The sequence below is a fragment of the Pseudodesulfovibrio sp. genome (assembly GCF_028692895.1).
Classification (GTDB): domain Bacteria; phylum Desulfobacterota; class Desulfovibrionia; order Desulfovibrionales; family Desulfovibrionaceae; genus Pseudodesulfovibrio.
In genome coordinates, this window is sequence record NZ_JAQUWN010000006.1 from 1 (window position 1) to 55,954 (window position 55,954).

52 protein-coding genes and 1 pseudogene (1 of these 53 cut by a window edge) are annotated in these 55,954 nt (G+C 67.2%); 33 read left to right on the forward strand and 20 right to left on the reverse strand.

The genetic code is table 11. From position 1 onward, the window contains the following. A pseudogene (locus tag PHP91_RS02645) lies at nt 1-578 on the reverse strand (hypothetical protein); the annotation flags it as partial. 376 nt (nt 579-954) lie between these two features. Between PHP91_RS02645 and radA the strand changes: the two are divergent. Beyond that, a complete protein-coding gene (gene radA / locus PHP91_RS02650; protein WP_300136451.1) occupies nt 955-2,280 on the forward strand; it encodes a DNA repair protein RadA in 1,326 nt (441 codons plus the stop codon). 135 nt (nt 2,281-2,415) lie between these two features. Further along, nucleotides 2,416-3,756 carry a glucose-6-phosphate isomerase gene (locus PHP91_RS02655; protein WP_300136454.1) on the forward strand — a complete coding sequence of 447 codons (1,341 nt, stop codon included), beginning with the start codon at nt 2,416-2,418 and terminating at the stop codon, nt 3,754-3,756. Nucleotides 3,757-3,860: 104 nt separating this feature from the next. Here PHP91_RS02655 and PHP91_RS02660 read toward each other — a convergent pair whose 3' ends face one another. Next, on the reverse strand, nt 3,861-4,109 hold the full coding sequence (locus PHP91_RS02660; protein ID WP_300136457.1) for a hypothetical protein: 249 nt from the start codon (nt 4,107-4,109) through the stop codon (nt 3,861-3,863). A gap of 271 nt (nt 4,110-4,380) precedes the next feature. Between PHP91_RS02660 and PHP91_RS02665 the strand changes: the two genes are divergently transcribed. Genes PHP91_RS02665 through PHP91_RS02675 form a run of 3 tightly spaced genes read left to right on the forward strand, consistent with a single transcriptional unit; the run spans nt 4,381 to nt 7,117 of the window. Beyond that, a complete protein-coding gene (locus PHP91_RS02665; RefSeq protein ID WP_300136460.1) occupies nt 4,381-5,802 on the forward strand; it encodes an ATP-binding protein in 1,422 nt (473 codons plus the stop codon). Nucleotides 5,803-5,823: 21 nt separating this feature from the next. Continuing rightward, nucleotides 5,824-6,594 carry a hypothetical protein gene (locus PHP91_RS02670; RefSeq protein ID WP_300136463.1) on the forward strand — a complete coding sequence of 257 codons (771 nt, stop codon included), beginning with the start codon at nt 5,824-5,826 and terminating at the stop codon, nt 6,592-6,594. Between the two features lie 52 nt (nt 6,595-6,646). Continuing rightward, nucleotides 6,647-7,117, forward strand: coding sequence for a LysM peptidoglycan-binding domain-containing protein (locus PHP91_RS02675; protein ID WP_300136466.1), 471 nt, complete (start codon nt 6,647-6,649; stop codon nt 7,115-7,117). Between the two features lie 676 nt (nt 7,118-7,793). Here the strand turns inward: PHP91_RS02675 and topA are convergent. Next, nucleotides 7,794-10,208, reverse strand: coding sequence for a type I DNA topoisomerase (gene topA, locus PHP91_RS02680; protein ID WP_300136469.1), 2,415 nt, complete (start codon nt 10,206-10,208; stop codon nt 7,794-7,796). A 231-nt stretch (nt 10,209-10,439) separates the two neighbouring features. Then, a complete protein-coding gene (locus tag PHP91_RS02685; RefSeq protein ID WP_300136472.1) occupies nt 10,440-12,083 on the reverse strand; it encodes a glycosyltransferase family A protein in 1,644 nt (547 codons plus the stop codon). 318 nt (nt 12,084-12,401) lie between these two features. Between PHP91_RS02685 and PHP91_RS02690 the strand changes: the two genes are divergently transcribed. The 11 genes from PHP91_RS02690 to PHP91_RS02740 all read left to right on the forward strand — a co-directional run bounded on the left by PHP91_RS02690 (nt 12,402) and on the right by PHP91_RS02740 (nt 21,404). After that, nucleotides 12,402-13,109 (forward strand): YggS family pyridoxal phosphate-dependent enzyme, encoded by a 708-nt coding sequence (locus PHP91_RS02690; protein ID WP_300136475.1) that lies wholly within the window; start codon nt 12,402-12,404, stop codon nt 13,107-13,109. Between the two features lie 24 nt (nt 13,110-13,133). After that, on the forward strand, nt 13,134-13,895 hold the full coding sequence (locus PHP91_RS02695; RefSeq protein WP_300136478.1) for a motility protein A: 762 nt from the start codon (nt 13,134-13,136) through the stop codon (nt 13,893-13,895). A 30-nt stretch (nt 13,896-13,925) separates the two neighbouring features. Then, nucleotides 13,926-14,747, forward strand: coding sequence for a flagellar motor protein MotB (locus PHP91_RS02700; RefSeq protein ID WP_300136479.1), 822 nt, complete (start codon nt 13,926-13,928; stop codon nt 14,745-14,747). A 3-nt stretch (nt 14,748-14,750) separates the two neighbouring features. Beyond that, nucleotides 14,751-15,476: an OmpA family protein gene (locus tag PHP91_RS02705; protein ID WP_300136482.1), complete on the forward strand. Its 726-nt coding sequence runs from the start codon at nt 14,751-14,753 to the stop codon at nt 15,474-15,476. Between the two features lie 73 nt (nt 15,477-15,549). Further along, on the forward strand, nt 15,550-16,044 hold the full coding sequence (locus PHP91_RS02710) for a flagellar basal body-associated FliL family protein (RefSeq protein WP_300136485.1): 495 nt from the start codon (nt 15,550-15,552) through the stop codon (nt 16,042-16,044). 82 nt (nt 16,045-16,126) lie between these two features. Further along, nucleotides 16,127-16,648, forward strand: a complete 522-nt coding sequence (fliN, locus tag PHP91_RS02715) for a flagellar motor switch protein FliN (protein ID WP_300136488.1) — start codon at nt 16,127-16,129, stop codon at nt 16,646-16,648. Continuing rightward, nucleotides 16,641-17,030, forward strand: a complete 390-nt coding sequence (fliO, locus tag PHP91_RS02720) for a flagellar biosynthetic protein FliO (protein ID WP_300136491.1) — start codon at nt 16,641-16,643, stop codon at nt 17,028-17,030. The genes fliN and fliO overlap by 8 nt, the downstream gene beginning before the upstream one ends. After that, nucleotides 17,027-17,791, forward strand: a complete 765-nt coding sequence (gene fliP / locus PHP91_RS02725) for a flagellar type III secretion system pore protein FliP (RefSeq protein ID WP_300136494.1) — start codon at nt 17,027-17,029, stop codon at nt 17,789-17,791. The genes fliO and fliP overlap by 4 nt, the downstream gene beginning before the upstream one ends. Before the next feature lie 58 nt (nt 17,792-17,849). Then, nucleotides 17,850-18,119: a flagellar biosynthesis protein FliQ gene (gene fliQ / locus PHP91_RS02730; protein WP_300136497.1), complete on the forward strand. Its 270-nt coding sequence runs from the start codon at nt 17,850-17,852 to the stop codon at nt 18,117-18,119. A 112-nt stretch (nt 18,120-18,231) separates the two neighbouring features. Then, nucleotides 18,232-20,658 (forward strand): ATP-binding protein, encoded by a 2,427-nt coding sequence (locus tag PHP91_RS02735; protein WP_300136500.1) that lies wholly within the window; start codon nt 18,232-18,234, stop codon nt 20,656-20,658. A gap of 53 nt (nt 20,659-20,711) precedes the next feature. Next, nucleotides 20,712-21,404: a queuosine precursor transporter gene (locus tag PHP91_RS02740; RefSeq protein ID WP_300136503.1), complete on the forward strand. Its 693-nt coding sequence runs from the start codon at nt 20,712-20,714 to the stop codon at nt 21,402-21,404. A gap of 180 nt (nt 21,405-21,584) precedes the next feature. On the opposite strand, the gene PHP91_RS02745 is transcribed toward PHP91_RS02740, so the two are convergent. After that, the gene (locus PHP91_RS02745; RefSeq protein ID WP_300136506.1) at nt 21,585-22,400 is read right to left on the reverse strand and encodes a TatD family hydrolase; all 816 of its coding nucleotides are present in this window, start codon (nt 22,398-22,400) and stop codon (nt 21,585-21,587) included. A 10-nt stretch (nt 22,401-22,410) separates the two neighbouring features. Then, complete coding sequence (locus PHP91_RS02750) at nt 22,411-23,397, reverse strand: glycosyltransferase family 1 protein (RefSeq protein WP_300136509.1); 987 nt, start codon at nt 23,395-23,397, stop codon at nt 22,411-22,413. A 244-nt stretch (nt 23,398-23,641) separates the two neighbouring features. On the opposite strand from PHP91_RS02750, the gene PHP91_RS02755 reads away from it, so the two are divergent. Continuing rightward, nucleotides 23,642-24,547: a DMT family transporter gene (locus tag PHP91_RS02755; protein ID WP_300136511.1), complete on the forward strand. Its 906-nt coding sequence runs from the start codon at nt 23,642-23,644 to the stop codon at nt 24,545-24,547. 25 nt (nt 24,548-24,572) lie between these two features. On the opposite strand, the gene PHP91_RS02760 is transcribed toward PHP91_RS02755, so the two are convergent. After that, nucleotides 24,573-24,932 (reverse strand): PilZ domain-containing protein, encoded by a 360-nt coding sequence (locus PHP91_RS02760; protein ID WP_300136514.1) that lies wholly within the window; start codon nt 24,930-24,932, stop codon nt 24,573-24,575. Between the two features lie 153 nt (nt 24,933-25,085). Between PHP91_RS02760 and argS the strand changes: the two genes are divergently transcribed. The 3 genes from argS (at nt 25,086) to PHP91_RS02775 (ending at nt 28,630) form a co-directional block, all read left to right on the forward strand. Continuing rightward, complete coding sequence (gene argS, locus PHP91_RS02765; protein ID WP_300136517.1) at nt 25,086-26,729, forward strand: arginine--tRNA ligase; 1,644 nt, start codon at nt 25,086-25,088, stop codon at nt 26,727-26,729. An 8-nt stretch (nt 26,730-26,737) separates the two neighbouring features. Then, nucleotides 26,738-27,433, forward strand: a complete 696-nt coding sequence (locus PHP91_RS02770) for an SPOR domain-containing protein (RefSeq protein ID WP_300136520.1) — start codon at nt 26,738-26,740, stop codon at nt 27,431-27,433. 120 nt (nt 27,434-27,553) lie between these two features. Continuing rightward, nucleotides 27,554-28,630 carry a choloylglycine hydrolase family protein gene (locus PHP91_RS02775; protein ID WP_300136523.1) on the forward strand — a complete coding sequence of 359 codons (1,077 nt, stop codon included), beginning with the start codon at nt 27,554-27,556 and terminating at the stop codon, nt 28,628-28,630. Nucleotides 28,631-29,100: 470 nt separating this feature from the next. Here PHP91_RS02775 and dtd read toward each other — a convergent pair whose 3' ends face one another. From dtd to dnaE, 8 genes are all read right to left on the reverse strand, one after another. Continuing rightward, complete coding sequence (gene dtd / locus PHP91_RS02780) at nt 29,101-29,565, reverse strand: D-aminoacyl-tRNA deacylase (protein WP_300136526.1); 465 nt, start codon at nt 29,563-29,565, stop codon at nt 29,101-29,103. Between the two features lie 8 nt (nt 29,566-29,573). Then, nucleotides 29,574-29,813, reverse strand: a complete 240-nt coding sequence (locus PHP91_RS02785) for a hypothetical protein (RefSeq protein WP_300136529.1) — start codon at nt 29,811-29,813, stop codon at nt 29,574-29,576. Next, nucleotides 29,813-30,193 carry a 6-carboxytetrahydropterin synthase QueD gene (queD, locus tag PHP91_RS02790; RefSeq protein WP_300136532.1) on the reverse strand — a complete coding sequence of 127 codons (381 nt, stop codon included), beginning with the start codon at nt 30,191-30,193 and terminating at the stop codon, nt 29,813-29,815. The genes PHP91_RS02785 and queD overlap by 1 nt, the downstream gene beginning before the upstream one ends. A 2-nt stretch (nt 30,194-30,195) precedes the next feature. Then, nucleotides 30,196-30,552 carry a nucleotide pyrophosphohydrolase gene (locus PHP91_RS02795; protein WP_300136535.1) on the reverse strand — a complete coding sequence of 119 codons (357 nt, stop codon included), beginning with the start codon at nt 30,550-30,552 and terminating at the stop codon, nt 30,196-30,198. A gap of 268 nt (nt 30,553-30,820) precedes the next feature. Further along, complete coding sequence (locus tag PHP91_RS02800; protein WP_300136538.1) at nt 30,821-31,609, reverse strand: ArsA-related P-loop ATPase; 789 nt, start codon at nt 31,607-31,609, stop codon at nt 30,821-30,823. Nucleotides 31,610-31,678: 69 nt separating this feature from the next. Then, on the reverse strand, nt 31,679-33,556 hold the full coding sequence (gene cooS, locus PHP91_RS02805; RefSeq protein WP_300136542.1) for an anaerobic carbon-monoxide dehydrogenase catalytic subunit: 1,878 nt from the start codon (nt 33,554-33,556) through the stop codon (nt 31,679-31,681). Between the two features lie 157 nt (nt 33,557-33,713). Next, on the reverse strand, nt 33,714-34,370 hold the full coding sequence (locus tag PHP91_RS02810; protein WP_300136545.1) for a Crp/Fnr family transcriptional regulator: 657 nt from the start codon (nt 34,368-34,370) through the stop codon (nt 33,714-33,716). Nucleotides 34,371-34,633: 263 nt separating this feature from the next. Further along, on the reverse strand, nt 34,634-38,176 hold the full coding sequence (gene dnaE, locus PHP91_RS02815; protein ID WP_300136548.1) for a DNA polymerase III subunit alpha: 3,543 nt from the start codon (nt 38,174-38,176) through the stop codon (nt 34,634-34,636). Nucleotides 38,177-38,462: 286 nt separating this feature from the next. Between dnaE and PHP91_RS02820 the strand changes: the two genes are divergently transcribed. From PHP91_RS02820 to PHP91_RS02840, 5 genes are all read left to right on the forward strand, one after another. Continuing rightward, nucleotides 38,463-39,674, forward strand: a complete 1,212-nt coding sequence (locus PHP91_RS02820; RefSeq protein ID WP_300136551.1) for an EAL domain-containing protein — start codon at nt 38,463-38,465, stop codon at nt 39,672-39,674. Nucleotides 39,675-39,739: 65 nt separating this feature from the next. After that, nucleotides 39,740-40,987 (forward strand): SLC13 family permease, encoded by a 1,248-nt coding sequence (locus tag PHP91_RS02825; protein WP_300136554.1) that lies wholly within the window; start codon nt 39,740-39,742, stop codon nt 40,985-40,987. A gap of 97 nt (nt 40,988-41,084) precedes the next feature. Next, complete coding sequence (locus tag PHP91_RS02830) at nt 41,085-41,330, forward strand: hypothetical protein (protein ID WP_300136557.1); 246 nt, start codon at nt 41,085-41,087, stop codon at nt 41,328-41,330. Nucleotide 41,331: 1 nt separating this feature from the next. Further along, complete coding sequence (locus PHP91_RS02835) at nt 41,332-41,832, forward strand: acyl-CoA thioesterase (RefSeq protein ID WP_300136559.1); 501 nt, start codon at nt 41,332-41,334, stop codon at nt 41,830-41,832. A gap of 2 nt (nt 41,833-41,834) precedes the next feature. Further along, complete coding sequence (locus PHP91_RS02840) at nt 41,835-42,425, forward strand: VOC family protein (RefSeq protein WP_300136561.1); 591 nt, start codon at nt 41,835-41,837, stop codon at nt 42,423-42,425. Between the two features lie 31 nt (nt 42,426-42,456). Here the strand turns inward: PHP91_RS02840 and PHP91_RS02845 are convergent, their stop codons facing one another. Then, on the reverse strand, nt 42,457-43,707 hold the full coding sequence (locus tag PHP91_RS02845; protein WP_300136564.1) for an HDOD domain-containing protein: 1,251 nt from the start codon (nt 43,705-43,707) through the stop codon (nt 42,457-42,459). A gap of 134 nt (nt 43,708-43,841) precedes the next feature. On the opposite strand from PHP91_RS02845, the gene sfsA reads away from it, so the two are divergent. The 4 genes from sfsA to rfaE2 all read left to right on the forward strand — a co-directional run bounded on the left by sfsA (nt 43,842) and on the right by rfaE2 (nt 46,828). After that, the gene (gene sfsA, locus PHP91_RS02850) at nt 43,842-44,570 is read left to right on the forward strand and encodes a DNA/RNA nuclease SfsA (protein WP_300136567.1); all 729 of its coding nucleotides are present in this window, start codon (nt 43,842-43,844) and stop codon (nt 44,568-44,570) included. Beyond that, nucleotides 44,567-45,439, forward strand: a complete 873-nt coding sequence (locus PHP91_RS02855) for a DMT family transporter (protein ID WP_300136570.1) — start codon at nt 44,567-44,569, stop codon at nt 45,437-45,439. The genes sfsA and PHP91_RS02855 overlap by 4 nt, the downstream gene beginning before the upstream one ends. Before the next feature lie 137 nt (nt 45,440-45,576). Further along, on the forward strand, nt 45,577-46,362 hold the full coding sequence (locus PHP91_RS02860) for a YkgJ family cysteine cluster protein (protein WP_366141525.1): 786 nt from the start codon (nt 45,577-45,579) through the stop codon (nt 46,360-46,362). Then, nucleotides 46,346-46,828 (forward strand): D-glycero-beta-D-manno-heptose 1-phosphate adenylyltransferase, encoded by a 483-nt coding sequence (gene rfaE2, locus PHP91_RS02865; RefSeq protein ID WP_300136573.1) that lies wholly within the window; start codon nt 46,346-46,348, stop codon nt 46,826-46,828. Before PHP91_RS02860 ends, rfaE2 begins: the two co-directional genes overlap by 17 nt. An 18-nt stretch (nt 46,829-46,846) precedes the next feature. On the opposite strand, the gene PHP91_RS02870 is transcribed toward rfaE2, so the two are convergent. From PHP91_RS02870 to PHP91_RS02885, 4 genes are all read right to left on the reverse strand, one after another. Beyond that, the gene (locus PHP91_RS02870) at nt 46,847-48,484 is read right to left on the reverse strand and encodes an ATP-binding protein (RefSeq protein ID WP_300136576.1); all 1,638 of its coding nucleotides are present in this window, start codon (nt 48,482-48,484) and stop codon (nt 46,847-46,849) included. Continuing rightward, entirely contained in the window at nt 48,481-49,704 is a 1,224-nt protein-coding gene (locus tag PHP91_RS02875) for an HDOD domain-containing protein (protein WP_300136578.1), read from the reverse strand. The genes PHP91_RS02870 and PHP91_RS02875 overlap by 4 nt, the downstream gene beginning before the upstream one ends. A 118-nt stretch (nt 49,705-49,822) precedes the next feature. Continuing rightward, the gene (locus PHP91_RS02880) at nt 49,823-52,276 is read right to left on the reverse strand and encodes a glycosyltransferase (RefSeq protein WP_300136580.1); all 2,454 of its coding nucleotides are present in this window, start codon (nt 52,274-52,276) and stop codon (nt 49,823-49,825) included. A 64-nt stretch (nt 52,277-52,340) separates the two neighbouring features. Then, nucleotides 52,341-52,688, reverse strand: a complete 348-nt coding sequence (locus PHP91_RS02885; RefSeq protein WP_300136583.1) for a TraR/DksA family transcriptional regulator — start codon at nt 52,686-52,688, stop codon at nt 52,341-52,343. A 157-nt stretch (nt 52,689-52,845) separates the two neighbouring features. Between PHP91_RS02885 and PHP91_RS02890 the strand changes: the two genes are divergently transcribed. The 4 genes in view from PHP91_RS02890 to PHP91_RS02905 are tightly spaced (at most 27 nt apart) and all read left to right on the forward strand, a layout consistent with a single transcriptional unit that may run on beyond the window. Next, nucleotides 52,846-53,286 carry a DMT family transporter gene (locus PHP91_RS02890; protein WP_300136586.1) on the forward strand — a complete coding sequence of 147 codons (441 nt, stop codon included), beginning with the start codon at nt 52,846-52,848 and terminating at the stop codon, nt 53,284-53,286. Nucleotides 53,287-53,300: 14 nt separating this feature from the next. After that, entirely contained in the window at nt 53,301-54,164 is an 864-nt protein-coding gene (locus tag PHP91_RS02895; protein ID WP_300136588.1) for a UbiA-like polyprenyltransferase, read from the forward strand. A gap of 27 nt (nt 54,165-54,191) precedes the next feature. Continuing rightward, the gene (locus PHP91_RS02900) at nt 54,192-55,502 is read left to right on the forward strand and encodes a mechanosensitive ion channel domain-containing protein (protein WP_300136591.1); all 1,311 of its coding nucleotides are present in this window, start codon (nt 54,192-54,194) and stop codon (nt 55,500-55,502) included. Then, a protein-coding gene (locus PHP91_RS02905; RefSeq protein ID WP_300136593.1) for a GNAT family N-acetyltransferase crosses the window boundary here: on the forward strand, nt 55,495-55,954 show its 5' portion. 383 nt of this gene lie beyond the right edge of the window; the window shows 460 of its 843 coding nt (coding positions 1-460); the start codon lies at nt 55,495-55,497; the stop codon falls past the right edge of the window. Before PHP91_RS02900 ends, PHP91_RS02905 begins: the two co-directional genes overlap by 8 nt.

Consider the following 55,954-nt stretch of genomic DNA (forward strand, 5'->3'; position numbering starts at 1 on the left):
ACGTACTTGTTGATGAGGTCGAAGGCCGCGTCGTCGTGGGCCTGGACGGCCTTTTCGTCCTTGGCCCCGAGCGCCCCCTTGGCGATGCGTCTGAGGCCCTTGTCGAGCACGGTGCGGGAGCGCTCGTTGAGCTTGTCCAGGGCGAACTGGTGGCCCTGTTTGAGGAAGGTGTCCTTGATCTTCGGGAGCGACTCGGAGAGGGCGGTGTGCCGCCTGCCGCCCTTGGGGACCATGGAGAGCATGGACTGCTCGTAGTCGTCGAACTGTTTCTTGAGGTTGGTGGCGTCCCCGGACGGGTCCTTGCCGGTCACACCCTTTCGCCAGTCGGCCAGTCCCCTGGTGAAGAAGTCGTGGGCGTCGTTCTCCGCCTCCACGACGTGGTTGAGCCGGTCCAGGTCCCGGTAGGCGTCCCGCTTCTGTCGGCGCGCCTGCTCGCGGTCTTCGCCCTTGAATCGGTTGTTGAAGCCGACGCCCACTCCCCTTTCCAGAGCCGGACGCTGGCCCGGGGTGGCGCTGTCGAGCGCCTTTTGCTGTTCCTCCGCCCCCATGGCGAGGAGCGATTTTCCGAAATCAAACATGGTAAACCTCCCGTGCAGTTGTTTCGCGGGAGCATACCCCCGGTTTTCGGCTCAGGGAAAAACGGCGGCCACAGGCATGATAACGGGTGAGAATGGTATGACTTGACGTGTTGACAGGATTTCTGGTTGCCATGGGTTTTGTATTTTAACTGGAAAAACGGTCTGTTGCGAATGAGCGGCGATGTTGCGGAGCGCGCGGTGAAAGGCGTTTTCGCCCTCTCGCGTCCTTTTTGCCGCCGTTCTCACCCGTTCTCAACCGGCGCGGGCAGGGGAGGGCTGGCGGATTCCGGCCGCCTTCCGCAGGGAGCGGGTCCGCCGGGGGTGGCCGCCGCCCCTTTTCCTGGACATTTACCCCCGAAGCGCGGACTATTGCGTCATGAAAACCAAGGAAGCCTATCGTTGCGCCTCCTGCGGCGCGCAGTCGCCCCGGTGGCAGGGGCAATGCCCGTCCTGCAAGGAATGGAACACCATGGAGCCGGTCGTCGTGGCCAAGGCCTCGTCCCGGCCCGTGGGCGCGGCGGCCGGGTCGGCCACGCCCCGTCCGCTGGAGGACCTGACCGCCGAGAACCTGCGCGCCCGGCCCTCGGGCATGACCGGCCTGGACGCGCTGCTCGGCTCCGGGCTGGTGCCGGGCGCGGCCATCCTGGTGGGCGGCGAGCCGGGCATCGGCAAGTCCACGCTGCTGCTCCAACTGGCCGGGGCCCAGGCCCGCATCGGCCACACCGCCGTCTACCTCTCGGGCGAGGAATCCCTGCCCCAGCTACGCGGCCGGGCCGACCGCCTGGGGCTGCTCGGGCCCGGCCTGCTGGCCGTGGCCACCAACAAGGTTGAGGACGCCCTGGCCGTGCTGGACCAGCCCGAGCCGCCGGAGATGCTCATCGTGGACTCGGTCCAGACCCTGGCCTCGTCCATGGCCGAGGGCATCCCCGGCTCGGTCAGCCAGGTGCGCGCCGTGGCCGCCGAGCTGGTGGAGAAGACCAAGCGCACCGGCACCACGCTGATCCTGGTGGGCCATGTCACCAAGGACGGCCAGATCGCCGGGCCCAAGATTCTGGAGCACATGGTCGACACGGTCCTCTACCTGGAGGGCGACCGCAAGCACTTCTCGCGCATCCTGCGCGTGCTCAAGAACCGGTTCGGCCCCAGCGACGAGCTGGTGGTCTTCACCATGAAGGAGAAGGGGCTCGAAGTGGTCGAGGACCCGGCCACCTTCTTCCTGGGCGCGCGCGACCCCTCGCTTTCGGGCACGGCCATGGCCATGGCCGTGGACGGCCAGCGCCCCTTCGCCGTGGAGGTCCAGGCCCTGGTCAGCAAGTCGTTCCTCTCCATCCCCCGGCGCACGGCCCTCGGGTTCGACACCAACCGGCTCAACCTGCTTCTGGCCGTGCTGGAAAAGCGGCTGCGGCTCAACCTGAGCGGCCACGACATCTACGCCAAGATCACCGGCGGCCTGGCCACGCGTGATCCCGGCCTGGATCTGGCCGTGGTGGCGGCCGTGCTCTCCTCGTTCTACGACCAGCCCCTGCCCGAGACCTCGGTCTACTGGGGCGAGATCGACCTGAACGGCCAGGTGCGCCCCGTGGCCGCCCACGACGTGCGTCTCAAGCAGGCCGTCCGGCTCGGCCACGACCCGATCATCCACTCGGACGCGGCCCCGACCCTGGCCGACATGCAGCGGCTGCTCTTCGGGCGCGCGCACTGATTGTTGCGCCCCCGTTTCCGCCGTTTCAAAATAATGGTGGTTTCGAACCCTCCAAGCTGGTAGACGGAGGGTGTTTCCTTCCCCCATGGCCCGACAGCCGGGGGAATGCACCAGCAATCCACGCGGGAGGATGCCATGATGGACATGCTCGACTGGACCTGCGCGAACCTGGACGCGCTCGACATACGGCGATACGAGGCGCGGGCGGACGAGATGGCCGCCCGGCTGCGGGAGGAGACCGGCGCGGGACGCCTGCCTTTCCTGACCATGCCCTACGCGGCCGACCTGCGGGCGGAGCTGGCCGGGCTCGACACCTACCTCAAGCAGTTCGACCACATGCTTCTGCTCGGCATCGGCGGCTCGGCCCTGGGCGCGCGGGCCCTGCAAAAGGCCTTCTTTCCCCAGCAGGACCAGCCGGGCCACGCCGGGCCGTGCCTGTGGATCGCGGACAACGTGGACGCCTACGCCCTGGAGGCCTGCCTGGCCAAGCTGCCCCCGCAAAAGACCGTGGTGGTCACGGTCTCCAAGTCCGGTGGCACCATCGAGACAGTGGGCCAGTATTTCATCCTCAAGGAATGGATGCGCCAGCAACTGGGCGACGCCTGGCCCGAGCACATGATCCTGGTCACCGACGAGAAGAACGGATTCCTGCGCGGCGAGGCCGAGTCCCACGGCATCCGGGCCCTGCCCGTGCCCGACGGCCTGGGCGGGCGCTACTCCGTGCTCTCGGCCGTGGGGCTGGTCCCGGCCCTGTTCCTGGGCATGGACATCGACGCGCTCCTGACCGGGGCGCGCGCGGTGGCCGATCCCCTGGCCTCGTCCGAGCTGTCCGGCGCGGAGCTGGCGCGCAGCGCCCCCTTCCAACTGGCGGCCTGGGCGGCCGCGCTCATGGACAAGGGCTACTGCGAGATGATCTTCTTCGCCTACATCCCGCTGTGGGCCTGCTTCGGCGACTGGTTCGCCCAGCTCTGGGCCGAGTCCCTGGGCAAGCAGGGCAAGGGCAGCCAGCCCGTGCCCGCCGTGGGCGTCACGGACCAGCACTCGGTCAACCAGATGTTCATGGACGGCGTGCGCAACAAGGCCTGCCTGTTCCTGACCTGCCCGACCCTGCCCTCGGGCCCCAAGTTCCCGTCGGACCTGCCCGACCAGTTCGCCTACGTGCGCGGCCGCAACTTCGGCGAGCTGATCCAGGCCGAGGGGCTGGGCACGCGCATGGCCCTCTCCGAGAACGGCGTGCCCCTGGTGGAGCTGCGCCTCGGGCTCGACACCCCGCGCGAGGCGGGCAAGCTGATCGGCCTGCTCGGCGCGGCCACCATCCTGACCGGCTGGCTCATGGGCGTCAATCCCCTGGACCAGCCCGCCGTGGAACTGGGCAAGCGGCTGGCCAAGGCGCGCATGGACGCCGACGGCCTGGACGCGGAGAAGGCGGCCCTGGCCGCGTTCCTGAACGCAAAACGGGACCTGCGGGAGTTCTAGCTTTCCGGCCCGGGCGTGGTTGGTTCACTATGCAAATTGAGCAGGGCGCCGTTGGCGCCCTGCTTTGTTGTCTAGTTGGTTGTGTTCTCGTCTTCTCCGCCGAGTCACTTCCGGGTCCAGCGCGTTGCGCCGGGGACGAGTTCGAGCATGGACGACTCGTAGCCGTTGAGGAATTGTCCCGTCGTGGTGTTGTAGGACCCCGTGATGGTGGTCAGGTCCGGCGAGCCGTGGAAATGGACCTGTTGGCCGTTCGGCAGGTTTACCCCTCCGGTGAACGGGCCGCCGAGCGGCCCCCCGCATAGACTGTCGCCCACCGGCTTGCCATCGAACGTGTTCAGGAATTTGAATCCCATGACGACCTCCTTGGGTTGAGGGCATACGACGAACTTGCGTATGATATATGCTATACGTTAATTCCCAAAAAACGCAACCCTCGCATGTCGGGGAGCCTTGTCGCCCGGCCGCGTGCCGGGAACCGGATGAGCGCGGTTGGCGATTGTCATCCCGCCCGGCCTGCTGTAAGGGTAGGGGGCTATGAACGCCCGGATCGGCGCGGCGCGGGGCGGGGGGACGAGCCCTTCCGCCTCCGGCCTCGCGGGTGCGGGCAAACCTCGGGTCCATCCTTTGGCAAATCAGAACGAAACCGGCAGGCCGCTCCAGTTCGTCCGGGTCATCTCCTGGAGCCTGTTCGCCATCATCCTCGGGTTCAGCCTGCTGCTCTCCATCTTCATCTCCAAGTATGCGGAGCGCACCCTGCTGGAAAAGCAGGAGGAGTTCGGCCTGCTCCTGGCCGAGAACGTCAGCCACCAGGTCTTCACCCGCTTCGTCATGCCCACGGTCATGCGCTATGGCGGCATCAGCCTGCGCCACCCGGAACAGGCCTCCACCCTGGACGAGGTGGTCCGCTCCACCGTGCACAGCTTTCACGTCACTTCCCTGCGCATCTACGACGCCAAGGGCGTCATCACCTACTCGCTGAACAAGGCCGAGGTGGGCCAGGTCGGCAACGCCCTGTACATGGTCACCCGGACCTGGGAGTCCGCCGACTTCTCCTCGGAGATCGTGGCCAAGGTCTCCAAGATGGCCTCGCTCTTCCGCTACCAGCTCAAGCCCGGCAGCCTCAAGCTGCGCGCCTTCTATCCCCTGCGCGCCGAACGCAGCCTGACCGACGTCTCCGAAAACCCGATCATGGGCATCCTGGAGTTCGAGCAGGACATCACCTCGGACTTCATGGCAATGCTCAACTTCGAGCGGCTGGTCATCACCTTCTCGCTCGTCACCTCCATGGTCCTCTTCTTCCTGGTCCTGGTCATCCTGCGCCGGGCCGAGCGCATCAGCAACCGGCAGTTCGAGGAAAAGCAGCGGCTCATGGCCGAGCTGCGGCAACAGGAAAAGCTGGCGGGCATGGGCCGCATGGTCGCGGGCGTGGCCCACGAGATCCGCAACCCGCTCGGCATCATCTGCTCCAGCTCGGAGCTGGTGCTCAAGAAGGCGGAAAAGGAAAACAGCTCCCACACCCGCATCCTGCGCGCCCTCAACGAGGAGGCCAAGCGGCTGACCCGCACCGTGGCCGAGTTCCTGGACTACGCCAGGCCCAAGCAGCCGGTCATGCACGACGTGGACGTGGCCCGGCTCCTCGACCAGGTGGCCGTGTTCATGGAGCCGGAGTGCGAAAAGCTCGGCGTGACCATCGAGCGCGAGTTCTCCGGCGACCTCTCGGCCAAGGGGGACAAGGACCTGCTCTACCGCGCCTTCTACAACCTGGTGGCCAACGCGCTCCAGGCCATGGAGGGCGGGGGCAAGGTCTTCATCCGGGCCGCCACCGAGGAAGGGCGGCTGCATGTGGTCGTCGAGGACACCGGCCCTGGCTTCCCGCCCGAGCACCTGGACGAGGTGCGCGACCCGTTCTTCACCACCAAGGACGCGGGCACCGGCCTGGGGCTCGCCCTTGTCTCCACCATCTTCGAGAGCCACGGCGTGGAGATGCACCTCTCCAACGCGGACGAGGGCGGCGCTCGGGTGGACATCATCTTCCCGCAGCGCTAGAGAGAGGGGAGGGAGGCGCGCATGTCCAAAGCATGGATTCAGGCCAAGCACCCGGAATTCGTCCGGGATCTCTTCAAGTTCTTCTGCCAGAGCGGCGACCTGCTGGAGAGGCAGTTCGCGTCCTTCGACAAGGACGGCCGGCTGGACTTCGAGGTGCTCCGGGACCTGGTTGGCGACGAGATGAACAAGGGGCTGCTGTGGCGCATGAAGGACACGGCCCACCACGTCTTCCGCAACGACCCGCACTCGCAGTTGGGCGGCCAGTTCCTGGACTGGGCCATGGGCTACATCTTCCACGAGACCATCAAGCTCAAGGAGGACGCCTACCAGAAACAGAACTACGCGCCGTGGTTCCACCGGCTGCACGAGGGCGACCTGAGCAGCTCGGAAAAGGACATCACCGACCAGTTTTTCCAGGTCCTGAGCCAGACGGAAGAGTCCATGCGCCGCGAGATCGACCGCATCCGGTTCATTATCGACAAGTGCCGACGGCTCCTGCCCTATTACCTGCACCGCTACAGCGAAAACATGCTGCTGGCGCGGTACATCTTCTCCCAGAACGATCTGGTCCGGACCGTGTTCAAGGACGAGTTCGACTCCCTGATCTTCGCCATCTACGGCAGCGAGCCCGAACGCATGTACATCCTGGCCAGCCAGTCCCTGCGCCTGGGCGGCTGGGTCGAGGAGGCGGGCCAGGCGGTGGAGCGGGCGCTCCGCCGGAATCCGACCAGCAAAATGGTCTTGCAAGAAAAGAAAATTATTGATAATTGGGCTGATAGGATGAAAGATTGACCTGCGCTGAAGCAGAATAATCAGAGAGAAAGACAATTCGAGGAGGCCGTCCATGAAAAAGTTGATTTTCCTCGCAATCGCCATGAGCCTTGTGTTCGCATGGGGTTGCTCCAAAAAGGTGAAGACCGAGCCCGAAGTGGTTGTGGTCGAAGAAAAGAAGGTCATTGTCGAGGAAGAGAAGCCCGTCGCGGACCCGATGCAGGTCTACAAAGCCGAATACGACGCGCTGCCCGTTTCCCACACCGTGACCAAGGGCGAGTGCCTGTGGTGGATCGCCGAGTACAAGCACATCTACAACGATCCGTTCATGTGGCCCCTGATCTACAAGGCCAACCGTGACAAGATCAAGAATCCCGACCTGATCTACCCCGGCCAGCAGTTCGAGGTGCCCCGCTACGGCTTCGACCTCGAAGAGGTCAAGGCTTCCCGCAAGCAGGCGGGCGCTCCCTGGAAGGCCCTTGAGCCCGGCCAGGACGCCATGATCCCCGCCGAGATGCGGGCCGCCCTCGGCTACAGTTTCTAGTTCGGCCAGCCCAGACATACCTTCCGGCTGCGGCGGCATCTCCGCCGCAGCCGGTTTGTTGCGTCCGGCGACCAGAGCGACGCCCTATCGCTGCTGTCGACGGCTCTAAGAACGAGCACGCTCGGCCTAGACCCGACGCGGCCCCGGCAGGGGCGAAGCCCCTGCACCCCACTCTCCGCTGCGCTGGCGAGTAGCCCGGAGGCTGTGAGTTGGTGGGCGGAGGGATTGGCTGTCCCTGGCTATGCGGCGTCCTGAAAGGTTCGGCCGAACCTTTCAGGACACAGGCCCACGCGTGTGAACCGCTTGGAGCAGACGTGAAGATCATGCCCTCACGGCGCCTGACCCATTGGCAGGGGTGAGATTCTTGATTTGAGGATTAGTTTTTTTCTTTGTCTTCAAAAAACATCCCGGTTGGGCGGGGGCGAGCGGGCAGTCCGTCCCCGCGCAGGAGTCGCCTGACCGGGCTACGGCCCCGCGAAAGCGGCGCATGGTTTCCAAAGGCTCGCCTTTGGCGGGTCCAGGGCAGCGCCCTGGTCTCCACGAAGTGGCCCCCGGAGGGCCGCTGGAGGCATTCTTCCCATGGTCTCCCTTCCGCCCGAACGCACCGCAAAAAGGCCGCTCCCGTCAATTCGGGGGCGGCCTTTTGCGTTGCGGTGTCGCGCGGGTGTGCGGGCGGCTATTTGTCGTCGGCGGGGCGGGAGTAGCCGCAGCCTTTTTTGGGGCAGGCGATGATTTCGCCCTTGTCCTTGGTGGACTTGCGGGTGAGGACGGGGTGGCCGCATTCCGGACAGGGCTCGTTGATGGGCCAGTTCCAGACGGCGTAGTCGCACTTGGGGTAGTTGGAGCAGGAGTAGAAGAGCTTGCCCCGGCGCGAGGATTTCTCGACGAGTTCGCCGGTGCAGCCTTCGACCGGGCAGGGGACGCCGGTGGAGAAGGGTTCGGCGTGGGTGCAGTCCGGGTAGTTGGCGCAGGCGATGAAGCGGGAGCCGGTGCGGGCCTTCTTGAGCAGCAGTTCGCCGCCGCATTCCGGGCAGGTGCCGACGACCTCGGCCTTTTCGCCCTGGACGACCTTGATCTCGCCGTTCTCGTCGCGTTCGAAGTTGACGATGTTCTTGCAGTCCGGGTAGCCGGTGCAGCCGAGGAACTCGCCCCGTCGCGACTGCTTGACGGCCATGGGGCGTCCGCACTTGTCGCAGACGATGCCGGTTTCCTCGGGCTTTTCGCGTTCCACGACGTTGATGGCGCCCTGTTCGTCGCGGGTGAAGTTCTTGATGTTGCGGCAGGTCGGGAAGTTGGTGCAGCCCAGAAACTCGCCGGTGCGGCCGAACTTGACGGCCATGGGCGCGCCGCAGAGGTCGCATTTGATGTCCGTGACCTGCTGGGAGCGGGCCATGGCGGTGCGGGCCTTGTCCAGGGTGGGGTAGAAGTCGTCGCCGAAGTTCTTGAGCAGCTCGGCCCAGTCCTTCTTTCCGGCGGCCACGTCGTCGAGCAGGGACTCCATCTGGGCGGTGAATCCCACGTCCATGAGGGCCTGGAAGTGTTCGGAGAGCTGGTCGGACACGGTGAAGCCGAGCTCGGTGGGCACGAACCGCTTGTCCTCCTGCTTGGCGTATTCGCGGTCGAGCAGGGTGGAGATGATGGCGGCGTAGGTGGAGGGGCGGCCGATGCCGAGCTCCTCCAGGGTCTTGACCAGCGAGGCTTCGGAGTAGCGCGGCGGCGGCTGGGTGAACTTCTGTTCCTTTTTCAGCTCGCGCACGGTGAGCAGGTCGCCCTGGGCGAGCTTGGGCAGTTCGGTGTCGTCCTCGCTGTCGGTCTTGTCCATGGCGGCGAGGAAGCCGGGAAAGAGCATTCGCTCGCCCTTGGCGCGCCAGACGGTGCGCGGGGCGTCCACGAGCACGGTGGTGTCCCAGAAGGTGGCCGAGGCCATCTGCGAGGCCACGAACCGCTGCCAGATGAGGCGGTAGAGCTTGTGCTGCTCGGCGGGCAGGTGCGGCTTGACCTCGTCCGGCGTGATGGAGACGTCGACGGGCCGAATGGCTTCGTGAGCGTCCTGGGCGCTGCCCTTGGTCTTGAAATTGCGGGGCTTGGACGGATAGTAGTCCGCGCCGAAGCGGTCGAGGATCAGCTCGCGGGCCGCTTCCTGGGCTTCCTTGGCGATGCGCACGGAGTCGGTACGCATGTAGGTGATGAGGGCTGTGGTGCCGCGCGCGCCGAGCTCGACGCCCTCGTAGAGGCGCTGGGCGATGGACATGGTGCGCTTGGCCGAGAAGCCCATGCGCCGGTTGGCGTCCTGCTGCAGGGTGGAGGTGATGTAGGGGGGCAGGGGGCTGCGCTTGCGCTGTTTTTCCTGCACGGACTCCACGGTGAACGAGCCGCTTTCCAGGGCCTGCTCCAGGGCCTCGGCCTCGGACTGGTTGTTGATGTGGTTGGCGCCGGGCTTGACGGCCTTTTTGTCCAGCTTGTGCAGCTCCATCCAGAAGGGCGGCGGATTGGAGCCCTCCAGCAGTGCCTTGAACGGCCAGTATTCGTCGGCCTTGAAGGCGCGGCGCTCCTTTTCGCGCTCCACCAGAAGCTTGAGGGCCACGGACTGGACGCGTCCGGCCGAGATGCCGCGCTTGACGTTCTTCCAGAGGATCGGGGAAATCTTGTAGCCCACCAGGCGGTCGAGGATGCGCCGGGCCTGCTGGGAGTCGAACAGGTCCGCGTTGAGGTCCTGGGGATGCTCCAGGGCTTCCTTGACCGCGCGCGGGGTGATCTCGTTGAACTGGATGCGCCGGATGTTGTCGTTGACCGGCTTGAGCAGTTCGGCGACATGCCAGGCGATGGCCTCCCCCTCGCGGTCCGGGTCGGGCGCGAGGTAGACGGTGTCGGCCTTGCCTGCGGCCGCCTTGAGTCGCTTGACCACGTCCTCCTTGCCCTTGATGACTTCATACTGCGGGGCGAAGCCGTGCTCCTCGTCCACGCCGAGGTCGCGGGTGGGCAGGTCGCGGACGTGGCCCACGGAGGCGTCCACCAGGAAGTCCTTGCCCAGGAACTTGGAGATGGTTTTCACTTTTGCGGGGGACTCGACGATGATCAGGTCTTTGGACATGGCGTGCTCGTGGTCGTGCTGTCGGGGGAAACGCAACCGCCTCAACGACCGGTTATGATGGGGCCGCCCGGCCGGAAGGCGGACGGCGCGCTTTGAGGGGGAGCTATGCCCGCTAACCGGGGCCGCCGTCAACCCACTTTATATGTATAATGGGCGAAATCGGGGGAAATTCCCGGGCGGCCTGCCGGGCCGGGCCGGGCTTTGCCGGTTGGGGCTTTTTGATAAAAACGTTTATATTCCAGCGGGTTCAAACCCGACGTCCATGCCAAGGCAATCCAGCTTCTTGAGCTTCGGCAAGTCGAAGAAATACTTGTAGTAGAGCTTCATGTCGTTGGCCACGGCGTTGCCCACCTGGGAGGGGTTGAAGGCGTGGGAGTCCAGGGTCACCCCGGACTGCTGGAGGTGCTCGCAGGTGACCGTGCCGCAGTACATGACCTTGTGCCCGGCCAGGCACAGGGCCAGGTCGTGCTCGATGTCGTCCACCTGGGAGGGGGAGAAGCGGATGTCGAACCCGGCCGGGGCCGCGTCGAGGGCTGAGGTGCGGAGCAGGTGCTGGCAGCCCATGACGTTGCGCGTCTCGCGCACCACGTCGTAGATGCCGGTGTCGTAGGTGTCGAGCGGCGCGTGCAGGCTCATCTTGAGCAGCTCATGGTCGGCGATGGCCACATGGCGGTAGAGATACTGGAGGCGAGGGGGCGCGCCGGGAGTGATGATCTTGGCCCCGACCACGGCCACCTTGGGGTCGGACTCGGCCACGGTCAGAAACCTGGCCAGCCAGTCCTTCTGGACCAGGACGTCGTCGTCCAGGAAGGCGATGTAGTCCGTGGCCCGCACCTCGGGCAGGTTCATGAGCCAGTTGCGGGCCGCAGGCGCGCCGATGTTGACGTGCAGGGCGTGCACGGTCAGGGCGTTGTGCGGGAACCGGGGGCGCAGGGACTCCACCACCTCGCGGCTGCCGTCCGTGCAGCCGTTGAGCAGGACGTGGATGTCCGCCGGGCCGATGTCGGATTCGCTCAGGCTCACCAGGGTTCGGCCCAGGACCTCGGCTTTGTTCCATGAGTATAACAGGATGGCCACCTTGCGCTCCGCCACCAGGGACGGGGTGACGGGGAAGGGGGAGGCGAGTTCTCGCCTGCGCAGGCGCACCGGGGTCTGGACCGGGTCCAGGGCGATGGATTTGTCGTAGAGGGCCAGGGCCTGGCCGGCATCGCCCAGGGCCGCGAACATGTCGCCCGCCAGGGCCAGGGCCACCTCGTCGAGGCGGTCGGCGTCCAGGGTGGGCCAGAGGGCCATGGCCGACTCCCAGTCGCAGAGCCGGGCGTGGTGGTCGAAGAGGGAGGCCCGCCAGAGGGGCTGGAGCCGCCTGGGGCACTTGAAATCCTTGAGCCACGGGCCGGGGGGAAGGCCGAGCCCCTTGTCCACGTACAGGGCGTACTGGGCGGCCGCCACATGGGAGGGGTGGGCGTGGATGAGATGGGCCAGGAACTGGCGCACGTCGTCGGCGTGTTCGCTCAGGTTCAGCCCGATGATGAGGTCGAAGGTCTCCTTGGCGGCGTTGAGGGCGTTGATGATCTCCAGCCGCTCCATGACCTCGGGGGTGGGGGCCAGCTTGGCCGCGGCGTCCAGCACGCCGGGCCGGAAGGGGCGCATCTTGATCGCCTTGTCCAGGAGGTAGCGCAGGCAGCGGGCGGCGGCGGGGTGGGCGTGGACCTGCTGGTCCGAGCCCAGGCGCTGGATGAGGGCGGCGCAGACCCGGTCGTCCAGGAGGAAGGCGTGCAGGTAGTTGCGGACGTAGGAGACCATCTCGTCCAAGGTCAGCTCGGCGAGCTGGGCGGACATCCCCTTCTGGGTGATTTCGAGGTATTTCGGATTCATGGCTCCCCCTTGGATTGCAGACCGGGCGCGGGACGGTTCCCCCGAGGGTATGCCACGGGCCCGCGCGGGGTGACAAGGGGCCTTTCCCGCCGAAAAGGTTGCAGATATAGACAAAATCTAGACTAATCTTTTGAAAAGACAGGGGATTTTGCGAGTCGAACTTTTTTCCCCATTTCATGTGGTTAGATGATCGCAAGTCGTGATATATCCGCCAGGAGGAAGAGCTGGGCAAAAATAATTCATTAATTCATTAAACCAAATGATAAACGGGCCGATAAGGCATGTGGAAGTCTAACGCCCGGATTTAACTTGAGACTTATGAACGAGAGAAGAGAAGAGCTGGCCGGGCGGCTGGCGCGGCTCAGGGAGGAGCTGGCCGAGGTGGCCGGGCGCGCGGGCCGGAAGCCGGGGGACGTGACCCTGGTGGCCGTGTCCAAGTACCACCCCGCCTCGGACGTGCGCGACCTTTCCCTGGCCGGGCAGGTGGACTTCGGCGAGAACTACGTGCAGGAGGCCCTGGCCAAGCAGGAGGCGCTGGCCGACCTGAAGCTGCGGTGGCACTTTATCGGCGGGTTGCAGTCCAACAAGGCCAAGTACGTGGCCGGAAAGTTCGGCCTGGTGCACAGCGTGGACTCCTCCAAGCTGGCCCAGGCGTTGCATAAAAAGGCGACCAGCCTCGGCCTGGTCCAGGACATCCTCCTCCAGGTGAACATCGCCGGCGAGGCGCAAAAGTCCGGGATCACGGAAGAAGAGTTGCCGCGCCTGGCCGAGGAGGCCATGGCGGCCGACGGACTCCGGCTCGTCGGTTTGATGACGATGCCGCCGTTCTTCGACGAGCCCGAGCGGGCGCGGCCCGTTTTCGCGCGGCTGCGTGAGCTGCGGGACGGGCTGGAAGGGCGGCTGGGCGTCCGACTGCCCCATCTCTCCATGGGCATGACCGGGGACTTCGTCCCGGCCGTGGAGGAGGGGGCGACCCTGGTGCGGATCGGAACGCGGATTTTCGGGAGCAGGCCTCCCAAGGGATAACCGGCGGAAAACAGAGGTTAAGGTATGGATCTCGGGACCATAATCGGAATCGTCCTCTCCTTCGGGCTGGTGGTGTCGGCCATTCTGACGGGCTCCAGCCTGATGATCTTCGTTTCCATCCCGTCGTTCCTCATCGTCGTGGGCGGGACCGTGGGCGCGGCCCTGGTCAACTATCCCATGGGCTACGTCATCGGCGTGGTCGGCGTCATCAAGAACACCTTCTTTTCCGGCCTGGAGTCGCCCCAGGACGTCATCGAGCGGTTCAAGGACTACGCCAACCGCGCCCGCCGCGAGGGCATCCTCTCGCTGGAGCCGCTCATCAAGGAGATCGACGACGACTACATGCGCAAGGGGCTGCAACTGACGGTGGACGGCCTGGAGCCCCAGACCATCCAGGAGATCCTGGAGACCGAGATATCCTATCTTTCCGAACGGCACGCCACGGGCGCGGACGTGGTGGCCGTCATGGGATCGCTGGCCCCGGCCATGGGCATGATCGGCACGGTCATCGGCCTGGTGCAGATGCTCCAGACCATGTCCGACCCCTCCACCATCGGCCCGGCCATGGCCGTGGCCCTGCTGACAACCCTCTACGGCGCGCTGCTGGCCAACCTCCTGTTCAACCCCATGGCGGGCAAGCTCAAGGCCCGCAGCAAGGAGGAGGTCCTCCTGCGCGAGATGATAATGGAGGGCATCCTGGCCATTTCCAAGGGCGAAAACCCGCGCATCATCGAGGAGAAGCTGAACAGCTACCTGCCGCCCAAGGACCGGGTGTCCTCGGACTAGCCCCGGCCGGGCGGCGCGGGAGGGAGCGTCATGGCGAAGAAAGAAAAGAAGCTCGTCTGCGAGGAGATGCCGCCGTGGATGATCACGTTCTCGGACGTGATGACGCTGATGCTGACCTTTTTCGTGCTCCTGGTCTCCATGTCCAAGGTCGACGCCCGGCGCAAGCTGGTGGCGCTCGGCTCCATCATCGGCACCTTCGGCTTCCAGAACGCCAGCTACGAGGTCTTCTCCCGCAAGGACACCCGGCGCACCGTCGAGCCCGGTCCCATCGACACCGGCGACCTGGAGCCCCTCAAGGAGCTCAACTGGGAGGAGATGGAGCAGGACCTCGACTTCCGCTCGAACCGCTTCGTCCAGATCCTGTCCATCAGCGCGAGCACGCTCTTCGCGCCCGGTTCCGCCGCGCTCTCCGGGGAGGGCCGGGCGCTGCTCGACCGGTTCATGCCCGTGCTCGCCCAGGTCCAGTACCCGCTGCTGCTGGCCGGGCACACCTCGGAGCTGCGCGACGAACTGGGGCTCAACTACCAGCCCGACGACGACCGCCAGTCGCCCGACCTCTCCTGGAAAATTTCCCTCGCCCGCACCCTGGCCGTGTACCGCTTCCTCATCGAGCGCGGCATGAAGCCGGACATGCTCCGGGTGGAGGCCTTCGGCAAGTTCATGCCCCATTATCCGCAGAATACGCCCGAGAACCGGGCTCGGAACCGGCGGGTGGACATCGTCCTGGACAAGCGGGCCATCGACACCGGCGAGCGCCTCCGGGCCGTCGCGCCGACGGCGGCCGGGCGGCCGGACACCCTGAGCGTGGACGGGTTCGAGTTCGACCTTAAGCCCCCGGCCGGGCTGGAGTAGGGCATGGCCCGTAAGAAAAAGGGAACCTGCAAGCCGCTCGAACTGTGGCTGGTCACCTTCTCCGACCTGGTGACCCTGCTGCTGACCTTTTTCGTGCTGCTCCTGACCATGTCCTCCATGGACAACGCGGTCCTGACCAAGGTCACCCTGCATACCGCCGACCTGGGCGTGCTGGACAAGCGCGGCTCGGGCCGGGCCACGGCCAAGCAGCGGCTTATTTCGGACCTCATGGAAAAGCCGTGGGAAGTGCTGGACAAGAAGCAGCGGCTCAAGGACCTGCTCTTCCCGGACGACATCCTGCCCGAGGACATATCCAAGTCCGAGCTGGACCGGAACTTGGCCATCCTGGCCAAGCCCGACGGAGTGGCCCTGGTCTTCACCGACCGGCTGCTCTTTGCGCCCGATTCGTCCGCGCTGTCGCCCAAGGGCCAGTTCGTCCTGGACCAACTGGTGCCCATGATGACCCACACCCCGGCCCCCATCAACGTGGCCGGGTATGCGGACAGGAGCGACGCCGCGGCCGACGCCTACGTCCTGTCCGGCGAGCGCGCCCTGGCCGTGCTCTCCTACCTGGTCGGGGCCGGGATTCAGGACCGCCGCTTCTCCCTGTCGGCCTACGGGGCGGACTCGCCGGTCACGGACGACCGGGGCCGTCCGGCGGATTCGCCCATGAACCGGCGGGTGGAGATCCTGCTCAAGACCGCCCGGCCCGTGGGCGGGTACCTGTGATCTAAACTTTGTCTGGAAAACCCGGTGAAATCCGGCTATAACCGAGTAACACAGCAAACGGAAGGTGGCCGCCATGGCTGACGAAGATCTGGGACAGGAAGGCAAGAAGGGCGGGAAGCTCAAGTGGATCATCATCGTGGTGGTGCTGATCCTGCTCGGCGTCGGCGGCTGGTTCGGCTACAAGATGTTTTTCGCCGCGCCGCCCGCGGAGAACGCCGAACAGGCCCAGGCCCAGGCCGACGCGCAGGTGCCCGCCGAGGCCGTGCAGGGGCAACTGGTTCCGCTGCCCGTTTTCCTGGTCAACCTGGCCGACCCGCTCGGCCGCCGCTACCTGAAACTCGGCATGGAGGTCGAGGTGCGCGACGAGAAGGTCGCGGCCGCCCTGACCCAGGAGCAGGCCAAGATCAAGGACGCGCTCCTGCTGCTGCTCTCCAGCAAGACCTACGACGCACTCTCCACCATGGCCGACAAGATGGAGCTGAAGCAGGAGGTCGCCGACCGGCTCAACCAGATTCTGGGCAAGGGCGCGGTCCTGCGGGTCTACATCACTGAGATGGTCATCCAGTAGCACGCATCTTGCAGCCTCCGTTGCCGACCGTCGGATTTTTTGACGGGTGCACCCTGGAAAACCGTTTCGCGAGGTATTCGACATGAGCGAAGATCAAGACAAACTGGCGCAGGAGTGGGCCGACGCCCTGCTGGAAAGCGGCGACGTGACCGACCCGGCCGACGCGGGCAGCGGCGAGGTCGCGAGCGACGACGAGGCCCTGGCCGACGAGTGGGCCGCCGCCCTGGCCGAGTCCGAGCAGGCCGAGGTCAAGCACGAGAAGGAGCAGGCCTTCCTCTCCACCCAGACCCACGACTACGAGCTCAAGGACATGGGCGAGGACGCCAAGGCCAGCCCCGGCGGCAAGCGCGACCTCGACTTCATCCTGGACATCCCGCTGGACGTCTCGGCCGAGCTGGGCCGGGCCAAGCTGCTCATCAACGAGCTCCTGCAACTGGGCCAGGGCTCGGTGGTCGAGCTGAACAAGCTGGCGGGCGAGCCGCTCGAAATCTACGTCAACGGCAAGCTGGTGGCGCGCGGCGAGGCCGTGGTCATCAACGAGAAGTTCGGCGTCCGCCTGACGGACATCATCAGCCCCATCGAGCGGGTGAAGCAGCTTGGATAGCGCCGCCGCAGCGAACGCCACCGCTGCGCCCATGCAGCTCCCGCAGGTGGACACCTGGTCCACGCTGCTGACCACCCTCGGCTACCTCAGTCTGCTGTTGGGCGTCATTTTTCTGGCTTACTGGCTGCTCCGGCGGCTCGGGGTGTCCGGCATGGGCGTCCAGGGCGGGAGCGGCGCGCCCCGGCTGGTCAGCCGCCTGATGCTCGGCCAGCACCAGTCCGTGGTGGTGGTCCGCCACCGGGGGCGGGACTTCCTGCTCGGCGTCACCGAGCACGGCATCACCCCCCTGGCCGAGGACGAAACGGACGAGGGCGCGGAGGCGGACGTCGGCCGGCCCGCCTCGTCCTTCGCCAGCCTGCTCAAGCGGAGCGTGGGCCGATGACCGCCCGCAACCGCTGCCTGGCCATTCTCCTGGCCGCCCTGGCGGGGCTCTGCCTGCTCCCGTCCCTGGCCGCCGCCGCGCCGACCATTCCCAAGCTGACCATGGAGCTGGCCGCGGGCCAGGCCGAGCCCCAGGAGGTCTCCACCCTCCTGGAAATCATTTTTCTGTTCACGATCCTGTCCATGGCCCCGGCCATCATGCTGACCATGACCTCGTTCACGCGCATCATCATCGTCTTCCACTTCCTGCGCCAGGCCATGGGCACCCAGCAGATGCCGCCCAACCAGATTCTGGCGGGCCTGGCCATCTTCATGACCCTGGTCATCATGATGCCGGTGGGCAAGGCCATCAACGACACGGCCCTCCAGCCCTACATGAACGAGGAGATCCCCTTCCAGGAGATGCTCACCCGCGCCCAGAAGCCGCTGCGGGAGTTCATGTTCAAGCACACGCGGGAGAAGGACCTGTCCATCTTCTACTCCATCACCAAGGAGGACCGGCCCAAGAACAGGGAGGAGGTCTCCACCTTGATGCTGACGGCGGCCTACACCATCTCCGAGCTCAAGACCGGCTTCACCATCGGCTTCCTCATCTACATCCCGTTCCTGATCCTGGACATGGTCGTGGCCTCCATCCTGCTGGCCATGGGCATGATGATGCTGCCGCCGGTGATGATATCGCTGCCGTTCAAGATTTTGCTGTTCATCCTCATCGACGGCTGGAACCTGCTCGTCGGCTCGCTGGTCAACACCTTCCAGTGACGACGCGCCCATTGTCGCCCGGGGAGCCCCGCGCCCCGCAACCCAACGGAGAACTGAAATGACGCCTGAATTCGTAGTGGGATTCGCCAAGCAGGCCATCGAGATGACCCTGGTCATCGCCCTGCCCATGCTCGGCATCGGCATGGCGGTCGGCATCTTCGTTTCCGTGCTCCAGGCCGCCACCCAGATTCAGGAGATGACCCTGACCATGGTGCCCAAGATCGTGGCCATCTTCCTCGCGCTGCTCCTCGCCTTTCCATGGATCATGGACAAGATGATGACCTACACCACCAACCTCTTCCTCAACCTGCCCAACTACATCCGCTGACCCCCGCCGGGCCCGGCCGCCCGGCCACGCACATTGCCTGATGACAACCCTGGTGAAAAACCGTATCTTCCCGGTACGGTGCCTTTGCCGCGCACATAATCCGACACGACACATGAAGAACAACGCCACCACGCACAAGCCCCTGTCCCCGGACCGCCTCCGGGCCGAGCTCGATCCCGCCCGCGTCCCCTATGCGGACAGCACGGAGATTCCGGACCGCAACGCCTATCCCCGCTTCCAGCCGAGGGCCATCCACGCCCTGTCGCTGGCCCTCCAGATCAAGGGCAACGAGCACAACATCTACGTGTCCGGCGAGCCGAACATGGGGCGCACCTATTTCGTCAAGTCCTTCCTCCAGCCCGCCGCCTCCAGGGGCAAGACCCCGCGCGACTGGGTCTACCTCTACAACTTCGAGGACAGCGACCGGCCCGTGGCCGTGTCCCTGCCCGCCGGGACCGGCCGCAAGCTCAAGCAGGAGCAGCAGAAGGCCATGACCCTCATCAAGCAGGAGATCCCGGCCCGGTTCGAGAAGGACGCCTTCCAGAAAAAGCACGAGCGCATGCTCAAGAAGTACAACGCCAAGCGGGACGAGCTCTTCGGCCGCATGGACGCCACGGCCGCCAAGGAGAATTTCAGCCTCAGCCTGGACGAGGACGGCGTGCTCACCCTCTCGCCCATCGTGGACGGCAACGTGGTCTCGGACAAGGACTTCGACAAGCTTGAGCCGCGCGCCCGCAAGAAGTTCAAGGCCAAGGGCGAGGAGCTGCTGGCCCGCGTCTCCTCCATCCTGCGCCAGATCAACCGCAACGAGACCGCCATGCGCGACTCCGAGACGGACCTGCACCGCGAGACGGCCCGGGCCGTCATGGCCGACTGCTTCGCCCCCATGGCGGAGAAGTTCAAGAAGCACGCCGAGCTGACCGAATACTTCAAGGCCGTCACCGACGAGGTGGTGGACAACGTGGACCAGTTCATGCCGCGCGACAACTCCCTGGCCGGGCTCCTGCCCGAGGGCGGGCCCGGCGGCGGCGAGGATTTCTTCACCCGGTTCGAGGTCAACCTCTTCGTGGACAACGGCAAGACCCACGGCGCGCCCGTGGTGGTGGAGGACCACCCCACGGCCTTCAACCTGCTCGGCTCCATCGAGCGCGAGGCCGAGCTCGGCGCGCTCTACACGGACTTCACCCTCATCAAGGCGGGCTCCGTGCACCTGGCCAACGGCGGGTTCCTCATCCTGAACATCGAGGACCTGCTCGGCAACCCCAACTCCTGGGAGGGCCTCCTGCGCGCCCTGCGCTCCGGCAAGTCGCGCATAGAGGACCCCGTGGACCCGGAGCAGGTCCGCGCCCGGACCATCCAGCCCACGCCCGTGGACCTCTCCCTCAAGGTCGTGCTTATCGGCACGGACGAGCACTACGAGGCCCTGCTCCTGGGCGACGACCGCTTCGCCAAGTTCTTCAAGCTCAAGGCGCACCTTCAGGCCGCCGCCAGCCGCGACGCCGCCAACGTCAAGAACTACCTCTACGTCATCGGCCGCATCGCCCGCGAGTGCGGGCTGCTCCCCTTCAACCGCGAGGCCCTGGCCGGGCTGGTGGACTTCGCCTCCCGCCTTGTGGAGGACCAGAAGCGGCTGTCGCTCTACACCCCGCTGGTGCGCGAGCGGATGATCGAGGCCTCGGCCGTGGCGCGCATGGCCGGGCGCGAGATGGTCGGCCCCGCCGAGCTGAACGAGGCGGTCCGGGCCAAGGACTACCGCGCCAACCTCTATGAAGAGGAGTTCATGGCCGACTACGACCGCCAGGTCATCAAGGTGGCCACCCACGGCCAGGCCACCGGGCTGGCCAACGGCCTGTCCGTGACCATGTTCGGCGATTACGAGTTCGGCCTGCCCCACCAGATTTCCTGCACCGTGGGCGTGGGCCACGGCGGCATCATCGACCTGGAGCGCGAGGCCCAACTGGGCGGGCCCATCCACACCAAGGGCATGATGATAATCAAGTCCTACCTGGTCCGCCTCTTCGCCCAGGACAAGCCCATCGTCCTGACCGGCTCGCTCTGCTTCGAGCAGTCCTACGCGGGCATCGAGGGCGACTCGGCCTCGGGCGCGGAGCTGGCGTCGCTGCTCTCGGCCCTGTCCGGGGTGCCGGTCAACCTGTCCTACGCCTTCACCGGCGCGGTCTCCCAGTCGGGCGCGATCATGGCCGTGGGCGGCGTGAACCGCAAGATCGAGGGGTTCTTCGAGGTCTGCCGCCGCCGCAAGCTCACCGGCAGCCAGGGCGTCATCCTGCCCGAGGACAACGTGGTCAACCTGATGCTCAAGGACGAGGTGGTCCAGGCCGTGGCCGAGGGCAAGTTCCACATCTTCCCGGTCACCTCCATCGAGGAGGCCATGTTCATCCTGACCGGCATGCGTTGCGGCAAACGGGGCAAGAACGGCAAGTTCCCCACGGACTCCCTCTACCACCGCGTGGACCGTCGGCTGGCCGAACTGAGCCGCCTGGCCGCCCCAGGCGGGGGAGGGGACTGGTGCAAGCCTTGACCGCCGGATTCCCGAAACTTGACCTCGACCCGGTTCAGGGCTAGGCAACGCCCATGAACGAACTGCTCTGGATACTCTTCGCGCTGGCGGACCTGTGCATGGTCCTGGTCATCTACCGCCTTTTCGGCAAGGTGGGGCTCTTCGGCCTCATGGTCTTCAACCTGCTCCTGTGCAACATCCAGGTGCTCAAGACCGTGGAGCTCTTCGGCCTGACCACCACGCTCGGCAACGTGCTGTACGCCAGCGTGTTCCTGGCCACGGACCTGCTCAGCGAGTTCTACGGCAAGCGGGAGGCGCGCAAGGGCGTGCTCCTCGGCTTCGTGGCCCTGCTGATGATGGTCGCCTACATGCAGATAGCCCTGCTTTTCAAGCCTGCGGCCGACGACTTCGCCCAGCCGCACCTCCAGGCGCTCTTCGGGTTCATGCCGCGCATCGCCCTGGCCTCCATGGCCGCCTATCTCGTCTCGCAGATGCACGACGTCTGGGCGTTCCACGCCATCCGGGAGCGCACCGGGGCGCGTATGCTCTGGCTGCGCAACAACGCCTCGACCATGGTCAGCCAGTTCCTGGACTCGGCCATCTTCTGCGTCATCGCCTTCTGGGGGGTGTTCCCCATCAACGTGTTTTGGGAGATCCTGGCGTCCACCTACCTGATCAAGTTCGTGGTCGCGGCCCTGGACACCCCGTTCATCTACCTGGCCAAGCGGTTGTTCCCGGAGGATCGGCATCAGGCCGAGCACGCCTAGCCGGGCGCGCTTGCGGCGCGGCTTTTTCAATGGCTTTTTTGCGGGAGGTCGCCGGTTGGCGGCCTCCCTTTTTTTGTGGCGGGGGGAGGGGGAGGCGGCAGAAGAGTGAAGGCGGGCAGGGCGTCGCCTTTTTGCCTTTTCCTCTTTCAAGGCCGACAGGCGGTGACGCGGAAAATGACGCTACAGCCCGAAGAACCTGCGGGCGTTGTCGCCCGTGATCCGCCAGATGTCCGCGACGGAACGTCCTTTGATTTCGGCTATGCGCTTGGCGGTGAAGGCCACCAGGGCGGAGTGGTTGCGCTTGCCTCGCCACGGCTCGGGCGCGAGGTAGGGGCAGTCCGTCTCGATCAGCAGCCGCTCCAGCGGAATCCTCGCCACGGCGGCCTGGAGGTCGTCGGTCTTGCGGAAGGTGACCGGGCCGGGCACCGAGATGTGCCAGCCGTTGTCCAGGATTGCCTTGGCCAGGGCCATGTCCGCGCCGAAACAGTGCCAGAGGACCGGATAGTCGCGGAACCCCTCGGCCGCGAGGATGTCCAGGCAGTCGCCGTTGGCGTCGCGCGAGTGGATGACCACCGGGCGCTCCACCTCGCGCGCCAGGTGGAGCTGGCGGACGAAGGCGGGCTTCTGCACGGCGGGCGGCGCGTCGTCCCAGTAGTAGTCCAGGCCGATCTCGCCCACGCCCTTCAGCCTCGGATCGGCCAGGAAATGGGCGCGCATCCGCTCCTCGACCTCTTTCGTGAGCTGCGGCGCGTCGTTGGGATGCACGCCGAGCAGGAAGGCGACCTCGGGATGGGCGTCGAAGAGGTGGCGGTTGCGCTCGTAGGCGTCCGGCCCGAGGAAGACGTTGACGATGTTGGCCACGCCGCTCGCCCTGGCACGGGCCAGGAGGGTTTCGCGGTCCTCGTCGAAGTCCTCAAGGTCGAGATGGGCGTGGGAGTCGACCCCAAGAGGGGAAAGCGCAAGGGATTCGGGTTCGGGACGGTTTTTCTTCGACATGGTCAGCGGCTCACAGGGTCTCCCACAGGGTGAGGAGGGCTTTGGCCTGCTCCACGGTGGAGTAGGCGTCCGCCGTTTCCTGCCCCGCGCGGAGCACGGCGTCAAGGGCCGGGCCGGGCGTTTCGATCATGCCCGCGGCCTCCTCCAGGCAGAGGGCCGCGTCCAGCACGTCGCCGTCCGCGCACCACAGGCCGTTGCCGGACCACGGGACCTCGCGCAGCGGGGTCCAGGGGGCATGGCGCGGACGTAGCTGGGCCTGGCGCATGTAGTCCCACCCGCCCAGGCCGGAGAAGCCCACGGGCAGGCAGCCGCAGGCCATGGCTTCCAGCGGCGGCAGCGGGCAGCCCTCGGGATAGCCGGTCATGAGAAAAATGTCCGCGCCGCGCAACGCCTCGGCCACGCCGAAGGCGTCCAGCCCCTCAAGCGGCCGCCAGCGCACCCGGTCCGGGCCGTTGCGGTGCTCGAACACGGCGCGGATCTGGTCGGCCACGGCCTTGTTCTTGCGCGGCATGTAGGCCACCACGGGCGGGCCCGACGGTTTGGCCTGGGGCGCGTTAAAGATGGCCCGGTCGATGCCGGGGCGCAGCACCGGGGCGGGCTTCCCCGTGGCGGTCTCGACGTAGCGGGCCACGGGGTCGGACACGGCCAGGAAGCCCACGGGCAGCCGGTCCCAGCGCACGCCTTCGGGCAGGGAGGAGAAGAGGTAGGCCCAGTTCTGGACGTAGCTCAGGCAGTCGGCCTGCGCCTCCAGGCCGGGGGTCAGGCCGTTGACCCAGCCCTCGGGCACCACCCAGCGGTCGCCGGGGCCGAGGTCCAGGTCGGCCCATTCCATGACCGGCGCGGCGTCGGCCAGGCCGGCGGGCCGCCAACCCGAGCGGTCGCGCGCCACCAGTGCGGCGTCGCGCCCGGCCTGGTGCAGGATGTCGGCCATCTGGCGGAGCACGGTGACGCCCCCGGTGGGCTTGTTCACGGGCGGGAGGAAAATTCGTGTCTTCATGGATACAGGTGAAACCACACTCCCGGCCATTTGGCAAGGCGGGGGAGAGGAGGGGCGCGAGGCGGCTGGGGTTGGCGCCGCCTCGCGCCGGGGAGAGGAATGATTTCCGTTGAGGAGACCATACGCTCCTCCGCCGGGAGGCGGGTCACGGTCATGTGACGATTTTTCGGCTTCCGCGCGAAGAAAGCACTTGTGCGCGAAGAAAGGGCTTGTGCGGGCCGGGGCGCGGGCCTAGATTGCGCCGATGCGAAACTGGCTCACCCCCGGCATGCGCGTCATGCTGCTCGGCACCTTCCTCTTTTCCGTCGGCTCGCTCTGCGTCAAGCTGGCGGGCAGCCGCATCCCCACCACGGAGATTCTCTTCGTGCGCGGCCTGGTGGGCATCGTCTTTTGCTGGGCCATCGTGCGCCGGGCCGGGGTGGGCATGCTCGGCAACCGGCGGTGGACCCTGTTCACGCGCGGGCTGTTCGGGTTCCTCTCGCTCCTGGCCGAGTTCTACGCCATCGTCCACCTGCCGCTGGCCGACGCCACGGTCATCATCTTCACCCACCCGGCGGTGGTCGCCCTGGCGGCCTGGTTCGTCCTGCGCGAGAAATTGAGCGCGGGGGCGCTCGTCTCGATCATGGTCAGCCTGTCGGGCGTGGTCCTGGTCTGCCACCCCGGCTTCCTCTTCGGCGGGGCCGGGCCGGAACTGGATTCCGTGGCTCTGGGCGTGGCCCTGCTCAGCGTGGCCTTAACCGCCGTGGCCATCATGGCGGTGCGCTCCCTGGCCGCCACCGAGCATCCGGCCGTCATCATCCTCTACCCGCCCATGATAATCTGTCTGGCCTGCCCGCTCTTCGCGGCCGACTGGGTGGCGCCCGACTGGGGGGAATGGCTGATGCTCCTGGGCGTGGCCGGATTCATGAACGCGGGCCAATACTACATGACCGTGGGCTACGCCAAGGACTCGGCCGCGCGCATCAGTTCGGTGACCTGCCTGGAGGTGGTCTTCGCCGCCCTGTGGGGCGCGATGTTCCTGGGGGAAATCCCGGATATGTGGACCATCGGCGGCGGGCTGCTCATCGTGGCCGGCACCCTGGCCCTGGGCCGGTCGGGCGGGGGCGAGACCCCGGCGACCCCGGCGGCCCCGGCGGAGCAGCGGTCCTAGCGGCCGACGCCGAAAACGCGCCCCGCTACCCGTCGACGCCGGGGAAGCGGCCCAGCTCCTCGTCGATGGCCTCGGGGTCGTCGGCATTGAGCTGGACCAGCCGGTGCAGGGTGGCGAAGCTCAGGTCATCCATCTCCTTGAAGACCATGCCCACGCCGCTCTCCCCGACCCGGACCACCTCGCCCTCCACCACGATGCGCAGGCCGGGCGCCAGCGGAATGTTCAGCTCGCAGGCCGTGCCCATCAGGCAGTCCTCGCATCCGTCGAGCAGCGCGCCCTTGAGGCTCAGGTTGCGGGTGGATACGGGAATGACCACGTCGCCCACGGTGACGTAGGCCTCGAAATCCGCCTTGACGCGCGTTCCGCGCCGCTTTTCACTGCTCATGGCCGTCTCCTTGCCTCCTGCATACCACACAACGGACCGGGTTTGAAGAAAAGAGACGGGCCGCCGGGAAAGGGCCCCTCTCGGCGCTTGGATTGCGCGGGCAAACATGCTAATGGGCCCTCCACAAGGTTCGTGCAAGGAGCGACAAAGCAGATGAGAGCGAAGCAACACCTGGAAGAGGCATTGAGGGCCGCGCTGGCCGACAAGGGCTGGGCCTGGCCGGAAAAGGCCGTCATCGAGCCGCCCAAGGACAAGCGGTTCGGCGACATGTCCGCCAACGTGGCCATGCTGCTGGCCAAGGAGGCGAAGAAAGCCCCGCGCGCCATCGCCGAGGACCTCGCCGCAGCGCTTTCCGCCGACGCGCTTTTCGAGAAGATCGACATCGCCGGTCCGGGTTTCCTGAATTTCACCTTCGCGCCCTCGTTCTGGCGCAAGACCGTGGGCGTCATCCGCGAGGCGGGCGAGGCCTACGGCGACTCCACCCTGGGCAACGGCACCCGGGTGCAGGTGGAGTACGTCTCCGCCAACCCCACCGGCCCGCTGCACATCGGCCACGGCCGGGGCGCGGCCCTGGGCGACTCCCTGGTCCGCATCATGGAGAAGGCCGGGTACGACGTCGAGGCCGAGTACTACATCAACGACGCCGGGCGCCAGATGAACATCCTGGGCAACTCCATCCTCTACCGCGCCCGCGAGCTGGGCGGCAAGAACCCGGCCGAGCCCGAGGACTACTACCGCGGCGAGTACATCATCGACATCGCCCGCGCCTGCATGGCCCTGAACCCCGGCCTGCTCGACCTGCCCGAGGCCGAGGCCATGGAGGTCTGCAAGGTGTACGGCATGAACGACATCCTCCAGGGCATCAAGGACGACCTGGCCGCCTTCGGCGTGCGCCACGACGTCTGGTTCTCGGAGAAGTCCCTGGTGGCGGACGGCAAGGTCGAGGAGACCTTCGCCGACCTCACGGCGTCGGGCATGGGCTACGAGGCGGACGGCGCGTTCTGGTTCCGCTCCACCCAGCTCGGCGACGACAAGGACCGCGTCCTGCGCAAGAGCAACGGCGACACCACCTATTTCGCCTCGGACATCGCCTACCACGACAACAAGTTCAAACGCGGCTTTGACCTGGTGGTGGACATCTGGGGCGCGGACCATCACGGCTACGTGCCGCGCATGATGGCCGCCTGCGAGGCCCTGGGCAAAAAGGGCGGCCTGGCCGTCATCCTGGTCAACCTGGTCAACCTGCTCAAGAACGGCGAGCCCATCGCCATGTCCACCCGCGCGGGCCAGTTCGAGACCCTCAAGGACGTGGTGGACGAGGTCGGGTCCGACGCCTCCCGCTTCATGTTCCTGTCCCGCAAGTCCGACTCCAAGCTCGACTTCGACCTGGAGCTGGTCAAGCAGCAGTCCATGGACAACCCGGTCTACTATGTGCAGTACGCCTACGCCCGCATCCGCTCGCTCCAGAAAAAGGCCGAGGAGGCCGGAACCCGCGCGGCCGAGGACACGCCCGCCGCGCTGGCCCCCCTCGACACCGAACACGACATGGAGCTGCTCCGGCTGCTCGACCAGTACCCGGACTACGTGGAGAGCGCCGCGCGCACCCAGTCGCCGCACCTCATCAGCATGTATCTCCAGGAGCTTGCCTCGACGCTGCACAGATACTATACCAATTGCCATGTCCTTTCGGCCGGCGAGGACGTGGCCGCCGCCCGTCTCGCCCTGCTCGGCTGCGTGGCCGACGTGCTCAAAAACGGCCTGGGGCTGCTCGGCGTGAGCGCCCCGGACTCCATGTAGGGAAAACCATGGCCGAGGAAAGCGCCTCCAAGATCAAGGTCAAGAAGCCTCCCATCAAGGCCAAGACCTTCACCTTCACCCTGTCCCTGCCCGCCATGATAAGCGCGGTGGGGTCCGGCATCCTGGCGCTGTCCTTCTTCTTCGTCATGGGCATCCTCATCGGCCGGGGCTACCGGCCCGAGTCCGACGTGCCGCGCCTGGGCGAGCTCATGCCCACCAAGGAGCACGGCCAGCTCACCGAGGAACCGGCCAAGCCCGAGATCCTCAAGGCCGAGGAGCTGGGCTATCCCGACCGGCTCAAGGCCCAGCCCGACCGCGCCGCTCCCGCCGCGCCCGCGCCCAAGCCCGCGCCCAAGCCTGAACCCAAGCCCGCGCCCAAGCCCGCCCCGGCCGCCGAGGCGAACGCGGCCGAGAAACCGGCCGCGTTCCAGCCCGAGGCCGCCAAGCCGGGCGAGCCGGTCTTCGACTACGTCTACCAGGTGGCGTCGTTCCGCAAGGCGGAGATGGCCGACGCCCTGTCCGCCAGGCTGGTGGGAGCGGGGCTGCGCACCGGCATCGCCTCGGGCGACGTCGGCGGCTCGACCTGGTACCGCGTCCAGGTCCTGCACCACGGCACCCCGGCGTCCACCGGCCCCATGAAGGACGTCCTGGCCCGGTTCGGCATCAGCAAGCCGCTGCTCAAGAAGAAGACCCCCGCCCAATAGGCCCGCCTTTTCCCGAAATCTTCGCTTCCCGAGTGTCGACATGACATGCCGGGCGGCGTAGCCTTGCTCCATCGGTCGATTGGCGCACCATGCCGACCACACCTCATACAAGGAGACATCATGCCCTTTTGCATCATCATGCTTATTCTGGCCGTCCTGTTCGTGTCCGTTCCGGCAACCGCTTGTTCCGACTTCGTGGTCAAGGCCAAGGACGGCACCGTGCTCGATGCCCGCTCCATGGACTTCGCCATTGAGGATCAGGCCGAGGTCGTCGTCTATCCCCGAGGAAAAGAGTGGGCCTCCGAGGCCCCCGGCAAGGCCAAGGGGTTGAGCTGGAAACAGCGCTACGGCTTTGTCGGTTTCTCGGCTCTTGGCCTGGAGGTCTCCTCCGACGGCATGAATGAAAAGGGGCTCTCGGCCAAGTTCCTGTGGCTGCCCTCCGTGGGTTTCCAGGCCGTGCCCAAGGGCCGGGAATCCAAGGCCCTGGCCGCCTCGCTGGTGCCCGACTGGATTCTCGGCAACTTCTCCACCGTGGCGGAGGTCAAGCGCGCCCTGCAAGACGTGCTGGTCTGGGGCGACTCCCTGCCCGGCCTGGGCGGAACCCTGACCATCCACGTGGCGGTGCACGACGCCAAGGGCGACAGCATGGTGGCCGAATGGGTCGACGGCAAGCTGAACGTCTACGACAACCCGCTGGGCATCATGACCAACGAGCCGCCGCTGCCCATGCAGCGGGCCAACCTGCGCAACTACGTGAACCTTTCCCCGTGGGTGCGGGAGGACCTCCAGCTCGACGGCCAGTCCGTGCACGGCACGGGCAACGGCTCGGGCATGCTCGGCCTGCCGGGCGACTGCACGCCGCCGTCGCGCTTCGTGCGGGTCGCGGTGCTGCGCCAGTTCGCCTACCAGCCGGAGACGGCGGACGAGGCCATTGTCCTGGCCCGCCGCCTGCTGGAGCAGGTCTACGTGCCGCGGGGCGTGAGCCGCGACAAGGCGCCCCAGGGCGAGATGGCCGACTACACGCAGTGGAGCAACATCTACGACCTGACCCGCCGCGTGCTGTATTTTGCGGACTACCAGGACCAGACCCTGCGGGTCATCGACCTCAACAAGCTCGACTTCACCCGGTCCGACTACGCCCCGGTTCCGGTCAGGGCCGCCACCGGCAACGCGTTCAAGGACGTGACGCCGCGCTAGGCGTTGTTTACTACGGCGTAATTGGGGAGGCCCGGACCGGAATGGTCCGGGCCTCTTTTGTCGTGAACGCAGGTGGTGCTTTCAAACTGAACACGCCAGGTTGCCAGGGATTCCCAAAATGCGCGTTGCCCTCACACTCAATCTTCACAACGGGAGGACGCCGCCACATGGGAAAGACGGCTTGACCGAGGAAAAAGGGAAATCCCAGAGCGGTTGGTCATGCGACATCCCGGCATAAGGGATACGGCAGGCGCCCTCGGCTATGGCTCCTCCGCCGTCTGCCGGAAAATCCATCGGAGTTCAAAAACTGATCGGCGGGCGATTGTTTGCAGCAGCCATGCCGCCCGGCGGAACGCCGGCATGTGGAGGGGGGGCGCTGAAAACGTGATGATATTACAGCTTGTTGTAGCGCGGACAAGTCGCGAAGGCATTGGCCGTCGGCCTGGTTGCCCCGGAGGCTTTCCCGAACGCTACATCTGCTCGGAGTCCAGCAGAATGGTGACGGGGCCCCAGTTGGTGAGGTCGAGGTGCATTTCCGCGCCGAAGGTGCCGGTGGCGACGTGCGCCGGGGCCCGGGATTTTGCGTCGGCGACGAAGCGGTTGAAGAGTTGGAGCGCGGTATCGGGCGGGCAGGCTGTGGAGAAGGAGGGGCGGCGGCCTTTTTTGCACTCGGCGTAGAGGGTGAACTGGGAGACGAGAAGGAGGTCGCCGCGCATGTCGAGGAGGGAGCGGTTGAAGCTGGACTGGTCGTCCGGGAAGATGCGCAGGTTGAGGAGTTTGTCAAGCATCTTCGGCCAGGCCGGGGAGTCGGGCAGGGCGGGGGTGTCGGTCTGGCCGAAACCGACGAGGGCGAGGATGCCGGTGTCGATTTGGCCAACGGTCCGGTCGTCCACGGCGACGCTGGCTCGGGTGACGCGCTGGAGGAGGATTCGCATGGGTGCGGTCAGGCCCCGGAGGTGGTGGAGGTTGCCGGCCGGGTGTCGGGCGCGGCGGGCGGGGCGTCGTGCCGACAGCCCCGGCCCAGGGCGGCGATGAGGAAGAAGGCGACGAAGACGATGAAGGCGACGCCGCTGAGGACGCGCCGGGGGTTGGAGCGCGCGTCCTTGGGGATGAGCATGCCGGTCATGATCTTGCCGTAGGACGGCTCGTTGGGGTCGCGCGGGACCTGTCTGCGCCGGGCCATCAGTCTTCCCAGTAGGTGGCCTTGGAGGAGGACTTTTCGGAGACCGAGACCTCGACGAGGCGGACGTTTCCCGGGAGTCTGCCCTTGAGCTGGCGGTAGATGTACATGGCCAGGTTTTCGGAGGACGGGTTGATCTCGGCGAAGCAGTCCACCTCGTTGAGGTGGTGGTGGTCGAGCTTGTCGAGGACCTCGCCGGTGAGGCGCTTGAGCACCTTGAAGTCCATGAGATACTGGACTTTTTCTTCAAGTTCCGAGCCTTCGACCACGACCTCGACGCCGAAGTTGTGGCCGTGCATCTGCTCGCATTTGCCGCCGTAGTTGCGCAGTTGGTGCGAGGCGGAGAAATCCTGGGTGACGGTCAGCCGCCATTTGCCGGACATGGTTATCGCTCCTTGTATTCGTGCGGGCGCAGGGGTTCGTCCTGGAAGGCCTCTTTGGGGTACTTCCCGTCGTTCTTGTCGCATTTTGCGTGGGCGGCCGCAACCAGGTCGATGCCCAGTTCGTCGGCCAGGCGGACGAGGTAGATGAGCACGTCGGCCATTTCCTCGCCCATGGCCTGGCGGTGCGCGGCGTCCGGGGAGCGGCTTTCGTCGGGCGTGAGCCACATGAAGAGCTCGTTGAGCTCGCCCACCTCGGCGGTGAGGGCCATGACCAGGTTCTTGGGGGTCTGGTGTTTCTGCCAGTGCCGTTCCTCGACGAAGCGGCGGTGGCGGTCGTTCAGGTCGTTGAGGGAATCCATGGCTATCCTCGGGATGCGGGTTGCGGGACGGCGGCCGGCCGGGCGTATTCCTCCTCGTCTCCGGCCACGAGACGGCCGCGGGCCTTGCGCACGCCGGTGCCGGTGCTGACGTATCCTTGCATGGCGTGAAGCGGGCGGGGCCGCCCGGGACCGGAACCCTACAGCGGGCCGGGGCGGAATGCAAATGGCGGGAAGGGGCCGGGTCGTCTAGTCCGGACCGGAGCTGTCCTCGTTGTCCCCCCGCCGCGTCAAAGCCTCCGGGAGCTGCCTACGCGCCGCCGGGGCCGCCGAGAATGCCGAGGATGCGGTCGGCCAGTTGGTCGAGCTGATCGGACTCGGGCAGGCCGAGGACCGAGGCGTCGGTCATCTGGCGCTCCATGAGTCCCGGCAGGGGCGGTATGGAGACGGCTCGGCCGGGCAGCCCTGCCAGGGCCGGTGGCTGGCCGCCCGCGTGCCGGTTCAGGACCAGGAGCTGGTTGTCGAGCCCGAGGTCGCGGGCCATGCGGCCGATCTCGGCCCCGGTCTGGAGGCTGCGCATACTCGGCTCGGAGACCACGACGAGGCCGTCCACGTGGGCCACTGTGCCCCGGCCCAGGTGCTCGACTCCGGCCTCCAGGTCCACCAGGACCCAGGCGTCGCGGTCCATGACCACATGGGCGAGCAGGGCCTTGAGCAGCGCGTTGGCGTCGCAGGCGCAGCCGCCGCCCGCGTTGGTCACCGCGCCCATGACCAGCAGCCGCTTGCGGCCGGGGGCGACGCCGGGATCGGGCCGCCCGGCCAGGGGCGCGTCCACGGCCAGGGATTCCGGCAGGTCGTCCACCTCCGGATTCAGGTTCAGGAACCCGCCCTCGTGGATGCGCTCGCGGATCAGGTCGCCGCGCCGGATGAGCGGCTCGGGCAGATCCGCCGGGTCGAGGCCCGAGGCCTGGCCCAGGGAGAGCGCGGTGTCCGCGTCCACCATCCAGACGTCCCGCCCCTGCCGGGCCAGCCGGTCGGCCAGCCAGGAGGTCAGCGAAGTCTTGCCCACCCCGCCCTTGCCCGCCAGTGCGATCTTCATGTCTCCACCTCCGGTGGTTGGGAATTCCGGAGGGAGGCCCCTTGCGGGGCCTCCCCGGCTTCGGGTCGGCTATTCGCAGAGGCCGAGGGCCTTGCGCTTCGCCTTGATGCGCGCGTCGAACATCTCTGCCGTCTTCACCGGATCGGGTTCGATGAAGAACGTCGCGCCGACCAGGTCCTCCAGGCCGGAGACGGCGAGGTTGGTCACCGTCTCGGACCCGAGGATGTTCGGCGGATGGCCGAGGTGTGTGTAGATGCCCGACGCCACGGCATAAAGACCGATGGCCGCCGCCTTTTCCGAGTACCATTCGGGCGAGGACGCCCCCACGGGCAGGTCGGAGATGTCCACGTTCAGCTCGTTGGCCAGGGCGGCGCAGAGCTGGAGGATGCGGGCGTTGTCCACGCAGGAGCCGTAGTGGAGAACGGGCGGGATGCCCAGCGCGCCGCAGACCTTTTTGAGGCCCGGTCCGGCGTGCTCGATGGCTTCGGGCACCAGCAGGCCCGCCTTGCCCGCCGCCGTGGTCACGCAGCCGGTGACCAGGACGAGGATGTCGCGCTTGATGAGCTCCCTGGTCAGGCCAACGTTCAGGGAGTCCTGTTTGATCTTGGGGTTGTTGCAGCCCACGATGCCCACCGCGCCCCGGACGTCGCCCGCGGCGATGGCCTGGACCAGCGGGGTCAGGGAACCGCCCAGGGCCTCGATGACCGCCTCGTTGGAGAAGCCGGTCATGATCTCCACGGGTTCGCCGGGAATCTCCACCCGGCCGGGGTCGCGCTCGGCAAAGGCCTCCACTGCCAGGGACACGATCTCGCGGGCCTGTTGCATGGCCGTTTTCGGATGGAAGCTGAAGTGGATGGCCCCGGTGAAGCGCGCCTTGTCGGCGGTGTCGATGAACCGGGTGTGGTAGCAGCCCGCGATCTGGACCAGGCTGGGCATGATGCACTGGTAGTCCACCACCACGGCCTCCACCGCGCCGGTGAGGATGGCCAGCTCGGTCATCAGGTGGTTGCCCGCCATGGGGATGCCCTGGCGCATCAGCAGCTCGTTGCCCGTGCAGCACAGGCCGGCCACGTTGATGCCGGCGGCCCCCAGCTCCCTGGCGCGGGCCGTCAGGTCCGGCTCGCGCGCGGCGGCCAGGATCATCTCCGAGACCACGGGGTTGTGGCCGTGGACCAGGATGTTGACCTTCTCCTTCTTGATGACGGCGAGGTTGGCCGTGGACCGCTTGGGCGTGGGCGTGCCGAAGATGACGTCGGAGAGCTCGGTGCCGATCATGGAGCCGCCCCAGCCGTCGGCCAGCGCGGTCCGGGCCGCGTGCAGCATGGTGTTGGGCGCGTCGTTGTCGCAGCCCATGTGGGTGCGGTGCATCATCTCGGCGATCTCGCGGTCCACGCCGCGCGGGGTCAGGCCGAGCCTCTCCCACTTTTCGCGCCGCACCTTGGGCACGCGGGCGAGAAAGGACACCGCCTTCTTGCGCGACCCGAAGTCCCCGAAGCAGCATTCCATCAGGTCTTCGGCCACCGCCATGGTCTCGCGCCCCTCGGTTTCGATGCCGACCTCGGCGGCCAGGCGGCGCAGCTTGGCCTCGTCGGTGATGCGGTAGTCGGAGGTCTCGCCCTCCACGATGGCCTCCAGGACCTCGATGAGGTCGCGGCCGTGGTCGGAATGTCCGGCCGCGCCGCCCGTCACGAAGCGGCCGAAGTTGCGGGCCACCACCACGTCGGCGTCCGCGCCGCAGACGCCGCGCGGGTTCTTCTCGCTGATGCGGCACGGGCCCATGGTGCAGTTGCGGCAGGTGGTGCCCAGTTCGCAGAATTTGCAGTGGGGCGTCTGTTTCGCGAGCCGTTCGTGCACGGTCTCGACGCCCTCGGCCCTGCCCTTGCGGATCATCGCCTTGGCGTCGTCCCAGATGGTCAGCTCGTCAATGGGTTTCGGTTCCTTCGCCATAGTGCCTCCAAAGGATGGTTGTCCCGGGGATTGGACCGCGCCAGCCCGGTGGGTGAAGAGAAAGGCTCTCTTCCCGCCAGATGTACGCGGACGAGGAGGCTGCGTATGTCAGATGGCCGACAACCGGGGTATGAAATGCGGAAAAGTCCGGGGCGGATCAGGAATCCGCCAGGGCCGCCTTCTCCAGCGCGGCCATGTCCGGGATGAGGTAGACCCTGCGCGCCTGTTTCAGGACCAGCCCCGCGCGGGCCATGTCGCCGAGCAGGGTGGATACGGTCTGGCGCGTGGCCCCCATGAGCTGGGCCAGTTGCTCTATGGTCAGGTCCAGGGTGACGAGCACGCCGTCCTCGCGCTTGACGCCGGAATGCCGCGCCTCGGCGAGCAGAAACTCCATGAGCCGGGTGTAGATGTCCTTGAAGGCCAGGCCGCCGATGATGAGGAAGGAGTTCTTGAGGATATGGCCGAGGACCCGGACCATGGTCCGGGTGAAGTCGGGCATGGTGTCCATGATCCGCTTGACCGAGCGGACGTTGGTCAGGAGCAGTTCGGCGTCGTCCAGGGCCTGGACGTAGCAGTCGGAGTGGGTGGAATAGACGTCGCCGGGGTTGAGGATGCCCAGGGTGAATTCCTTGTCCTCGTACGCCAGGTAGATGCGCACGCGCCCGCGCGACACGATGAAGACGAGGTTTTCCTCGGTGTCGGGCGTGAAGATGATGCTCCCGCCGGGGAACGTGCGAGCCCCGATCAGGCCGCGCAGCTCGTGCATGTCCTCCCGCGCGAGTTCGTCCAGCAGATTGACCCCGGAAAATTTCATGCTCCCCCCGATGGTTGGCCGTATGGCAACGCGCATAGCACACGCGGCCGGAATGGTCTAACCCGCCCGGCGTTCCCGGGACGGGCGCCGCGCGATCGCACCCCATGCAACGAGGACCCGGCGCGGGCCGGGGGGACGGGGCCGGTCCCCCGGGCCGGGAGAAAGGGTCTCGTCCCTCCTCCGTATCGGCGTTTGCGGGCGGTGTATGTCAGCCAGCCGACAAAAAACGAGGGATCGGGGAAAAAACGGGGAGGGGGAGCCGTCTATGCGTCCATCTCGGCGCGGTACCTGGCCGCGTCGCCGTTTTGCCACTTTTCGATGTCCTTCCAGAACTCGCGGCTGGGAAAGACCTGCCATTTCTGGCTGAGCTTGAGGGTGATGACCGAGTCGCGGGTGATGATGCCCAGGTTGACGCCGGTCTTGCCGGGGTAGCGCTGGAGGATGGTCCGCAGGGCGTGCAGGTGGGCGTCGGTGGCGTTGCTCTCGCCGATCCAGAGGGGCACGGGCCGGTCCGAGCCGAGGACCGCGTCGGCCAGGTAGGTGATCTTGTCGGCCAGGATCTTGGCGGACTTGGGCGCGTCCTCCGGGCCGTTCTCCTCGCGGCTGTCGATCTTGCCCTGGATGAACAGGGGGCGGTCGGCGGTGAGGTATTCCTCGGCCTCCTCGAAGAGGTTGGGCAGCACGGTGACCTCGCCCGAGGTGGTCAGGTCCTCCACGGTGCAGAAGGCCATGGGCTTGCCGGTCTTGGTGACGTAGCGCTTGAAGTCCGGGACGATGACGGCCAGGCGGACCTCGGTGCCGCCGGGGATGGTCTTGCATTCCTCCAGGGTGCTGGTGCGCAGCCGGGAGAAGTCGGGCCGGTAGGCGAGCAGGGGGTGGCCGGAGAGGAAGAAGCCCAGCACCTCCTTTTCCATGGCCAGCTTTTCGCGGTCGTCGTACTCCTCGCAGGAGGAGCAGGTGAGCGTGGCGGTTTCCTCCGCCGCGCCGCCGCCGAGCATGTCGAGCATGCTGAGCATGCCGGACTCCTTTTCCTTGGCCTTTTTCTGGCCCAGGGCCACGGCCTTGTCCAGGTCCTCCATGAGGGCGGCGCGGGAGCAGTTGAAGCAGTCCAGCGCCCCGGCCTTGATGAGGGATTCGAGGACGCGCTTGGTGACGCGGCGCAGGTTGACGCGCTCGCAGAAGTCGAAGATGTCGCGGAAGGGGCCGCCTTCCTCGCGGTCGGCCACGATCTCGTTGATGGCCTCCTCGCCCACGTTCTTGATGGCGGCCATGGCGTAGAGGATTTCGCCGTCGCGCACCGAGAAGCGGGCCTGGCCCGCATTGATGTTCGGCTGGCGCACCGGGATGTCCAGGTCCCGGCAGGTGTTGACGTACATGATGATCTTTTCGGTGTTGTTCATTTCCGTGGACATGAGGGCGGCCATGAACTCCACCGGGAAGTGGGCCTTGAGATAGGCGGTGTGGTAGGAGATGAGCGCGTAGGCGGCGGAGTGGGACTTGTTGAAGCCGTATGCCGCGAACTTCTCCATGGTGTCGAAGATCTCGTTGGCGGTCTTGTCCGGAATCTTGTTCTCGCGCGAGCCTTCCAGGAAGCGGGAGCGCTGCTTGGCCATCTCCTCGGCGATCTTCTTGCCCATGGCGCGCCGCAGCAGGTCGCCCTCGCCCAGCGAGTAGTTGGCGATGACCATGGCCGTGGCCATGACCTGCTCCTGGTAGACCATGACGCCGTAGGTGGGCTTCAGCGTGTCCTCCAGGGAGGGGTGGGGATAGGTGACCTTGATGTCCCCGTGCTTGCGCATGATGAACTCGTCGACCATGGAAACGCCGTTGGAGCCGATCATGCCCAGCGGGCCGGGCCGGTACAGGGCGAGCATGGCCACGATGTCCTCGAAGCGGTCCGGGCGGAGCATCCGCAGGTACTTGCGCATGCCCGAGGATTCCACCTGGAAGATGCCGTCGGTGTCGCCCTTGGCGAAGATGTCGTAGGTGGCGGGGTCGTCCAGGGCCAGGGTGTCCAGGTTGGGGGCCTCCTTGCCCTGCTCGCGGATGATGTCCAGGCAGTCCTCGATGACCGTCATGGTCCGAAGCCCCAGGAAGTCGAACTTGATAAGCCCGGCCTTCTCGACCTTCTTCATGTCGAACTGGGTCACGATTTCGCCCTTCTTCCCCTTGTAGAGCGGAAGGTATTCGACCATGGGCTTGTCCGAGATGACCACGCCCGCCGCGTGGGTCGAGGCGTGGCGGCACAGCCCCTCCAGCCTCGTGGAGATGTCGATGAGCTTTTCCACCCTCGGGTCGGTGGCCACCATGTCCGAGAGCTCGGTCACGGCCTTGACCGCGTTGGGCACGGTGATCTTGGCCTTTTCCACGCCCAGCAGCTTGGCCATGACGCCGGGGTCGTCCGGGATGAGCTTGGCGATGCGGTCGGTCTCGGCAAAGGACATGCCGAGCGCCCGGCCCACGTCCTTGATGACCGCCTTGGCCTTCATGGTGCCGAAGGTGGTGATCTGGGAGACGTGGTCCGCCCCGTACTTGCTGGCGCAGTACTTGACCACCTCCAGGCGGCGGCGCTCGCAGAAGTCCACGTCGATATCGGGCATGGAGACGCGCTCCACGTTGAGGAAGCGCTCGAAGAGCAGGTCGTAGGGGATGGGGTCCAGGTTGGTGATCTTGAGCGACCAGGCCACGATGGACCCGGCGGCCGAGCCTCGGCCGGGGCCCACGGGGATGCGGTGGTCCTTGGCCCAGTTGATGAAGTCCTGGACGATCAGGAAGTAGGCCGGGAAGCCCATTTCCTTGATGACGCCGAGCTCGTAGTCGAGCCGCTTGCGGTAGACCGCCTCGTCTACCTTGTAGGTGATGGACTTCAGCCGCCGCTCCAGCCCTTCGCGGGAGAGGCGTTCGAATTCCTCGTCCAGGCTCTTGATGCCCTCGGGCAGGGTGTAGACCGGGAAATAGTAGTTGCCGAGCTCGATCTCCAGGTTGCACCGCTCGGCGATGCGCTGGGTGTTGGCGATGGCCTCGGGCACGTGGGCGAAGGCCTGCTCCATCTCCTCGGGCGTCTTGAAATAGAGCTCCTTGGTGTCCATGCGGAAGCGGTTTTCCGCGTCCACGGTGGTCTGGGTCTGGATGCAGAGCAGGGTGTCGTGGGCCTCGTAGTCCTCGGCGGTCAGGTAGTGGCAGTCGTTGGTGGCCACCAGGGGCAGGCCGGTCTTCTCCGCGCACTTGATGAGCAGGTCGTTGAGGCGCTGCTGCTTGCGGATGCCGTTGTCCTGGAGCTCCAGGTAGAAGTTGCCGGGAAAGATGTCCGCATAGGTCCGGGCCATGGCGCAGCCCGCGTCCAGCCCCTCGTTCATCAGGGTGCGGGGCACCTCGCCCGCCAGGCAGGCGGACAGGGCGATGAGCCCCTCGGAATACCGGGTCAGCAGGTACTTGCTGATGCGCGGCTTGTAGTAGAACCCCTCCAGGTGGCCCTTGGAGACCAGCTTGATGAGGTTCTTGTACCCGCGCTGGTTCTTGGCCAGGAGCACGAGGTGGAAGCCGCCGCCCTGCTCCTTGCGCAGGTGGGCCCCCTCGTCGTCCACGTCGCCGGGGGCCACGTACACCTCGCATCCGATGATCGGCTTGATGCCCATCTCCATGGCGGCCATGTAGAAGACCACCGCGCCGAACATGGAGCCGTGGTCCGTGATGGCCACGGCGGGCATGCCCAGGTCCTTGGACCTGGAGAGCAGGTCCTTGATGCGGATGGCGCCGTCGAGCAGGCTGTATTCGGTATGGACGTGCAGATGGACGAATTCGGCCACGATGAACCCCGTGCAAATGGATGAACGAAAAAGGACCTCAAGGTATACCGGATTTGGTTTCTCAAGGGAAGGCGGCAACGGCAGCCCGGTCAATATTTGTCCGTAATCCTTCGGTATCCCAGGCTATTGGCCGCCAGGTCTGCGCTGCGGCAAAGGCGCCCCGGCAAAAGCGGCGAGGTGACCGCGCCCGCTATTCGTCGTTGACCGGATAAAGCCGGGAAGATACATTCGTGCCAGTATTTGCTAAACCTAGGCTTTGAGCCGGAATTTCATGACAGAATCAATATTGGTTGACGAAGCAGCCGTCCTGGATGTCGTCAAGTCCCGGAACGTGCAAACCTATTTCCAGCCCGTGGTCTCCCTGGCCGCGCGGTCCATCGTCGGTTTCGAGGCGTTCTCGCGCGGGGGCGGGGCCAAGGAAGGCGGCCCCTCGATGGAGCCCTCCGCCCTGTTCCATTGCGGCCTTTCGCCGGAGACCAAGATCAACGTGGACCGGCTGTGCCGCGAGACGGCCCTGGCCCAGTTCAAGCCCATTCATAGGAGCCATCGCGATCTGCTCCTCTTCCTGAACGTCAACACCGACATCCTGCCCTTTGTGGACATGCAGACCCAGGTGCTCAAGCACCAGGTGACCAACATGGGCCTCGACCTGGCCGACGTGGTCGTCGAGGTGCCGTTGCGCGTGGCCCTGGGGAAGGAGGTCGTCCGCTTCGCCGAGGCGTACCGGGAAATGGGCTTCAAGCTCAGCCTGGACAACTGCGGCGCGGGCGACGGGCTGGAGAACATCCTCGGCGCCGTCCGCCCCGCCTTCCTGAAAATCAGTCCCGCGCTCTACGGCCCTGGCAGGGACCTGGACGGCCTGAAGCGGCTGGTGGAGAGCGCGGGACGGCTGGGGGCCATGGTCGTGGGCCAGGGCGTGGAGAGCGAGGAGGCGTCCATCCGCCTGCTCTCCGCAGGGGTGCACCTCCAGCAGGGCTACTACTATTCCAAGGACGGGGACGGCGCGGGCGACCAGGCCCAGTCCTTCGCCCGCAAGATCCAGGCCGCGAACGACAAGTACAAGCTCGCGGGCCGCAGCATGGTCCGGCAGCGCAAGGAGCAGTTCCAGGCCATGTTCCGCACCGTGGGCACGGTCTGCTCGCGCCTCGCCAGCCTGGGCGAGGCGCGGTTCGAGGACGCCTGCCGGGCCATGGTCCGCGTGACCAGGGGGGTGGTCTCGGTCTTCGTGCTCAACGACAAGGGGTTGCAGATCACCTCCCGACCCCATGCGGAGGGCGGGGCCAAGGCGATCTCCGCGAGCCTCCTCGGCTCGGCCAGGGGCGTGGACCACTCGGTGCACGACTATTTTCTCTATCTGGACATGGGGTACGAGAAATTCGTCACCCAGCCGTTCATCTCGCCCTTCACCGGCGCGCCCGTCCGGCTCATCACGCGCTCCATCTACAACAGCGAGGGGAGCCGCTACGTGGTCTGCGTGGAGACGGCCCTGCCCGAGTAGTTGACACCGGGCCGGGAAAACGGTCCATTGCCGGAGCATGGACGACCCGGACGGGAGGGCGCTTTTTGGAATCCTTCGGCGACATCACCACCTACGCCTGGCGGCGGCTGCCGCTGATCCTGCTGTTCTGCGGCGGCTACCTGGTCTATCGGCTCATGGCCGCGACCAAGCTGACCGACGCGTTCGTCCACTGGGCCCTGCGCCGCTGCAAGGGGAGCGCCCCGCTGCTGCTCCTCTACGTCATCGGCACGGCCGCCGTCCTATCCTCGTTCATTCCCAACACCATCGCCGTGCTCACCCTCCTGCCCGTGCTCAAGCGGCTGGACCGGGACTTCGCCGACCGTGGCGCGTCCGGCATGACCACCGTGCTGATGTGCGCCGCCATCTACGGCGCGGCCATCGGCGGGATGGGCTCCATGATCGGCTCCCCGGCCAACGCCGTGCTCTTCGCCGCCCTGGACCTCTTCAACGTGCCCGGCCGCGAACGGCTCAACTTCTTCAACTGGTTCCTCTGGTCCGTGCCCCTGGTGGCCCTGTTCGTGCTGGCGGCCTGGGGCGTGGCCGCCGGGCTGGGGCTGCCCCGGAGCGCGCGCGGCGTCCGGGTGGTTGCGGCCGCTCCGGACGGCCCCTCGGGCGCGGACGCCCGCCAGCGCTACGGCGGCCGCCTCTTCTGGACCTACATGGGCTTCTGGGTCCTGGAGGCCGTGGCCGGGCAGGTCGCGCCCGGCTTCGGCCGCGTCGCGCCCTGGGTCAGCCTGGCCTTCACCGTCCTGTACCTGTACCTGCTCTTTATCCGCCCGGCCCCGGCCCTGCCCCGCGCCTCGGGCCCGCTGCTGCGGGTCCGCGACCTGGTCTCCGGCGTGCCCCGCCGGGGGCTGGCCTTCATCATCCTCCTGGGCGGTCTTTTCGCCATGGTCCACTGGCTGCGCCTGGACGAGCGGGCCGTGGCCCTGGCCGAGCCCCTGCTCCGGGGCGACCTCTCTCCCCACGTCCTCTTTCTGGCCACCATCCTGGCCGTGATTTTCCTGACCGAGGTCCTGTCCAACACCGCCGTGGTCGCGGCCTTCTTCACCATCGCCTACGCCGCGGCCAAGGCCCACGGCCTGCCGCCCCTGCACCTCATGCTCGGGGTCAGCCTGGCCTCCACCTGCGCCTTCATGACCCCCATCGCCACCACCACCAACGCCCTGGCCTTCGGCGAGATGCGCGGCGCGTCGCTCCGGGTCATGCTCCTGCTCGGGCTCGTCCTCAACCTGGCCGGGGCCGCCATCCTGACCGGCTGGCTGGCGTGGGTCCTGCCCTTGATTTACTAGGTCCGGCCCGCCTCGTTCAGGCCCGGTGCGCTTGACAGTGCGGGCCACGCTCTGTCAACAATTCGGTATGACGCCATGAATACGCGGGAGGTGCGGCATGACGCGGAAGGTGCGTTCGGTCAGGGTGCCCAGGGAGCTGGAGACGTTGAATCTTTCAAGCCTCGTGCGCGAGTGCGAGAAACACCTGCGCGACTTGGAGTCCGCCACCCTGCTCAAGCAGCAGGGGGACCCAGAGGCGGCCGAGGCGCTCATGAAGGCGCGCCAGGCCGACCTGGGGCGCAAGGTGGGCCGCCTGGTTTGGGAGGCCCGTGTACAATATGGAAAAAGCAGGGGAGAACAATAGAATGCAGCCTAAATCCGCCAAGGAATCGGAAGTGATAATGACCCACCTGGTCATGCCGCAGGACACCAACCCGGCGGGCAACCTGCACGGCGGCGTGATCCTGCGCCACGTGGACACGGCGGGCGGCGTGGTGGCCAAGCGCCATTCCCGCTCCAACACGGTCACCGTGTCCATCGACCGGATGGCCTTCAAGGAGCCGGTCCACATCGGCGAGCTCCTGATCTTCAAGGCCAGCCTGAACCACGTGGGCCGGACCAGCATGGAGATCGGCGTGCGCGTGGAGGCGGAGAACCTGCGCACCGGCGAGGTCCGCCACACCAACTCCGCATACCTGACCTACGTCTCGCTCGACGACAACGGCAGGCCCTCCCCGGTGCCGCCGCTGCTCCTCGACACCGAGACCGCCGTCCGCCGCCATCGCGAGGCCGAGCTGCGCCGCGAGCTGCGGCAGCAGGAGCGCGCCCTGGAGGAATGCGGCGAGCCCTGTATGCGGAAGGAGTAGCCGTGCCGACCTACACCGGCGTCAACCACCTGGCCATGGTCACGGGCGACATGGACGGCACGGTTCGCTTCTGGCGCGACCTGCTGGGCATGCGGCTGGTGGCCGGGCTGGGGCGGCCGGGGTATCGCCACTATTTCCTGGAGATATCCGGGCACGACATGATCGCCTTCTTCGAGTGGCCCGGCGTCCTGCCCATCGAGGAGAAGGACCACGGCGTGCCCGTCACGGGCCGCCGCGCCTTCGACCACGTCTCCTTCGAGGTGGCGGGCGAGGACGACCTCTGGGAGATCAGGGACAGGCTGGAGGCGGCCGGGTTCTGGTGCTCCGAGGTGGTGGACCACGGCTTCATCCACTCTGTCTATTCCTTTGATCCCAACAATATCCCCATCGAATTCAGCGCGCCGGTCCCCGGCGTGGACGTGCGCGCCACCCCGGTCATGGCCGACCGCGACCCTTCGGACGAGGCGCGCAAGGGGGCGGAGCCGCAGCCCGGCGCATGGCCCCCGGTGGTCCGCCCCACGCCCGAGGACGAGCGCGAGGTCTACGACGGCGAGGCCGAGACCATCCTGCGCGCCATGGGGCGCATCGGGTAATCGGGAATAGGAGGCCGGGCGGCCCGGAGGATCAGCCCCTGGGGAAGAAGGCGGCCATGATGGTGTCGGCCTGGCGCTCCGCCTTGTGGGTCAGCTCGGCCAGCTCGGCCACGGGGATGCCCAGGGCGTCCCAGGCCGAGGGGTTGAGCTCCGGCACCAGGGTGGGACCGCTCTCGCCCATGTCCAGGCCGTGGGCCATGAAGTCCGCCACGTTGACCACGGCGGCCTCGCGGGGCATGGCGCTCCGCTTGGGCTGGTGGTGGCCAGCCACCACCTCGGCCAGGAAGTCCGGCAGCCCCCATTTTCGCAGCATCCGGCCGCCGATGTCGGCATGGGTGCAGCCCCAGACGGACCGCTCCACGTCCACCAGCGACTTGCGGCCCGAGGCGGCCAGGTTCAGGACCTCCCCGGCCCGCCGGGGATGGTTGCGGAGCATGACCAGGCGGCCGATGTCGTGCAGGAGCCCGGCCACGAAGAATTTTTCGTCGCCGTCCAGGCCGATCCGCACGGCCAGGAGCCGGGAGAGGATGCCGCAGGCCACGGAGTGGAACCAGAATTCCTTGAGGGTGAAGGCCTTTTCCGGGATGCCCTCGAACACGCTGATGACCGAGAGGCCGAGGGCCAGGTTGGTCAGTTGGGCGGTGCCCACGATGGTCACGGCGCGCGACAGGGTGTCGATCTTCTGGGTGAACCCGTAGAAGGGCGAGTTGACCATGCGCAGCAGCTTGGCGGCCAGGGCCACGTCCTTGCTGATGACCTCGGCCACGTAGGCGGCGGAGCTGCGCGGATTGCGCAGGGATTCGGAAATCTGGAAATAGATGTCGGGCAGGGAGGCGAGTTCCATCTCGCGGTCGACCACCTTTTCGGGATCGACGGGCTCCGCCTCGGCCGAGGGGGCGAAGAGGTCCACGTCGTCGTCGTGGGGCGAGGCCGAGAGCATCCACTGCGCCTTTTCGGGATTGAGCCCCCTGGCCTGGCGCAGGACGAAGAGCCGGGCTATCTCCCGCACCGCCGGATGGGTGGTGGGGTTGAGCACGAACCGCCGGGCGGCCAGCAGCTTGCAGACGTCGAGGACCTCGGGGTCGATCTGGTCGAAGGAGGTGGGGTAGCCGTCATCCTCGCCCTGGATGGCGGCCTCGGGAATCCCCCAGACCCGGCAGGTGCGCAGGTGGGATTCGGTCAGCACCGCCCCTTTGGGCAGGAGCATGCGCCCGTCCGGGGTGGTCAGGTCCTCCGCCAGGACCATGCCCGGTTCGAGGGAGTCTAGGGTCAGAATCGGCATGGCGAATCCTTTGGGCAACGGATATCCATTTCATCTATTATAGACTTTTTGGGAGGCGCGGGCAACAGGATATGCTTGCCAACCGTGCGAATAGATGCGAAACGGCAGGCTTCAACCCCCCCAAGGATGCCGTCATGTCCCGTCCCCAGTGCTCGCTTCCCTTTCCCGTCCCGTGTCGGCGGGCGGCCTTCGTCGGCCGGTACAAGCGGTTCACGGTGCGCGCCCGCGCCCTGGACGGCCTGGACGCCGGGCGGGAACTCTTGGCCCACACCAACAACACCGGCGCCATGCTCGGCCTGCTCCGGCCCGGCGCAGCGGCCTTGCTCTCGCCTGCGGCCAACCCGGATCGCAAGCTGCCCTATACCTTGGAGGCCCTGGCCTTGGACCGGGGCTGGGTGGGCGTGAACACCCTGACCCCCAACCGTATGCTGCACGCGGCCTGGCGCGCCGGGGCCCTGCCCGAGACGGCGGGCTACGACCGCTTCAAAAAGGAGGCGGCCACGGGCGACAGCCGGTTGGACGCCCGGCTGGACGGCCCGGAAGGCGCGCTTTGGGTGGAGTGCAAGAACGTGACCCTGGTGGAGGACGACGTGGCCCTGTTCCCGGACGCCGAGACCGAGCGGGGGCGCAAGCACCTGCGCGAGTTGATGCGCCTGCGGGCCACGGGCGCGCGGGTGGCCCTGTTCTTCCTGGTCCAGCGGCCGGACGGGCGCTGCTTCGGCCCGGCCGACGTGGTGGACCCGGAATACGCCCGGCTCTTCCACGAGGCCCTGTCCGCCGGGGTGGAGGCGTGGCCCTACGTGGCCCGCGTGGACGAGACGGGCGTCACGCTGGGCGAGCGGCTCACGGTGGCGCGGTCATGACCGGTCTCTTCATCGGCGCGGTGCTGATAAGCTTTTCCTCGGTGATGGTCCGGCTTTCGGACGTCCCGCCCGACGTGGTCGGGTTCTACCGGCTGTTCGTGGGCGGCCTGGGCATGGCCGCGTTCCTGTGGCGGATGGGGCGGCTCTCGCGCATGAACTTGCACGTCTGGGGCTGGGGGCTGCTGGCGGCCCTGTTTTTTGCTGGCGATTTTTTCTTCTGGCACCGGTCCATCGGGCTGGTGGGGCCGGGGCTGGCCACCATGCTGGCCAACTTCCAGGTCATCGTCCTGGCGGGCGTGTCCGTGTTCCTGATGCGCGAGGGGGTTTCCAAACCGCTGCTGGCGGCCATCCCCCTGGCCCTGGTCGGGCTTTACCTCATGGTCGGCGTGTCCTGGCAGGATTTCACGCCCGAGTACCGGCTGGGCGTGTCCTACGGCCTGTTCACCGCCCTGTTCTACGCCCTCTACCTGCTCAGCCTGAAGGTCTCCCTGAACAGGGCCGAGGCCGATCCCCTGGCCATGGCCTGCGCCGTGGCCCTGCTCACCGGGCTGTTGCTGGGCGGCCTGTCCGCGGCCGAGGGCGAGTCCTTCGCCATCCCGAACCTGCGCACCCTGGCGGCCCTGGCCACCCTGGCCCTGGTCTGCCACGCCGTGGGCTGGTACCTCATCACCAGGGGCATGCAGCGAGTGCGCACCTCCCTGGTGGGGCTCATCCTGCTCCTCCAGCCCTCCCTCTCCTTTGTCTGGGACATCCTTTTCTTCGCCAAGCCCGTCAATCCGGTGGAGATCTCGGGCGTGGTCCTGGCCCTGGCCGCCATCTACATGGGCTCCCTGGGCGGCAGCCGGCCCGCCAAGGCGAAAAAAGGCTGATTCCGGCCCCCGGAGCCGCTTTGGTCGCGCCTTTGCCTTTCGCGCCGCCAGGTGGTAGGAGAGGCCACCCCGGACGGCGGACGATCCGCCGCCCTCCCACACCGGCCTCCAACCCGGCCCCCAACCCGGAGATAATAATGTCCGACGAAACCAAGGAATTCCTGGCCTCCCTGCCCGAGCTGGAGGAAGGCCGGACCTACCATTTCCGCTGCCACCCCGGCATCGGCTGCTTCAACGCCTGCTGCAGCGACCTGACCCTGGTCCTGACTCCCTACGACATCCTGCGCATGCGCCGCGCCCTGCACATGGGCAGCGTGGACTTCCTGTGCGCCCACGCCGTGGGCCATCGCGATCCCGGCACCCATTTCCCGGCCTTCCAACTTCGCATGACCGACAGCGAGAACCGGGCCTGCCCCTTCGTTACGCCGCAGGGCTGCTCCATCTATGCCGACCGGCCGGGGGCCTGCCGCATGTATCCCCTGGGCCGGGCCACCAGCCCGGACGGCGAGGGCGGCGTGCGCGAGCGCTTCTTCCTGGTCCGCGAGGACCACTGCATGGGATTCCACGAGGACCGGGAGTGGACCGGCGCGGCCTGGAAGCGGGATCAGGGGTTCGAGGACTACACGGCGAGCAACGACCGCTACATGCAGCTCCTGGCCAGGGTCCGGGAGACCGGCAGGTCCGTGTCGGACAAGCTGAGCCACATGGCCGTGCTGGCCATGTACAAGCTGGACGAGTTCCAGAAGTTCATCACCATGATGCGCCTCTTCGACCGCCTGGAGGTGGACGAGGAGCGGCAAAAGGCGATACTCACGGACGAGGAGGCCTGCCTCGATTTCGCCATGGACTGGTTCGAGGTCATGCTCTTCGAGGACGAAACCCACCTGCACGACAAAGGAGCCGACAATGGGTCTGCCGAATAATCCCAAGCTGATGAGCGTGCGCACCTTCCTGAAGCGCAAGGCGGAGTTCGCCCCCGGCCACCGGCTGGTCTTCACCAACGGCTGCTTCGACGTGCTTCACCCCGGGCACGTGGACCTGCTCGCCCGGGCCCGCGCCCTGGGCGACTCCCTGCTCCTCGGCCTCAATTCCGACGAGTCCGTGAAGATGCTCGGCAAGGGCGACGACCGGCCCCTGAACACCCAGGAGGAGCGCGCCTTCGTCCTGGCCGGGCTGGCCTGCGTGGACTACATCGTCATCTTCCACGAATCCACGCCGCTGGAGCTGATCAAGGCGGTCCGGCCGCAGGTGCTGGTCAAGGGCGGGGACTGGACCCCGGACAGGATCGTGGGCCGCGAGGCGGTGGAGCAGGCGGGCGGCAAGGTGGTCAGCCTGCCCCTGCTGGAGGGGTATTCCACGACGAAGTTTTTGGAGCGGGTCCGCGCCTAGCCGGGGCGGTTCCGCGTCCTATGCCGCGGGGTCGGGCAGGGTCACGGTCATGGTCGTGCCCAGCCCCTCGGCGGCCTCGCAGCGGATGGAGCCGCCCATGGTCTCGATGATGAGCCGGGCGGAGTAGGTGCCGAGGCCCGTGCCGCTTTTTTTCCCTTCGGTCACGTATTTTTCGAACAGCCGGTCGCGGATGGCCTCGGGCACGGGCTTGGCGTTGTGCAGGGCGAGGACCACGCCGCCTTCCTCCCGGCGGACGTCCAGGGTCACCTCGTCGTCCCAGGCCGAGCCTTCCACCGCGTTCTTCATCAGGTTGGAGAGCATCGAGTAGAGCAGCGACTCCTCGCAGCGCAGGGGCACGGACGCATCCGGCCCGGCCTCCCTCCCGTCCACCCGCATCCGCAGCCGGACCCCGCCCGCGCGCAGGGTGTCCCGCAGGTCCGCGGCCACGTCGCGGACCACGTCCATCAGGTCGCCCTTCCACGGTTCGTAGACGTAGGTCCCGATCTCCATCTTGTACAGGTCGAGGGACATGTTGATCATGCGCAGCAGCTTGGTGCCCGCCTCCCGGATGAAGCGCAGCCCCTCGACCTGCTCGCCGGTCAGGTTGTCGCCCCCGGCCAGGAGCATGGCGGGCAGGCCGATGATGCCGTTGAGCGGGCCCTTGAGGTCGTGGCGCATGATCCGGTCCACGTCCTCGCGCAGGGTTTCCAGCTTTTTCTGCTGGGTGATGTCGATGAAGCTCTCCACCAGGTGCTGGCGGCCGCCGACCATGACCCGGCTCACGGTCTTGAGGATGGGGATGGTCTCGCCCGAGGCGTTCTTCATGAGCCTTTCGGCGCTGTCCACGGACTGGCCGTTATCCAACACCGGGCAGGCGTTCTCCTGGGCCGGGCAGAAATACTCGGTGCAGCGGCGGCCCACCACCCGGTCCCTGGGCAGGCCCACCATGCGCAGGGCCTCGGGGTTGGCGTCCACGATGGTCCGGCTCTCCGGCTCGATAAGCAGCACGCCCGCCTGCATCCCGTCCACGGTGGTGCGCAGCCGCTCGAAGGCCTCCACCAGGTCGGCGGTGCGGGCCTGGACCTTGCGGTCCAGCTCGCGGGCGTGGTTCTCCATGGCCTCGCGCATTTCCTGGTTCTCCAGGGCGTGGGCGGCCGAGTGCATAACCACGCCGAAGAGCTTGAGGGCGATGTCCGAGATGCGGTCCTTGCGCTCCAGGAGCCGGCCCGCGAACATGCCCAGGGCGCGGGTCCGGGTGGCGATGGGGTGCAGCAGGAGCTGGCGGGTCCGGTCGGAACCCAGGAAAAAGCCGGTCTCCCCGGACTGGAGGACGTGGGCGAAGGACTGGTCCGCTATGAGCGCGCGGACCTCGTCGTCCAGCTCCCCGGCCGCCTGGGGCGGATCGGTCAGAGCGCGGACGAAGTCGCCGGAGGCCTCGTCGGCCAGGTAGAGGGACATGGCCTGGAACGGGAGCATCCGGTTGGCCCTGGCGCAGATTTCGCGCACCAGCTCGGCCCGCGTGTCCCGCTCGCGGGAGTGGAGGGCGAAGGCGCCCAGGTCCCCGGCCATGTCCAGGGCCTCCAGGGCGGCGTCGCGCTCCTCTTCGAGAAAGGCCACCTGCCGTTCGAGCAAGGCGTTCCGTTCCGATTCGCTCATGTCCGCTCCCGGAAGACGGTCAGCAGGTCGTCCACCTGGCGGCGGGACCTGGCGAGGGTGACGGCCAGGGCGCTTTCCGGCAGCCCCAGCGACCCCCATGCCCCGGCGGGCGGAGCGTGCACCAGCCCGTTGCCGCCGTCGCCGTACTGCATGGCCGTGGCCAGGAGGCCGCCCACGGCGCAGACCGCGCCCTCGACCGGGCCGTCGTCCAAGGCCGGGTCCCGGCGCTCGGTGGCCGCGATGATCTCGTCGGGAAAACGCCAGGAGGTGAACAGGGTCCGCACGGCCTGGCTCTGGTCGAACCCGAAGATTCGTCGTTCGGCCGCGTCCAGGGGGATGGCGTTGGCCAGGCTCATGCGCCGGGCGGTTTCCGAGGCTTCCGGGGCCATGCGCAGCATGACCAGGCGGCCCACGTCGCGCAGCAGCCCGGCCACGAAGCAGAGGTCCTGGGAGACGCCCCGGACCTGGACGGCCAGGATGCGGCAGATGGCCGCCGTGGCCACGCAGTGCCGCCGGAACCGGGCCAGGGCCGGGCGCCCGTCGCGGTCCGTGCCGAACTTGTGCATCACCGTCACGGCCAGGGCCAGTTGGGTCAGCCCCTTGGTGCCCACCAGGGCCACGGCCCGGCTCAGGGAGTCCACGGGCTGGCTGTATCCGTACAGGGCGCTGTTGACCAGGGCGAGCAGGCGGGCGGACAGGCCGGGGTCCTCGGCGATGATGTCCGCCAGGGAGCCGGACGAGGAGACCGGGTCGTGCAACGCCTCGACGATGCGGTGGTAGATGGCCGGGAACGCGCCCAGGTCCACGTCGGCGGACAGGAACTCCCGGGCGTCGGCGAACAGGGGGGCGGGCGGCGGCTCCACCGGCCCGGCCACGGGCTCGGGCGGCGGGGGCAGCCGCTCCCCGGCGGCCAGGCGGTCGGCGTAGAAGTTGGCGCAGGCCCGCTTGAGCTCGACCATGGGGGGGACGGAGAGGTCGGCATGGGCGAAGAGGGCGTCGGCGTGGGCCGAGGCCAGGGCGGCTTGCGCCGGGTTGCGGGGCGCGGCCGGGCGGACGCTGTCCGGGCGCACCTCGGCCTCGGTCACGCCCCAGATGTTCAGGATGCGCAGGTGGTTCTCGTCCAGAACGGCTCCGGCCGGGAGCAGCAGCTTCCCGCCCGCGTCCGAGACGCCCTCGTCGAGCACCATGCCCGGCTTCAGTTCGTTCGCCCAGAGTTTCATCGGCCTCTCCCCGTGCGTCGTGGTTGGGATGCGGGGGGCGGGCGCGGTCCGACGAGGACCGACCCGTCGATTGAAACCCTAAGGGGAGAGGGAAAAGCGGGCTATTATTTTAACGGGGTCAGGCGGCCCGGTTGCGCCCGGCCACCTGGGTGCCGAAAATCTCCCAGGTCTTCAGGAAGGTGGAGTCGAAGGTGCGGCGTTCCACGTGGTTGCGCGCCTTGCGGCCCATGTATTCGATGCGCTCCGGGGTGTCCACCAGGTGGAGGATGGCGCGGAGCAGGGCGTCGGCGTTGCCGGCCGGGAAGACCAGGCCGGTCTCGTCGGGCAGCACGTTCTCGCGCGGGCCGCCCTTGTCGCTGACGATGACCGGCAGGCCCGAGGCCTGGGCCTCCAGGACCACGTTGCCGAAGGTGTCCGTGGCCGAGGGAAAGACGAAGACGTCGGCCGAGGCGTATGCCTGGGCCAGGGGTTCGCCCGCGAGCACGCCGGTGAAGGTGGCGGGCGCGTTCTTCAGGGCGCGGCGCATCTCGTCCAGGTAGGGGCCGTCGCCCACCACCACGAGGTGGAGGTTGTCGCGCAGCCGGGTCGCCTTGAGGAAGGCCTCGGTGAGCACGTCCAGCCCCTTTTCCACGGACACGCGGCCCACGTAGAGGATCTTGGTCCGGCCCTGGATGTCGTAGCGGTGGTAGAATCCGTTCCGCTTGCCGGGGTGGAAGCGGTCGGTGTCCACCCCGCGCGGGTAGGTGACGATCTTGCCGGGGTCGATGCCGCGCCCGGCCAGTTCGAGCCGGGTGGCCTCGCTGGGCGCGTAGATGACCTGCATCTGGTTGTAGAACCAGCTCATGTAGCGCCAGCAGCCGTCCACCAGCCCGGCGTCCTCGGTGAAGGCGGCCACGTATTCCGGGAACGCGGTGTGGTAGGTGCCGTGGAAGGGGAGCTTGAGAATCTTCGAGATGGCCAGGGCGGCCAGCCCCACCGGGCCGGGCGTGGCGGCCAGGATGCAGTCGTACTCCTGCTCGAAGCAGTGGGTGAGCATGTCCAGGAAGGGCGGGTAGGAGAGGGTGATCTCCGGGTACTCCGGGATGTTGAACCGGCCTACGGGTTTGAAGCTCACCGCGCCGGGCACGTCCACCGCGCTGCCGCAGGTGATGACGGTCATGTCCTTGCCGTGGCGGGCCACCATCTGGAGCTGCTGGCGGATGGTCCGGGCCACGCCGTTGACCTCGTCGAAGGTGTCGGTGAAGTGGGCGATCTTGAGGTCGCGGCCGGTCCGGGCGGCCCGCTTGCCGCCCCGGAACCGCTCCAGGCACCGGCGCGAGAAGTCGCGCTCGCCCGCGAAGAGGTCGTAGCCGACGAAGTAGGGCGCGAGCAGGGCGTAGAGCGACCCGGCCGAGCCGATGGAGTGGAAGACGTCGAAGAGGTTGGCCCCGAGCACGGACTGGAGGGTGCGGTCCGCGAACTGGGAGATGACACGGCTGGCGGCCATGGAGACGAACCGGCTCCACTCCCGCTCCAGGACCAGGACGTCGCGGGTTCTGCCCCGGGCGATGTCCATGAGGGCCGGGTCGTGGGCGATGATGTCGGCGGCCTCCTTGAGCAGGGCGTCCTGCACGGTCTCGCTGGGGCCGTATTCGCGGTGCAGGGTGGCCTTGCCCCGGCCGATGAGCCGCAGGAAGCGGTTCATCAGCCCCGTTTCGTCGGGCTCGCGGCCCGGGTCCAGCGCGCCCTTGGCGAAGCGGAAGCAGAGGTGCTCGCTGGCGGCGTGGCTCATGGTCCCCATGCGCGAGCGATAAAAATTGTAGGCGATGCCGTAGAGGTTGTGGGCCATGGTCCGGGGCGTGGCCGGGGTTCCGGCCGGGCGGCAGGTCCCGGCGCGGAGGCCCTGGTGGACGTTCGCCACGCTCGGCGCGCCGGGGAGCACGGTGTGCATGCGGGCCACGTTCAGGGAGGAGTGGTCGTCGGACCCGCCCATGATCGCCTTGACCCACGGCTCGTCGCCCACCGGGGCGATGCCGTGGGCGTTGGCCAGCCGCTCGATGTCGCCGGGGGTGAGCCGGGTCAGGATGTCGCGCACCACCTGGTTCTGGCGGGCGTCGCGGGTGCCGTTTTCCTCGAAGGTCTTGAAAAGCAGCAACGCCTGCTCGAAGTGGGCAGGCGTCAGCCGGTCGTTCACCGCGAAGAGGGGGTGGGCCAGCGCGTGGGTGACGCCCTCCCCCCTGAGGTAGGGGACGAGGTCGAAGACGTTCTCCCTGACCCGCTGGATCTCCTCGTGCTGGGCCTCGGTGATGTCCCAGGCCAGGACGTGCAGCTTGCACCGGTCCTCGGGGAAGTAGGTGGTGATCTCCTCGGAGACGAAGGTCCCCGGCAGGTGGGCGATTTCGAGGCTCCCCCGGATGGTGTTGTGGTCGGTGATGGTCACCAGGTCCATGCCGCGCGACCGGGCGATGGCGTAGAGGTCGGCGGGCTCGGTGAAGCTTTCGGGGCAGCCGATCTTCTGGAGGATCCACTGCGAAGGGCGCGTGGAATACTTGGAGTGGACGTGCAGGTCCACCTTGAAAGTCGGTTCGGCCATGACGGGCCTCCTCTATGTCGCCGCGGCGCGGTCGCGGCGTGTTGTGTCTTCGGTCGGCTTGGCTTTAAGCGCAGCGGTTCAGGCCGTCCTCCAGCGCCGACTGGCAGTGGACGCACAGGCGGGCCGAAGGGTTGGCCTTGAGCCGGGCCAGGCCGATCCGGTCGCCGCACTCCTCGCACTCGCCGAAGTCGGCGTCGGAGACGCGGCGCAGCGCGTTCTCCAGCTCCATGATCCGGGCGGTGCGCCGCTTGCGCACGGCCAGGTTCACGCCCTGGAGGGTGAGCTGGCTCGCGAAGTCGGTCTCGTCCGGGCAGTTTTCCAGGACGAAGGGTTCGTTGGTGTCCTGCCCGCTGAGCACGGACAGGGTATGCATCAGGTGGTTGCGAATGGCCTTGCGGTTGGTGTTGGTCATTTGGGTCGCTCCCGGTTGAAGGTGGTCCGTTGCCCCGGTCTACCCCCATCCCGGGGCCGTTGAATGGCGCTTGGGTTACGGAGAGCCGACAGTTTGCGCCCATCCGCGCGTCCCTAAATCCGTGGACGAACCCTCCCGATCGCGGTACCCTGCGCGCATGAAGTGGATATTCATCTTGCTGGCCCTGGTGGCCGGGGCGGCCATGCCGGTTCAGGCGGGCATCAACCTGCGGCTGCGCTACGCCATGGGCGACCCGATCTTCGCGGCCTTCGTCTCGTTCGCGGTGGGGGCCGTTGCCCTGGCCGCCTACACCTTCGCCGCCCGGCCGGTCCCGACCCTGGCCATGGCCGCGTCCGCGCCCTGGTGGGCGTGGACCGGCGGCCTGCTTGGGGCCTTCTTCGTCACCATCACCATCATCCTGGCCCAGCAGATAGGGGCGGCGTCCTCCATGGCCTGGCTCCTGGCCGGCCAGTTCCTGGCCGCTCTGGTGCTGGACCATTTCGGCCTGGTCAGCTATGCCGTGCACGCGGCCTCGTGGCCCCGGCTGCTCGGGGTGGTCCTGGTCGTGGCGGGCGCCATTCTGGTCAACAAATACTGAGGGAAGGGAAGCGGATGTCCATTGCACGGGATCTCGGCCTGGTCTGCCGGATGATAAAGATCGAGCACTCGGTGTTCGCCCTGCCGTTCGCCTTCGCCGGAGCGTTCCTGGCGGCGCGCGGCTGGCCCGGCGCGTGGAGCCTGCTGGTCCTCACCGTGGCCATGGTCGCGGTGCGCTCCTTCGCCATGGCCTTCAACCGCTATGCGGACCTGGAGATCGACCGCGAGAACCCCCGGACCCAGGGCCGCCCCCTGGTCACGGGCGAGCTCTCCACCCGGTTCACCCTGGCCTTCATCGCGGCCACGGCCCTGATCTTCGTGGGCGCGTGCGCGCTGATGAACCCGCTGTGCCTGCTGCTCTCGCCCGTGGCGCTGGGGGTGAGCGCCTTCTACAGCTTCTGCAAGCGGTTCACCTACTGGTGCCATTTCGTGCTCGGCGCGGTGCTGGGGCTGGCCCCGGTGGCGGGCTGGCTGTGCGTGGACCCGGTCTTCACCCCCGCGGCCGCGCTGCTTTTCCTGGGCGTGACCCTGTGGGTGGCCGGGTTCGACCTGCTCTATGCCTGCCAGGACGCGGACTTCGACCGCGAGCGCGGGCTGTGGTCCATCCCGGCCCGGCTGGGCGTCCCGGCGGCCCTGGCCGTCTCCAGCCTGGCCCACGCCGTGGCCGCCGCGTGCTTCCTGCTGGCGGGCTGGGTGGCCGGGCTGGGCGGGTTCTACTTCCTGGTGGCCGGGGCCATGGCCGTGGTCCTGGTGGCCGAGCACCTGCTGGTCCGGCCCGACGACATGAGCCGGGTCAACGTGGCCTTCTTCACCCTGAACGGCGTCATTTCCGTGATCCTCTTTTTCGGCGTGGCCGTTGATCTGTGGCGGGCCTCCTGACGCCACGGACGCTAGCCGGAGGTGACGATGGAGCAGCGACTGGCCGCCGCCTATGAGTTCCTGCTGACCTGGTTCCAGGCCAACGTCCTGACCTGGAACACGGCCGCCCAGTGGGTGTGCGTGGCCCTGGCCTATGTCCTGACGGCCCTGGCCTGGCGCGGGTACGAGCGCCGCCTGCTGGAGCGGGTGGACGCCAAGGGGTTCGGCGGCATGGTCCGGGCCGTGGTCCGGGCCGTGGTGGACGTGGGCAATGTGGCCGCGTTCGTGGTGGTCCTGGAGGCGTGCGCGGGCGTGTTCCGCGCCCTGGAGCGCCAGCCCGGCGTGCTCGGCGCTGCCTGCGACGTGGCCGTGGCCTGGATCGTCATCCGCCTCCTGACCTCGATCATGCCCAACCGCGCCCTGGCGCGCGGCGTGGTCTCCCTGGTCTGGGCCGTGGCCGCCCTGTCGGTCTTCGGCCTGCTTTCGCCCATCACCGATTTTCTCGGCGGCCTGCGCCTGACCGTGGGCGGGACCTCGTTCTCGGCCCTGGGCGTCATCAAGGGCGTGGTCCTGGCCGTCATCTTTCTCCAGGCCGCTTCCCTGGGCGTGCAGTTCGTCAACCGGCGCATCGCCACGGCGCGCGGCCTCTCGCCCTCGCTCCAGGTTCTCCTGGCCAAGGGGTTCAAGCTCGCGCTTTACACCTCGGCCGTGCTGGTGGCCATGTCCTGGGTGGGCATCGACCTGACCAGCCTGGCCATCTTCTCCAGCGCGCTCGGCGTGGGCATCGGCTTCGGGCTCAAGACCATCTTCTCCAACTACGTGGCGGGCGTCCTCCTGCTCATGGACCGCTCCATCAAGCCCGGCGACACCATCGAGGTGGGCGGCGTCTTCGGCGTGGTGCGCGACATGCAGGGCCGCTACACCTCCATCCTGGCCCGCAACGGCAAGGAATACCTAATCCCCAACGAGCAGCTCATCACCGGCGAGGTGGTCAACTGGACCTACACGGACCGCAACATCCGGCTGGAGGTCCCGGTGGGCATCGCCTACGAGTCGGACCTGGACAAGGCCATGGCCCTGCTGCCCGAGGCCGCCGGCGCCGTCCCGCGCGTGCTGGCCTCCCCGCCGCCCGCGCCCCGGCTGGTGGGCTTCGGCGACAACTCGGTGAACCTGGAGCTTCGCTTCTGGATCGCGGACGCCGAGGCCGGGCTGGCCAACGTCGAGAGCGACGTGCTGGTGCGCATCTGGCATCTCTTCCACGAGAACGGCATCGCCTTCCCGTTCCCGCAGCGGGACGTGCTGCTCAAGCCGGACTCCACCCTGACCGTGAAGCTCGACAAGGAGACGGACCATGAGTGACGCGCCGACCATCCGGACCATGGGCCGGGAGGACGTGGACTTCGCCATGGCCCTGGCCACGGGCGAGGGCTGGAACTCCGGCCTGTCCGACGCAGAGAGCTTTTTCGCCGCCGATCCCGAGGGCTTCTTCCTGGCCGAGCTGGACGGCAGGCCCGTGGGCTGCATCTCGGCCGTGCGCTACGGCGACGGCTTCGGGTTCGCCGGGCTGTACATCATGATCCCGGAGGCGCGCGGCCGGGGCTGGGGGCTGCGCCTCTGGAACCACGCCCTGCGCCGTCTGGACGGATGCGCCAACATCGGGCTGGACGCGGTCCCGGCCCAGGAGGCCAACTACGTCCGTTCGGGCTTCGCCACGGCCTACCGCTCGGCCCGGTACGAGGGCGTGGCGGGAGGGACCGTTCCCGAAAGCGTTCATCGGCTTGGGGAGGCGGACTTCGCGGACGTGGCCGCCT

Bases quoted from the DNA above. Each gene is read 5' to 3' on its own strand.
- radA (WP_300136451.1), top strand. From the start codon at position 955: ATGAAAACCAAGGAAGCCTATCGTTGCGCCTCCTGCGGCGCGCAGTCG.
- PHP91_RS02655 (WP_300136454.1), top strand. From the start codon at position 2,416: ATGATGGACATGCTCGACTGGACCTGCGCGAACCTGGACGCGCTCGAC.
- PHP91_RS02660 (WP_300136457.1), bottom strand. From the start codon at position 4,109: ATGGGATTCAAATTCCTGAACACGTTCGATGGCAAGCCGGTGGGCGAC.
- PHP91_RS02670 (WP_300136463.1), top strand. From the start codon at position 5,824: ATGTCCAAAGCATGGATTCAGGCCAAGCACCCGGAATTCGTCCGGGAT.
- PHP91_RS02675 (WP_300136466.1), top strand. From the start codon at position 6,647: ATGAAAAAGTTGATTTTCCTCGCAATCGCCATGAGCCTTGTGTTCGCA.
- topA (WP_300136469.1), bottom strand. From the start codon at position 10,208: ATGTCCAAAGACCTGATCATCGTCGAGTCCCCCGCAAAAGTGAAAACC.
- PHP91_RS02685 (WP_300136472.1), bottom strand. From the start codon at position 12,083: ATGAATCCGAAATACCTCGAAATCACCCAGAAGGGGATGTCCGCCCAG.
- PHP91_RS02690 (WP_300136475.1), top strand. From the start codon at position 12,402: ATGAACGAGAGAAGAGAAGAGCTGGCCGGGCGGCTGGCGCGGCTCAGG.
- PHP91_RS02695 (WP_300136478.1), top strand. From the start codon at position 13,134: ATGGATCTCGGGACCATAATCGGAATCGTCCTCTCCTTCGGGCTGGTG.
- PHP91_RS02700 (WP_300136479.1), top strand. From the start codon at position 13,926: ATGGCGAAGAAAGAAAAGAAGCTCGTCTGCGAGGAGATGCCGCCGTGG.
- PHP91_RS02705 (WP_300136482.1), top strand. From the start codon at position 14,751: ATGGCCCGTAAGAAAAAGGGAACCTGCAAGCCGCTCGAACTGTGGCTG.
- PHP91_RS02710 (WP_300136485.1), top strand. From the start codon at position 15,550: ATGGCTGACGAAGATCTGGGACAGGAAGGCAAGAAGGGCGGGAAGCTC.
- fliN (WP_300136488.1), top strand. From the start codon at position 16,127: ATGAGCGAAGATCAAGACAAACTGGCGCAGGAGTGGGCCGACGCCCTG.
- fliP (WP_300136494.1), top strand. From the start codon at position 17,027: ATGACCGCCCGCAACCGCTGCCTGGCCATTCTCCTGGCCGCCCTGGCG.
- fliQ (WP_300136497.1), top strand. From the start codon at position 17,850: ATGACGCCTGAATTCGTAGTGGGATTCGCCAAGCAGGCCATCGAGATG.
- PHP91_RS02735 (WP_300136500.1), top strand. From the start codon at position 18,232: ATGAAGAACAACGCCACCACGCACAAGCCCCTGTCCCCGGACCGCCTC.
- PHP91_RS02740 (WP_300136503.1), top strand. From the start codon at position 20,712: ATGAACGAACTGCTCTGGATACTCTTCGCGCTGGCGGACCTGTGCATG.
- PHP91_RS02745 (WP_300136506.1), bottom strand. From the start codon at position 22,400: ATGTCGAAGAAAAACCGTCCCGAACCCGAATCCCTTGCGCTTTCCCCT.
- PHP91_RS02750 (WP_300136509.1), bottom strand. From the start codon at position 23,397: ATGAAGACACGAATTTTCCTCCCGCCCGTGAACAAGCCCACCGGGGGC.
- PHP91_RS02755 (WP_300136511.1), top strand. From the start codon at position 23,642: ATGCGAAACTGGCTCACCCCCGGCATGCGCGTCATGCTGCTCGGCACC.
- PHP91_RS02760 (WP_300136514.1), bottom strand. From the start codon at position 24,932: ATGAGCAGTGAAAAGCGGCGCGGAACGCGCGTCAAGGCGGATTTCGAG.
- argS (WP_300136517.1), top strand. From the start codon at position 25,086: ATGAGAGCGAAGCAACACCTGGAAGAGGCATTGAGGGCCGCGCTGGCC.
- PHP91_RS02770 (WP_300136520.1), top strand. From the start codon at position 26,738: ATGGCCGAGGAAAGCGCCTCCAAGATCAAGGTCAAGAAGCCTCCCATC.
- PHP91_RS02775 (WP_300136523.1), top strand. From the start codon at position 27,554: ATGCCCTTTTGCATCATCATGCTTATTCTGGCCGTCCTGTTCGTGTCC.
- dtd (WP_300136526.1), bottom strand. From the start codon at position 29,565: ATGCGAATCCTCCTCCAGCGCGTCACCCGAGCCAGCGTCGCCGTGGAC.
- PHP91_RS02785 (WP_300136529.1), bottom strand. From the start codon at position 29,813: ATGGCCCGGCGCAGACAGGTCCCGCGCGACCCCAACGAGCCGTCCTAC.
- queD (WP_300136532.1), bottom strand. From the start codon at position 30,193: ATGTCCGGCAAATGGCGGCTGACCGTCACCCAGGATTTCTCCGCCTCG.
- PHP91_RS02795 (WP_300136535.1), bottom strand. From the start codon at position 30,552: ATGGATTCCCTCAACGACCTGAACGACCGCCACCGCCGCTTCGTCGAG.
- PHP91_RS02800 (WP_300136538.1), bottom strand. From the start codon at position 31,609: ATGAAGATCGCACTGGCGGGCAAGGGCGGGGTGGGCAAGACTTCGCTG.
- cooS (WP_300136542.1), bottom strand. From the start codon at position 33,556: ATGGCGAAGGAACCGAAACCCATTGACGAGCTGACCATCTGGGACGAC.
- PHP91_RS02810 (WP_300136545.1), bottom strand. From the start codon at position 34,370: ATGAAATTTTCCGGGGTCAATCTGCTGGACGAACTCGCGCGGGAGGAC.
- PHP91_RS02830 (WP_300136557.1), top strand. From the start codon at position 41,085: ATGACGCGGAAGGTGCGTTCGGTCAGGGTGCCCAGGGAGCTGGAGACG.
- PHP91_RS02835 (WP_300136559.1), top strand. From the start codon at position 41,332: ATGCAGCCTAAATCCGCCAAGGAATCGGAAGTGATAATGACCCACCTG.
- PHP91_RS02845 (WP_300136564.1), bottom strand. From the start codon at position 43,707: ATGCCGATTCTGACCCTAGACTCCCTCGAACCGGGCATGGTCCTGGCG.
- sfsA (WP_300136567.1), top strand. From the start codon at position 43,842: ATGTCCCGTCCCCAGTGCTCGCTTCCCTTTCCCGTCCCGTGTCGGCGG.
- PHP91_RS02855 (WP_300136570.1), top strand. From the start codon at position 44,567: ATGACCGGTCTCTTCATCGGCGCGGTGCTGATAAGCTTTTCCTCGGTG.
- PHP91_RS02860 (WP_366141525.1), top strand. From the start codon at position 45,577: ATGTCCGACGAAACCAAGGAATTCCTGGCCTCCCTGCCCGAGCTGGAG.
- rfaE2 (WP_300136573.1), top strand. From the start codon at position 46,346: ATGGGTCTGCCGAATAATCCCAAGCTGATGAGCGTGCGCACCTTCCTG.
- PHP91_RS02870 (WP_300136576.1), bottom strand. From the start codon at position 48,484: ATGAGCGAATCGGAACGGAACGCCTTGCTCGAACGGCAGGTGGCCTTT.
- PHP91_RS02875 (WP_300136578.1), bottom strand. From the start codon at position 49,704: ATGAAACTCTGGGCGAACGAACTGAAGCCGGGCATGGTGCTCGACGAG.
- PHP91_RS02880 (WP_300136580.1), bottom strand. From the start codon at position 52,276: ATGGCCGAACCGACTTTCAAGGTGGACCTGCACGTCCACTCCAAGTAT.
- PHP91_RS02885 (WP_300136583.1), bottom strand. From the start codon at position 52,688: ATGACCAACACCAACCGCAAGGCCATTCGCAACCACCTGATGCATACC.
- PHP91_RS02890 (WP_300136586.1), top strand. From the start codon at position 52,846: ATGAAGTGGATATTCATCTTGCTGGCCCTGGTGGCCGGGGCGGCCATG.
- PHP91_RS02895 (WP_300136588.1), top strand. From the start codon at position 53,301: ATGTCCATTGCACGGGATCTCGGCCTGGTCTGCCGGATGATAAAGATC.
- PHP91_RS02900 (WP_300136591.1), top strand. From the start codon at position 54,192: ATGGAGCAGCGACTGGCCGCCGCCTATGAGTTCCTGCTGACCTGGTTC.